The organism is Atribacterota bacterium (assembly GCA_039638595.1).
In the GTDB taxonomy this organism is placed as follows: domain Bacteria; phylum Atribacterota; class Atribacteria; order Atribacterales; family Caldatribacteriaceae; genus Profundicultor; species Profundicultor thermophilus.
In genome coordinates, this window is the sequence record JBDIWM010000008.1 from 1 (window position 1) to 53312 (window position 53312).

General features: G+C 50.1%; 50 protein-coding genes, 2 tRNA genes and 1 riboswitch. Of the genes, 42 read left to right on the top strand and 10 right to left on the bottom strand.

Features of this window, described 5'->3' with window-relative positions:
• Positions 1 to 554 precede the first annotated feature (554 nt).
• Entirely contained in the window at positions 555 to 848 is a 294-nt protein-coding gene (locus tag ABDK92_03325; protein ID MEN3185654.1) for a nucleotidyltransferase family protein, read from the top strand.
• On the top strand, positions 845 to 1201 hold the full coding sequence (locus ABDK92_03330; protein ID MEN3185655.1) for a DUF86 domain-containing protein: 357 nt from the start codon (positions 845 to 847) through the stop codon (positions 1199 to 1201). The genes ABDK92_03325 and ABDK92_03330 overlap by 4 nt, the downstream gene beginning before the upstream one ends.
• 548 nt (positions 1202 to 1749) lie before the next feature.
• Here the strand turns inward: ABDK92_03330 and ABDK92_03335 are convergent.
• Complete coding sequence (locus ABDK92_03335; protein MEN3185656.1) at positions 1750 to 2820, bottom strand: carboxypeptidase regulatory-like domain-containing protein; 1071 nt, start codon at positions 2818 to 2820, stop codon at positions 1750 to 1752.
• Between the two features lie 57 nt (positions 2821 to 2877).
• A riboswitch (cyclic di-GMP riboswitch) is annotated at positions 2878 to 2961 on the bottom strand.
• Positions 2962 to 3122: 161 nt separating this feature from the next.
• Positions 3123 to 3953 (bottom strand): AraC family transcriptional regulator, encoded by an 831-nt coding sequence (locus ABDK92_03340; GenBank protein MEN3185657.1) that lies wholly within the window; start codon positions 3951 to 3953, stop codon positions 3123 to 3125.
• A 229-nt stretch (positions 3954 to 4182) separates the two neighbouring features.
• Between ABDK92_03340 and ABDK92_03345 the strand changes: the two genes are divergently transcribed.
• The 24 genes from ABDK92_03345 to ABDK92_03460 all read left to right on the top strand — a co-directional run bounded on the left by ABDK92_03345 (position 4183) and on the right by ABDK92_03460 (position 28687).
• Positions 4183 to 5190 (top strand): sugar ABC transporter substrate-binding protein, encoded by a 1008-nt coding sequence (locus tag ABDK92_03345; protein MEN3185658.1) that lies wholly within the window; start codon positions 4183 to 4185, stop codon positions 5188 to 5190.
• 55 nt (positions 5191 to 5245) lie between these two features.
• Positions 5246 to 6739 (top strand): sugar ABC transporter ATP-binding protein, encoded by a 1494-nt coding sequence (locus ABDK92_03350; protein MEN3185659.1) that lies wholly within the window; start codon positions 5246 to 5248, stop codon positions 6737 to 6739.
• A 23-nt stretch (positions 6740 to 6762) separates the two neighbouring features.
• The gene (locus ABDK92_03355; protein MEN3185660.1) at positions 6763 to 7725 is read left to right on the top strand and encodes an ABC transporter permease; all 963 of its coding nucleotides are present in this window, start codon (positions 6763 to 6765) and stop codon (positions 7723 to 7725) included.
• A 12-nt stretch (positions 7726 to 7737) separates the two neighbouring features.
• Complete coding sequence (locus ABDK92_03360; GenBank protein MEN3185661.1) at positions 7738 to 8607, top strand: sugar phosphate isomerase/epimerase; 870 nt, start codon at positions 7738 to 7740, stop codon at positions 8605 to 8607.
• Positions 8608 to 8671: 64 nt separating this feature from the next.
• The gene (locus ABDK92_03365) at positions 8672 to 8890 is read left to right on the top strand and encodes a hypothetical protein (GenBank protein MEN3185662.1); all 219 of its coding nucleotides are present in this window, start codon (positions 8672 to 8674) and stop codon (positions 8888 to 8890) included.
• A 20-nt stretch (positions 8891 to 8910) separates the two neighbouring features.
• Entirely contained in the window at positions 8911 to 9234 is a 324-nt protein-coding gene (locus ABDK92_03370; GenBank protein MEN3185663.1) for an L-rhamnose mutarotase, read from the top strand.
• Positions 9235 to 9341: 107 nt separating this feature from the next.
• Positions 9342 to 9416 (top strand) — tRNA-Val (locus tag ABDK92_03375).
• 155 nt (positions 9417 to 9571) lie between these two features.
• Positions 9572 to 10507, top strand: a complete 936-nt coding sequence (locus tag ABDK92_03380) for a class II fructose-bisphosphate aldolase (GenBank protein ID MEN3185664.1) — start codon at positions 9572 to 9574, stop codon at positions 10505 to 10507.
• A gap of 12 nt (positions 10508 to 10519) precedes the next feature.
• On the top strand, positions 10520 to 12457 hold the full coding sequence (locus ABDK92_03385; GenBank protein MEN3185665.1) for an FAD-dependent oxidoreductase: 1938 nt from the start codon (positions 10520 to 10522) through the stop codon (positions 12455 to 12457).
• A 19-nt stretch (positions 12458 to 12476) separates the two neighbouring features.
• Entirely contained in the window at positions 12477 to 13805 is a 1329-nt protein-coding gene (locus ABDK92_03390) for a B12-binding domain-containing radical SAM protein (protein MEN3185666.1), read from the top strand.
• A complete protein-coding gene (locus tag ABDK92_03395) occupies positions 13796 to 14431 on the top strand; it encodes an MBL fold metallo-hydrolase (protein ID MEN3185667.1) in 636 nt (211 codons plus the stop codon). Before ABDK92_03390 ends, ABDK92_03395 begins: the two co-directional genes overlap by 10 nt.
• Before the next feature lie 82 nt (positions 14432 to 14513).
• A complete protein-coding gene (locus ABDK92_03400) occupies positions 14514 to 14786 on the top strand; it encodes an NAD(P)H-dependent oxidoreductase subunit E (GenBank protein MEN3185668.1) in 273 nt (90 codons plus the stop codon).
• Positions 14773 to 16491: a [Fe-Fe] hydrogenase large subunit C-terminal domain-containing protein gene (locus tag ABDK92_03405; GenBank protein ID MEN3185669.1), complete on the top strand. Its 1719-nt coding sequence runs from the start codon at positions 14773 to 14775 to the stop codon at positions 16489 to 16491. Before ABDK92_03400 ends, ABDK92_03405 begins: the two co-directional genes overlap by 14 nt.
• Positions 16484 to 17638, top strand: coding sequence for a SpoIIE family protein phosphatase (locus ABDK92_03410; GenBank protein ID MEN3185670.1), 1155 nt, complete (start codon positions 16484 to 16486; stop codon positions 17636 to 17638). Before ABDK92_03405 ends, ABDK92_03410 begins: the two co-directional genes overlap by 8 nt.
• A 15-nt stretch (positions 17639 to 17653) precedes the next feature.
• On the top strand, positions 17654 to 18169 hold the full coding sequence (gene nuoE / locus ABDK92_03415) for an NADH-quinone oxidoreductase subunit NuoE (GenBank protein MEN3185671.1): 516 nt from the start codon (positions 17654 to 17656) through the stop codon (positions 18167 to 18169).
• A complete protein-coding gene (gene nuoF / locus ABDK92_03420) occupies positions 18159 to 20054 on the top strand; it encodes an NADH-quinone oxidoreductase subunit NuoF (protein ID MEN3185672.1) in 1896 nt (631 codons plus the stop codon). Before nuoE ends, nuoF begins: the two co-directional genes overlap by 11 nt.
• Positions 20047 to 22077 carry a [FeFe] hydrogenase, group A gene (locus ABDK92_03425; GenBank protein MEN3185673.1) on the top strand — a complete coding sequence of 677 codons (2031 nt, stop codon included), beginning with the start codon at positions 20047 to 20049 and terminating at the stop codon, positions 22075 to 22077. The genes nuoF and ABDK92_03425 overlap by 8 nt, the downstream gene beginning before the upstream one ends.
• Positions 22078 to 22126: 49 nt before the next feature.
• The gene (gene tadA, locus ABDK92_03430; protein ID MEN3185674.1) at positions 22127 to 22621 is read left to right on the top strand and encodes a tRNA adenosine(34) deaminase TadA; all 495 of its coding nucleotides are present in this window, start codon (positions 22127 to 22129) and stop codon (positions 22619 to 22621) included.
• A tRNA-Ser gene (locus tag ABDK92_03435) sits at positions 22574 to 22668 on the top strand. Before tadA ends, ABDK92_03435 begins: the two co-directional genes overlap by 48 nt.
• A gap of 516 nt (positions 22669 to 23184) precedes the next feature.
• Complete coding sequence (locus tag ABDK92_03440) at positions 23185 to 24108, top strand: substrate-binding domain-containing protein (protein ID MEN3185675.1); 924 nt, start codon at positions 23185 to 23187, stop codon at positions 24106 to 24108.
• Positions 24109 to 24110: 2 nt separating this feature from the next.
• Complete coding sequence (locus ABDK92_03445) at positions 24111 to 25613, top strand: sugar ABC transporter ATP-binding protein (protein MEN3185676.1); 1503 nt, start codon at positions 24111 to 24113, stop codon at positions 25611 to 25613.
• Between the two features lies 1 nt (position 25614).
• Positions 25615 to 26544 (top strand): ABC transporter permease, encoded by a 930-nt coding sequence (locus ABDK92_03450; protein ID MEN3185677.1) that lies wholly within the window; start codon positions 25615 to 25617, stop codon positions 26542 to 26544.
• A gap of 2 nt (positions 26545 to 26546) precedes the next feature.
• Entirely contained in the window at positions 26547 to 27269 is a 723-nt protein-coding gene (locus tag ABDK92_03455; GenBank protein MEN3185678.1) for a tryptophan synthase subunit alpha, read from the top strand.
• Positions 27269 to 28687, top strand: coding sequence for an FGGY family carbohydrate kinase (locus tag ABDK92_03460; protein ID MEN3185679.1), 1419 nt, complete (start codon positions 27269 to 27271; stop codon positions 28685 to 28687). The genes ABDK92_03455 and ABDK92_03460 overlap by 1 nt, the downstream gene beginning before the upstream one ends.
• 92 nt (positions 28688 to 28779) lie before the next feature.
• Here the strand turns inward: ABDK92_03460 and ABDK92_03465 are convergent, their stop codons facing one another.
• Complete coding sequence (locus tag ABDK92_03465) at positions 28780 to 29388, bottom strand: GNAT family N-acetyltransferase (GenBank protein MEN3185680.1); 609 nt, start codon at positions 29386 to 29388, stop codon at positions 28780 to 28782.
• A gap of 80 nt (positions 29389 to 29468) precedes the next feature.
• A complete protein-coding gene (locus ABDK92_03470; protein MEN3185681.1) occupies positions 29469 to 30809 on the bottom strand; it encodes a GH1 family beta-glucosidase in 1341 nt (446 codons plus the stop codon).
• 183 nt (positions 30810 to 30992) lie between these two features.
• On the opposite strand from ABDK92_03470, the gene ABDK92_03475 reads away from it, so the two are divergent.
• From ABDK92_03475 to ABDK92_03490, 4 genes are read left to right on the top strand one after another with little or no spacing between them, the layout of a single operon-like run.
• Positions 30993 to 32039 (top strand): SIS domain-containing protein, encoded by a 1047-nt coding sequence (locus ABDK92_03475; protein ID MEN3185682.1) that lies wholly within the window; start codon positions 30993 to 30995, stop codon positions 32037 to 32039.
• 2 nt (positions 32040 to 32041) lie between these two features.
• Positions 32042 to 32971: a carbohydrate kinase family protein gene (locus ABDK92_03480; GenBank protein ID MEN3185683.1), complete on the top strand. Its 930-nt coding sequence runs from the start codon at positions 32042 to 32044 to the stop codon at positions 32969 to 32971.
• Complete coding sequence (locus tag ABDK92_03485) at positions 32940 to 33326, top strand: hypothetical protein (protein ID MEN3185684.1); 387 nt, start codon at positions 32940 to 32942, stop codon at positions 33324 to 33326. Before ABDK92_03480 ends, ABDK92_03485 begins: the two co-directional genes overlap by 32 nt.
• Positions 33313 to 34962 (top strand): AarF/ABC1/UbiB kinase family protein, encoded by a 1650-nt coding sequence (locus ABDK92_03490; protein MEN3185685.1) that lies wholly within the window; start codon positions 33313 to 33315, stop codon positions 34960 to 34962. Before ABDK92_03485 ends, ABDK92_03490 begins: the two co-directional genes overlap by 14 nt.
• Here ABDK92_03490 and ABDK92_03495 read toward each other — a convergent pair.
• On the bottom strand, positions 34937 to 35290 hold the full coding sequence (locus ABDK92_03495) for a cupin domain-containing protein (GenBank protein ID MEN3185686.1): 354 nt from the start codon (positions 35288 to 35290) through the stop codon (positions 34937 to 34939). The genes ABDK92_03490 and ABDK92_03495 overlap by 26 nt on opposite strands.
• 224 nt (positions 35291 to 35514) lie before the next feature.
• Here ABDK92_03495 and ABDK92_03500 point away from each other — a divergent pair, with 224 nt between their 5' ends.
• The 10 genes from ABDK92_03500 (at position 35515) to ABDK92_03545 (ending at position 48346) form a co-directional block, all read left to right on the top strand.
• Entirely contained in the window at positions 35515 to 36702 is a 1188-nt protein-coding gene (locus ABDK92_03500; protein ID MEN3185687.1) for an ROK family transcriptional regulator, read from the top strand.
• A 25-nt stretch (positions 36703 to 36727) separates the two neighbouring features.
• Positions 36728 to 37858: a uroporphyrinogen decarboxylase family protein gene (locus ABDK92_03505; GenBank protein MEN3185688.1), complete on the top strand. Its 1131-nt coding sequence runs from the start codon at positions 36728 to 36730 to the stop codon at positions 37856 to 37858.
• Between the two features lie 79 nt (positions 37859 to 37937).
• A complete protein-coding gene (locus ABDK92_03510) occupies positions 37938 to 38957 on the top strand; it encodes a sugar ABC transporter substrate-binding protein (protein MEN3185689.1) in 1020 nt (339 codons plus the stop codon).
• A 60-nt stretch (positions 38958 to 39017) separates the two neighbouring features.
• Positions 39018 to 40541 (top strand): sugar ABC transporter ATP-binding protein, encoded by a 1524-nt coding sequence (locus ABDK92_03515; protein ID MEN3185690.1) that lies wholly within the window; start codon positions 39018 to 39020, stop codon positions 40539 to 40541.
• Positions 40541 to 41542 (top strand): ABC transporter permease, encoded by a 1002-nt coding sequence (locus ABDK92_03520; GenBank protein ID MEN3185691.1) that lies wholly within the window; start codon positions 40541 to 40543, stop codon positions 41540 to 41542. Before ABDK92_03515 ends, ABDK92_03520 begins: the two co-directional genes overlap by 1 nt.
• A gap of 14 nt (positions 41543 to 41556) precedes the next feature.
• Positions 41557 to 42519 (top strand): glucosamine-6-phosphate isomerase, encoded by a 963-nt coding sequence (locus tag ABDK92_03525; protein MEN3185692.1) that lies wholly within the window; start codon positions 41557 to 41559, stop codon positions 42517 to 42519.
• Positions 42520 to 42521: 2 nt separating this feature from the next.
• Positions 42522 to 43724, top strand: coding sequence for an N-acetylglucosamine-6-phosphate deacetylase (nagA, locus tag ABDK92_03530; protein ID MEN3185693.1), 1203 nt, complete (start codon positions 42522 to 42524; stop codon positions 43722 to 43724).
• A gap of 14 nt (positions 43725 to 43738) precedes the next feature.
• The gene (locus ABDK92_03535; protein MEN3185694.1) at positions 43739 to 45883 is read left to right on the top strand and encodes an FAD-dependent oxidoreductase; all 2145 of its coding nucleotides are present in this window, start codon (positions 43739 to 43741) and stop codon (positions 45881 to 45883) included.
• A gap of 2 nt (positions 45884 to 45885) precedes the next feature.
• Positions 45886 to 46953, top strand: a complete 1068-nt coding sequence (locus tag ABDK92_03540) for a Gfo/Idh/MocA family oxidoreductase (GenBank protein MEN3185695.1) — start codon at positions 45886 to 45888, stop codon at positions 46951 to 46953.
• Between the two features lie 10 nt (positions 46954 to 46963).
• On the top strand, positions 46964 to 48346 hold the full coding sequence (locus tag ABDK92_03545; protein MEN3185696.1) for a hypothetical protein: 1383 nt from the start codon (positions 46964 to 46966) through the stop codon (positions 48344 to 48346).
• A 14-nt stretch (positions 48347 to 48360) separates the two neighbouring features.
• On the opposite strand, the gene ABDK92_03550 is transcribed toward ABDK92_03545, so the two are convergent.
• The 5 genes from ABDK92_03550 to ABDK92_03570 form a co-directional block, all read right to left on the bottom strand.
• Positions 48361 to 49686 carry a hypothetical protein gene (locus ABDK92_03550; GenBank protein ID MEN3185697.1) on the bottom strand — a complete coding sequence of 442 codons (1326 nt, stop codon included), beginning with the start codon at positions 49684 to 49686 and terminating at the stop codon, positions 48361 to 48363.
• 102 nt (positions 49687 to 49788) lie between these two features.
• On the bottom strand, positions 49789 to 50013 hold the full coding sequence (locus tag ABDK92_03555; protein MEN3185698.1) for a hypothetical protein: 225 nt from the start codon (positions 50011 to 50013) through the stop codon (positions 49789 to 49791).
• Between the two features lie 132 nt (positions 50014 to 50145).
• Positions 50146 to 50910, bottom strand: a complete 765-nt coding sequence (locus tag ABDK92_03560; GenBank protein MEN3185699.1) for a hypothetical protein — start codon at positions 50908 to 50910, stop codon at positions 50146 to 50148.
• A gap of 29 nt (positions 50911 to 50939) precedes the next feature.
• Positions 50940 to 51497 carry a hypothetical protein gene (locus ABDK92_03565; GenBank protein MEN3185700.1) on the bottom strand — a complete coding sequence of 186 codons (558 nt, stop codon included), beginning with the start codon at positions 51495 to 51497 and terminating at the stop codon, positions 50940 to 50942.
• A 344-nt stretch (positions 51498 to 51841) separates the two neighbouring features.
• Positions 51842 to 52501, bottom strand: coding sequence for a hypothetical protein (locus tag ABDK92_03570; GenBank protein MEN3185701.1), 660 nt, complete (start codon positions 52499 to 52501; stop codon positions 51842 to 51844).
• A gap of 300 nt (positions 52502 to 52801) precedes the next feature.
• On the opposite strand from ABDK92_03570, the gene ABDK92_03575 reads away from it, so the two are divergent.
• Both ABDK92_03575 and ABDK92_03580 read left to right on the top strand, forming a co-directional pair.
• On the top strand, positions 52802 to 53164 hold the full coding sequence (locus ABDK92_03575; protein MEN3185702.1) for a S1 RNA-binding domain-containing protein: 363 nt from the start codon (positions 52802 to 52804) through the stop codon (positions 53162 to 53164).
• Between the two features lie 13 nt (positions 53165 to 53177).
• Positions 53178 to 53312, top strand: a 135-nt coding sequence (locus ABDK92_03580; GenBank protein ID MEN3185703.1) for a Sir2 family NAD-dependent protein deacetylase, incomplete at its 3' end; no start/stop codon positions are given.

Here is a 53312-nt window from a genome sequence, read left to right on the forward strand (position 1 = left end):
TAGCAGGAATCCATTCTTCCGTCATGCCTGAATGCAGTAATCAGGCATCTCAGTAGTGAAAAGAGGATACTGGGATTCCTGATAGAAGCATTCAGGAATGACGCTTATTTATTCGTCATTCCCGCACAGCCTCCTTCTGTCATTCCCGCAAAAACCCTTTCTGTTATGCCTGCACAAACTTCTTTCGTCATTCCTGCAAAAACCCCCTCCGTCATTCCCGCATGACACCCCCTCCGTCATTCCTGCACGTATTTAGCAGGAATCTCAGTAACTAAGGGAAAAGCAACCGAGATTCCGGCTTAAAGATTGCCGGAATGACCACTGATTAATACCTTCGAGGGCAGGCTCCCTGGTAAAAGTATCCAGGGGCAGGTTTTTCCGATAAATATATTCAGGACAGGTTGGAAAAGTTTGATTAAAGGTGTTGTTTCGGGGTTACTTTTTTCGGTGGAAACCTAATTGGAAGTCGTTTAAACTTCCCGGAAGATGCGAAGGCAAGTACTGCGATTTGGTAGAATAAAAAGGGTGCAGATGGACAACTTGGGGGGAAAGGGATGAAAACCCTGGAAGAAATAAAAACCCTGTTGATGAAACACAGGGAGGATTTAAAGACACGGTATGGTGTTCGAGAAATAGGTATTTTCGGTTCCTATGTACGGGGAAAGGCCGGGGAGGAAAGCGACCTTGATATTTTGGTTGACTTTGAAAACCCTTTGAGTTTGCTTCGTATTGTTGCCCTGGAACACGAACTTCAGGACCTTTTGGGGGTAAAGGTTGACCTTGTTCCGAAAAAGAATGTTCGCAAAGAATTGGAAAAGGAAATCCTTAACTACGTGGTTTTTTTATGAAAAGAAAAATAGTCTTCTTTTTGAGCGATATTCTTGAACATATGGAAAGAGCTGAAAAGTACTTGGCAGGATTTACCCTAGATGCTTTCTTAAACGACTCCAAAACCAGTGACGCGGTGTTACGGTGTATTGAGGTAATCGGTGAAGCGAGCAAGAACATTCCCCAGGAAGTACGGCAAAAGTACCCTTCCATTCCCTGGCGCGACATGGCTGGAATGAGGGATAAAATCATTCATGGATATTTTCAGGTAGACCTTGAAAGCGTCTGGTTAGTCGTGAGAGACGATATTCCAGTTTTAAAACCATTATTGCAAAAAGTTTTAGAAACAATAGAAAAAGAAGACACGAAGTAAAGGGAATGGAAATTGGGTTCAGGCTGTTTACAGGGATGGTCCTTGATTAATACCTTCGAGGGTGACGCCTTTTTGTTCGTCATTCCTGCAAAAACCCCCTCCGTCATTCCCGCATGAATCCCCCTCCGTCATTCCCGCAAAAACCCCCTCCGTCATTCCTGCATGACACCCCCTCCGTCATTCCTGCACGTATTTAGCGGGAATCTCAGTAACTAAGGGAAAAGCAACCGAGATTCCGGCTAAAAGATTGCCGGGGTGACGGATTAAAAAAGAACGTCATTCCTGCATGCTTTTAGCGGGAATCTCAGTAACAAAAAGTCACTGGGATTCCTGATAAAAGGGTTCAGGAATGACGTAGGGGAGAGACGTTTAGGAATGACGGTATAAATAGACCCCTGATAGAAGCGTTCGGGGGCAGGCTCCCTGATTAATAAATTCAGAGGCGAGCTGGAAGGGATATACCGCTGTTTATGTGAATCTGGATTAACTCTAAGAAAGAACCTTTTGGTGGGTTGAGGGTGTGGGAGGAGGGAACCTCCTCCCACATTTTATTCTTTCCAGAAATAGACTATGGCCATACCTTCAGGTGAGACTGGAGCACCTTTGGTGAGGGTGTATCCTGGTGAGAAGCTATAGAGTCCACTGATTACTGCCCGGGGGGTTTGGGTGATGATACTGTTTTTGGGTGTGGGGTCCATGACGCCACCTTCGCTGGTGTGTCCAGAGAAACCTACCACGTGACCCATTTCGTGGAGGTAGAGGCGGTATTCGGGTTCAAGGTAGTAGCCGTACCAGTTGCCGGCAGGGAGGATTCCAACTTTAGCTTTGTAAATGGTGTAGTTTGACCAGTAGACTACTGCATAACCCCAGGCACCGGAGTTGGCAATGCTGGAGTCGTAAACGATCTGGACCGGACTTTGAGGATTGCTGCTTACCCGAAAGACAGTTTTGCCTCCAATGATTCCGTTCCATTCGCTGAGGACCGGGGCAAGGTCGATGCCTGAGTCGGTGGTGGCGTTGTACACTTCCACTATTCCATCAGCCCAGCGGACTACTGTGTTTTTACCATAGCCGTAGGTGGTAAGGAGGCTGGTGAGGTCCGTTGGTGCTGGGGTGGGTGTAGGTGTGGGTGTGGGAGTTGGAACAGGAGTAGGTGTTGGGGCGGGGGTTGGTGTAGGTGTTGGCGTCGGGATTGGAGTGGAAGTCGGCATTGGAGCTGGAGTAGGTGTAGGTGTAGTGACCTTTTCCAGGTAAAAATTGAGAGTGGTATTTTTACTTTTGCGGATGGTGGCGATTTTGGTTTGGGCATTGTACCCGGTTAGGGTCACGGTAACGGTGACCTGTCCCACGGGGATTCCGGTGATGGTGTAACGACCCAGAGAATTAGTGATACCGGAACGATTGACTTCGACCACTTTGACCAGGGCGTTCGGTAAGCTTTTCCCAGTGGAGGCATCTTTTACGGTGCCAGATAAGGAACCGACGAGTACTCTGGCGGCTTCCTGGTTGCTTTCCACGGAAGGGACGGTTCCGATTTGGCAGCCGGCCAGAATCAATACCACGAAAATTAGAAAGAGACCAAGGTACGGGCGATGCTTTGCGAAAAAGCGGGTCTTCATGGTCCTTCTCCCCTTTTTGAGATTTGAAAGGGAAGAGAGGGTCAATAAAAAATGGGACTTGGTAACCCGGCCACCGTAGCTTTATGCTGTAGGTCCGTGGTTTTGCGTCCTTCCCTTTCGGGAAGTTTGCCCTTTCATTCCCTTTCTACTTTATATATCGGCGCAATGGAAAAATACTTTAGGGGTGGAAAATTTTTTTTTGAACTCGGGTGAAATTTTGGAAGGTAAGGCTTACCAAAAAGTGTGGTGTAGCTGACTGTAATCATCATTGATTTACCGGGTGAGGGTTTGGGTAAGGGAATTTACGCGCGGGTGGGGAGCGGGGAGATGGGGGTACTTTCGTTTTCGGTTAAAAGGTAGGATTTGCGCCAGGTGGAGGGGCTTAAACCGGTGATTTTACGGAAGACTTTGGAAAACTGCTGGGTACTGCCAAAGCCCAAACCCATGGCGACCTCTGTCACTGAGTGTTCATGGTGAAGGAGGAGACACTTACTGCGCTGGATTTTGAGAGTGGTGAGATACTGTTTGGGGCTGACGCCGACGTAGTGTTTGAAAAGTCGGCGGAAGTACTGGGGTGAAAGACCGTAAATTCTGGCGACTTCTTTAACGTGGGTGAGATTGTGGCTGTGTTCGTGCATGAAGCGGAGGGCGCTTTCGATGATCTGTTTTTGTTCGGGGGAAAGGGGGGATGAAGAGAAGGCAGTCTTACCCCGCAGGAGGAACACGATCATTTCTTCCACGATGGCCCGGCACTGGATTTCGGCGAAGGGAGGGTTGGAGGCGATTTCCCGTTGCAGTTTGTGGCAGAACTCAAGGAACACGCTCACCGAAAGCTGGGAAAGGGAAAAACGGCCAATAGGTGGGGTATTAACCAGGTGACGCAGAAAGTCATGATCGAAGGGGAGAAACTGAGCCACGACAAACTCGACCCCTTCAGGAGGTTCGGCGTAGAAATCGTGCAAGACACCGCTGGGGATGAACATCGCTTCATTTTTGTGGAAACGAAAATTTCTACCCCCGGCTTGGATGGTACAACCTCCAGATTTGACCAGACTCAGTTCGCACTGAGTATGACGATGAGGATGCATTTGCCACCCTGGGGGATAAGGAGGTTCGAGGATGACAGTGTACATGGAAACTCCGCGTTCAGTAGAGAAAGAAGACGACCTTTCTAAAGCACCCATAGCGATTTGACGACCTTCTTTTTGACCATAATTATACCATATGAACTGGTTCTTTTTTGACACCTAAAAGAGCGAAAAGTTATCGCCCGGAAAGGAAGAGCATACTATGATACTTTTTAAGGCGACTCAAGGAGCGCTTTTTGAGTTGGAAATTCTATTTGGAAGGGAGGAAAATGACATGAAAAGGTTCACTCTGGTATTGGTGGTGGTGTTGGCGGTGTTGATGCTGGGGAATGTCACGCTTTGGGCTAAAAAGCTAACCTATGGGTATGTGACACCTGGTCCTGATACCTGGTACCGTAAAGATGTGGAAGGATTCCAGTATGCGGCGAGTTTGGCTGGGGTGGATGTGGTGGTGCTGAATTCTGACTACGATACCGAAAAAGAAATCGCCAACATCCAGACCCTGATCAATATGGGAGTCGATGGGATGTGTATTTTTTCCTTCAATCCCAATGGGGCAACCATCGCAGCCCGGGAGTGCGAACGAGCAGGGATTCCGCTGGTGGTAACCGATAACGTGGGGCAGGTGTTGAAGTCTGGGCATGATGTGGTGGCCTGCATCGATTTTGATTGGAAAGCCATGGGTGAGAACGTGGCCAACTACATTGCTGAGAATTACCCCGGAGAAAAGATTGCCGTCATCATGGGTCTTTTTGAGCATGTACCGGTGCAAATTTTCCGCCAGTCCTTTGAACCTAAAGTAGCTGAATTGGGTAAAAATGAGATCGTGGCCGTCCGCGATGGAAAGTACACGCCCACTGTGGCTGTGGACCAGGCTCAGGACCTGATTGAGTCAGGATATGATTTCTCGATTCTGTTCATTTTTAACGAAGAAATGGCGGCGGCGGTCGTCCGGATGCTCAAAGCAAGGGGGCTTCTGAATAACCCCATCAAGGTCATTAGCACAAATGGGGCTCCGTATGGGATTGAGCTCATTAAGGAAGGAAGCATTAAATACTCGATTTCCACCTCGCCCGGTTGGGAGGGATTCATTTCCTTCCTGGCGCTCCATGCTTATACTCAGGGACGGATTACTGACACTAACCAACAGATTCTTTTACCCAACACTCCGATTACGCCAGAAACCATTGACGACAAGAAAAAGGTTATTCCCTGGGACGTTGACCCGGTATGGATTGAACTCACCAAGGAATATTTCCCGCAGTACGACGGTCTGTATTAGAGGAAACTGGAGAGGGTAGAAGTACTTCTACCCTCTCCGAAGTGAGGTTTTGGCGATGAGCGACGAAGATACCATTGTTTCCCTTAAAGACGTGACCAAAATTTATGGTCATCATAAGGCGTTGGATGGGGTTTCTTTTGACCTGCGCCGGGGAGAGGTGCATTGTTTGGTGGGTGAAAATGGGGCTGGAAAGTCGACCCTGATCAAAATCCTTTCTGGCGCTATCGCCCCAGACCGGGGAGAAATCTGCATTGCTGGGCAGTGTTTTCGTTTCCTTACTCCCCGACAGTCCATCGAGCTTGGGGTGTCCACGGTGTACCAGGATGCAGAACTAGTGGATTCCCTGACGGTAGCGGACAACATTTTTCTGGGTAACGAACAATCGGCGCGTCTTTCCTTTGTGGTGGATAAAAAGGTACAGCTGGAGAAGGCTCGAGAAATCATCGCCACCCTCCATTTACCCTTGGTACCATCGGCACCGGTCGAGGAACTGTCGGCTTCCCAGCGACAGATGCTGCAGATTACCAAAGCCCTTTATCGCGAAGCGCGCATTATCATCATGGATGAACCTACCAGTTCCTTGGGGTTAGAAGAAAAAGAAGCGCTGATACGGATTATCCGGACCCTGCGGGAGCGGGGCATTGGGATCATCTATATCTCCCACTATCTGGAAGAAATTTTCGAAATCGGGGATCGGGTGACCATCCTCAAAGATGGGTCAAGTATGGGAACCTACCGTATAGAGGAAGTAACCCTTGAAGAAGTGGTCCGCAAAATGGTGGGGCGGGACGCTTCGGCTTTCTTTCATCGTCGAAAGGTTCCGCTGGGCGAAGTGCAATTTGAAGTCCGGGACCTTACCAGAAGAGGGCTGGTAGAGAACGTCAGTTTCGGTGTCCGGGAGGGCGAAATCTTTGGCATTGGAGGTCTGGTTGGTTCGGGACGCAGTGAGCTCGTGAACCTCATTTTTGGGTCGATACCCCTTGAGCGTGGCGAGGTGAGGTTACGGGGTAAAAAATGTCTCATCCGTTCGCCGAAAGAGGCAATTCATCACGGCATTGCCCTCATCCCTGAGGAACGTCGGAAGCTGGCCATGCTTTTGGGAAGGAACCTGGTGGAAAATGCATCCCTGGTGCACAATGACCTCTTTCGGGGGATGGTGGTACGGCACCGGGAAGAGGTAGCGCTCACGAGAGGCATCATTCAGAAGCTGGCTGTGGCAACGCAGTCGGAGTCACAGCTTATTGAAGAACTCTCGGGTGGGAATCAACAGAAAATGGTTATCGGCCGTTGGCTTCCAGATCCCTATTCGGTGTACATCTTTGACGAACCCACCAAGGGTGTGGATATCGGTGCCAAGGAACGAATTTACGAATTGATGGTGGAACTGGCTGAACAAGGGAAAAGCATCATCATGATTTCTTCCAGCATGCCGGAACTCCTTTCAATGAGTGACCGTATTGGAGTGATGCGTGGTGGGCGCATGGTGGACATCGTGGAAAGCCGGAATGTGACCGAAGAAGACCTCATTCGGGCTTTCATCGGAGTATAGATGGATACGGAGTGTGAGGATTGATGGTGAACAATCGCGTACGGGAGCGTAGTGCCCTTCTTCGTAATCAGTGGTTTTTCCTTCTGGTGGTCGAAATCGGTCTGGCGGTGGTGACCGGAATTGTCAATCCACGATTTTTCACTACTAGTAACTTCATGAATATCTTAGAACAGGTGGCGGTTTTGGGGATTGTTTCTTCCGGTATGACCATGCTCATCATTTCTGGAGAAATTGATATCTCTGTGGGAGCCAACATCGGCCTTTCTTCCTGTGTGATGGCCATGCTGATGAAGGGAAGTAACACTACAGTTTTGCCCACCCTGGTGGGGGTGCTTTTGGCGATTGGAAATAGCCTTCTGGTGGGAGTCACGTCTCGAAGTTTTCGGGCTCCTTCTTTTATTACCTCATTGGCTTTTATTAGCGTCTTCCAGGGAATAGCCCTGGCTATCACCAAGGGGAGTTTTCAGACCATTTACGGTCAATTTGAAACCATCGGCATGACCAGAATTTTGCAGGTGCTTCCTTTGAGTTTTCTCATTAGTATCGGGGCATATTTGGTGGTTCATTTTCTTTTGACTGATACTAAACTCGGACGACGTATTTACTCAGTGGGGAGTAATCCTGCAGCGGCTTTCCTTTCGGGTATTTCGGTTTCCCAGACCAAACTCACCGCTTTTTTCCTCAACGGTCTTTTTGTGGGGATTGCCACCATGGTCCTTCTATCCCGCATTGGAGCAGCCCAACCATCCACAGGAAGCGGTATTGAACTGCGGGCTATTGGGGCAGTGGTCATTGGTGGAACACCCCTTTCTGGTGGTAAAGGTCGCATTATTGGCACCCTCTTCGGTGTTTTCCTTATGGGGATTATTTCTAACACCCTCAACATGCTTCGAGTGAATCCCTATTTTCAGGAAGTCACCTTTGGTTTGCTCATCATTGCTTCGCTGGCGGTGAGCGTGTTCAGTGCGTATCAGGGTAAAAAATAGGGAGGGATTACCATGAAAATCAGTTTCCATACCGATGCTTTCAATTCGGCAGTTTTTAGCTTTGAAAAGGCGCTCCAGTGGGCACAGAAAAACGGTGTCCATTATATCGAAGCCGGACTCATCGATGGCGTTTCCTGGATTCATGGTTTGGGGTATTTTCCCCATATTTCCCTTACGGAAGACCCGCTGTGGGTGCGGGAAATGATGGCGCGATACGGTGTCCGGTTTTCCCAGCTGGATGCGGCGTATCCTCTTTCCGGAAATGAGGGACTCTATTATGGTGTACCGTACGTCCTCAAATCCCTTTCCTGGGCGAAACTCGTTGACTGCCCTAATATTGCTACCACCGATGGCCTTAAAAAACCGGAAGGAATGAGTGAAACTGAAGCATTAGATCTGATGAAGCGGGCTTATGGAAGTATCATTGAAGCGGCTGAACGTTATCAAATCACCATCAATATCGAAGTCCATGGCTACTTTACTACCAACCCTGAGCTTTTAGAAACAATGCTCGATTTTGCCCAGAGTCCCTATTTTGGTCTCAATTTCGACACTGGTAACAGTTTCATCGCTGGGCAGGACCCAGTTCAATTTTGTCAGCGCTTTTTATCCCGCATCAAGCATGTCCATGTCAAGGATGTTTCCGAAAGTTTGGCGCAGGCTTTGCGCGGGAAAGATACTGGCATTGGCATTAGTCATGCTGCTATAGGAGAGGGAGTCAATGCCGAAAATATCCGCACCATTCTTACCATCCTGCGGGATGCCGGGTATCGTGGTTTCCTCAGTATCGAATGCGAAGGGCAGGGTGGACCACTCATCGAAAGGTCCCTGCGGTGGCTTCGTCAAACCCTTGCTGAACTCCATATTCCAGAAGAGCGATAGAAGCTACGTTCTTTTCAAATCATCTGGTAAAATAAGGGAAATTGAACGAGAAAGGGGATTTTCTATGACATGGCGTGAACGAATTGTCCTGCTCCTTTTTGGCCATGGCTGTATTGTTTTTGGGTGTGCTCTCATCAGCTGGGGAATGTATCTTCTTCCCGTATCGCAACCCCGTTTGGTCCATGTTTTCACTCGCCCACTTTTCTGGGGACTTTTTTCTCTCATGGGTGGAATTTGTGCCAACTACCATGGCTTTTGCCGCTGTGTTCAGGGAAGGTGGTAAAAAGGAGGATTGAGGGAATCATGAAACGTTATGGGATGGTGATCAGGGTCAAGCCGGAAAAGCTCGAGGAGTACAAACAACTTCATGCCAACCCCTGGGAAGGGGTGCTGAAAACCATAAAGGAATGCAACATCCAGAACTATTCGATTTTTTACCACGATGGGTATCTCTTTGGGTATTTCGAGTACACCGGGGATAACTACGAGGAAGATATGAAAAAAATGGCGGCCGACCCCATTACCCAGGAATGGTGGTCACTCTGTAAGCCCTGCCAGGAGCCCCTTTCATCGCGTAAAGAGGGTGAATGGTGGGCTGAAATGGAAGAGGTCTTCCACCTGGATTGAGCCAATCAGGGTATTTTCCTGAACGTGATAACTCTTTTTGCTTTGCTTAGGGATAGTTTTGGGAATCGCTTCACCTTTGAGGTGAAACCTGGTATAATTTTTTTAGTGGGCGAATAGCTCAGAGGGAGAGCACTTGCCTTACAAGCAAGGGGCCAGAGGTTCAAGTCCTCTTTCGCCCACCAGGATTGAAAAACCGCTTGGAAGCCCGCTTTACTTTGTGATTCCGTTGATTCATTGGTCCTGGTTTTGCCCGTCAAGATGACCATTCCCCAAATCATGGTTTTTGAGGCAAACGTGATACAATAAGGGAGAAAAAATCAGGAAAGGAGTCTACGATATGGTGGATCTGGAAAAGTTACGAGATGTTTCGCTGCAAAAAATTATGCAGATTGCTTTTCGGGAACATGTTTTGGTTCCAGCTTTCAACGTGGCGTATTTACCGATGGTGGAAGCCATGGTCGAAACCCTGGAGGAGTGTCAGACCTTTGCCTTGCTTGAAGTATCCCGTCCAGATATCATCCGTTTTGGGGCGGAGAGTTTTGCGGCGGTCAAACGGGAATATGACCGCTTTGGAAATCCGGTTTTGACCAGGTTACATCAGGACCACGTCCCGGTGATTGACGAAGAAGGTCAAAGGGTGGACTGGTCAGCGTTGATTGAGGAAGCCATGAATCTGGGATACCATTCGGTGATGATTGATGGTTCACGGTTGCCACTTGGGGAGAATATTGCCGTGACCAGGGAAGTTGTGGAGAGGTCAAGAGAGAAGGATATTTGTGTGGAAGCGGAGTTAGGAGCAGTTCTGGGGCATGAAGCGGGACCACTTCCACCGTATGAGGAACTGTTCCAAAGTGGAAAGGGGTTTACGGACCCGGAAGAAGCACGACGTTTTGTGACTGAAACCGGGGTGGACTGGTTATCGGTGGCGGTGGGGAATATCCATGGGGCCATCAGTGGGGTGGCTAAAGATGAGAAGAAGGTGGAAGCCCGGCTCAATATTGAGCACCTGGTGAAGATTCGAGATTTGACGAGTATCCCACTGGTTTTGCATGGAGGGTCGGGAATCAAAAAGGAGTACGTCTTGCAGGCAATTCAAAATGGAATTACCAAAATTAACGTGGGGACGGAAATCCGTCAGGCATATGAAAAAGGGTGGCGGAAATCGGGGAAGATTCAGGAAGGACAAAAAGCACTGAAGGAGAAAATGAGGGAGTTAATTGAAGAGTATTATGAAATAAAAGGTTCAGCCCTGCTTCTGGCAGAAAAACTATGAGGAGGTGGAGGAATGAAGTATCCGAATTTGTTCTCGTTGGGAAAGATTGGGAATCTGGAGCTATCCAATCGGGTGGTGATGCCCCCCATGGCGACCAATTTGGGGAGTGCATTTGGGGAAGTAACCCAGGAACTGATTGCCTATTACCGGCGACGCGCGAGGGGTGGGATAGGGCTCATTATCGTTGAAAATGCCCAGGTGGATATGTATCAGGGAAGAAGCCTCACCGCACAACTTGCTGTGGATAAGGATAAATTTTTAAGCGGGTTGCGGGACTTGCAGGAAGCCATTCATGCCGAGGGAGCCAAGGTGTTCTTGCAGATTCAACATGGGGGAAGACAGTGTACCCCTTCCACCACTGATGGATTACCGCCGGTAGCGCCTTCAGAAGTAGCCTGTAAGTTTTTGCAAATCACTCCCCGGATGCTCACCAGGGACGAGATTCAGGAACTGGTGGAAAAATTTGCTCAGGCGGCGCTGCGGGCGAAGATGGCTGGTTTTGATGGAGTGGAACTCCACGCTGCCCATGGGTACCTGATCAATGAATTCCTTTCGCCTTACACCAACAAACGTACCGATGAGTACGGGGGGAGTTTCGAGAACCGGATGCGTTTCCTTCTGGAAATTCTAGAACGCACCCGGACGCTGGTGGGCAGTGATTTTGTCGTGGGAGTGCGTCTTTCGGTGGATGAATTTGTTCCTGGAGGATTGAAGGTGCAGGAGACGCAGGAAATTGCCCGGATTTTGGTAGAAAAGGGAGTTGATTACCTGAGTGCCAGCTGTGGGATTTACGAATCGGTGAGTACCATTATCGAACCAATGAACTTTGAGGAAGGGTGGCGGGCATATCTGGCGGCTCGTTTAAAAGAAGTGGTTTCATGCCCGGTCATTGCGGTAGGGGTGATTCGCCATCCGGAAACGGCAGAGAAAATTCTTGCTGAGGGGAAAGCTGATTTTGTGGCTATCGGCCGGGGTCTCATTGCTGACCCGGACTGGGTGAAAAAGGTGAAAGAGGGTCGAGAGGAGGAAATCAATCACTGCATTAGCTGTAACGTGGGATGTATTGGGGAACTCTTTGCCAACGGAAAAGTCCACTGTGCGGTGAATCCCTGGGCAGGAAGAGAATTTGTGTTCTGCGAGAAGGAGAAAGCGGAAAGGCGAAAAAAAGTGGTGGTGGTTGGTGGGGGACCGGCAGGGATGGAGGCAGCGCTTTTGTGTGCCCAGAGGGGACACGAGGTGTATCTTTTAGAAAAGGAACAAGAACTCGGTGGACAATTGCTTTTAGCTTCAAAAGCACCCCATAAGGAAAAAATCCTCTGGTTCAGAGATTACTTGGTGGGAATGCTCCATCGCCATGGGGTGCAGGTGGAGATGGAGAAAGAAGCGTCGGTAGAAACAGTACTCTCCTATGGCCCCGATGCAGTGGTGGTGGCAACTGGTGGAGAACCGGTAATGCCACCGTTTTCTCTTGACCCCTCGGTGACGGCGACGGCCTGGGAGGTACTCTCGGGGAAAGTGGACATTCGGGAGAAAAAAGTGGTGGTGGTTGGTGGTGGGGTGGTGGGATGTGAGGCGAGTCTCTTCCTGGCAGAGCGCGATAACTGGGTAACGTTAGTGGAAATGTTACCTCAGGTAGCCTACGATGCAGAAATCATTACCCGGATTGAGCTTCTCAAAGAACTCAATCGGGAAAATATCACCATCATGACCCAGACCAGGTGTATGGACGTCCAGGCGGGAAAGGTAATTTATCTCTGTGATGCCGCTTCGTCCACCTCAGAACTTGCTGGAGATTACATCGTTTTTGCTTTAGGGACGCGACCCAAAAACGAACTCTACCATGCCCTGGCAGGAAAAGTGGAGGATTTATTCCTGATTGGAGATGCACGTTCGCCAAGGAAGATTTATCAGGCTGTTCTGGAAGCGATGACAGTAGCGGTGCAGGTATAGCGAGCTGGAGGGATGGTGTTTGAAGGGAAGGGTGCTTCTGGTCAATCCCTGGGTGTACGATTTTACCGCCTTTGACCTGTGGGCAAAACCCCTGGGGTTACTGTATCTTGGAGCCCACCTGAAACGTCGGGGGTGGCAGGTAACCCTGCTTGATTGTATGGACCGCCTTGACCCGGGGATGACCGAATCCAGGTCCGGGTCAAGGCGGCTGCGGGAATCAGGATGCGGAGGGTACGCTAAAGAAGTCGTAGTCAAACCACCCTTTTTTGAGGGTATTCCCCGATTTTTTAGCCGCTTTGGGTTGCCACTTCAATATGTACGGGAAAAACTAGCTTTTATGGAACCACCAGACCTTGTCCTTCTAACTTGCGGGATGACCTACTGGTATCCGGGGGCAGTTCTTATGGGAGAACTGGTCAAAACCGTGTTTCCCTCTACGCCAGTATGGTTGGGAGGGGTATACCCTACCCTCTGTCCGGAACATGCCCGGGGGTGGGGTTTTGACCGGGTGGTGACGACCGTAGATCCTCTTCAGGTTCTTCGGCAAATTGGTGACCTTCTGGGTGAGGACTTTGGGGTAGGAGGGTACGGTGATTTTTTCGCCGTCCATCCGGATTTTTCCCTCTATCCTCAACTTGCGTACCAGGTGGTCCTCACCTCGGTCGGGTGTCCATTTCACTGTTCCTATTGTGCGTCAAAAACCCTCTATCCCTCTTTTTTTCACCGGTCCTGGGAGGAGGTGTGGGGAGAAATCTGCTTTGGATTTGAAACCTTTGGAGTCCAGCATTTTGCCTTCTATGACGATGCGCTGCTTTTTCAAGCGGAAGGGACATTCCTCCCTTTACTGCGGGAGGTTTGTCAGAAGTGCCTGCCAATTTTTTTTCATCTTCCGAATGGAATTCATGCCCGATACGTGACGAAGGAACTGGCCCTGCTTATGTGCGAAGCAGGATTTCGAACCATCCGTCTGAGTTTAGAGACCGTATTTGAATCCTCTCAAAAGGAAACCGGAGGCAAAGTGAATCGGGAAGATTTTGAACGGGCAGTGACATATTTGCGGGAGGCGGGCTTCACCGAGAAAGAACTCGAGGTGTACCTGCTTTTCGGACGCCCGGGAAGCAGCGAGGAGGAAATCCGAGCTTCAGTTGAGTATGTGCGGAAAATGGGGCTTATCCCGCGGCTCGCCTTATACGCCCCAACACCGAGAACGGCCCTCTACCAGACGCTTCCTGAGTTTATCCGGAAAGAGCCACTCTGGCATAATAAAATTGCCTATCTCTATGCTATGGGGAATGCACCTCTGTATGAGGTGTTACAACAAAGGGGAGGTGAAATGGTTTGCAGATAACCTGGTTGGGACACTCCTTTTTTCTTTTGGTGAGTCTTTCGGGCATGCGAATGGCGTTTGACCCTTTTGGGGAAACGGTAGGGTACCCCCTGCAGGAAGTGACCGCCGACGTGGTATTTGTCAGTCATGACCATTTTGACCACAACAACATGAGCCTGGTTCGGGGATACGAGGAAGTGTTCCGGGAACCGGGTAGTTATGAGAGAAAAGGGGTTAAAATCACAGCCTTTCCCACCTACCATGATGAGGAAAAAGGGAAAAAGCGAGGGAGAAATTGTGTGTTCCGTGTGGAGGTGGATGGAATGGTGATCATCCACTGTGGGGATTTGGGAGCACTTCCCGAGCCGAAAGCCCTTGAAGCCTGGAAACCGGTGGATATTCTTCTGGTGCCGGTAGGTGGGGTCTATACCATTGATGCGGTAAAAGCGAAAGAACTGGTGAGAACCTTGAACCCCCGGATTGTGGTACCCATGCATTATAAGACGCGGTACCTTCAGTTTGAGCTTGGGAGTGTGGACTCATTTTTACAGGGTTTTGAGGTGGTGAAACGTATTAAGGGTTCAAGTTTTGAAATAGAAAAAGAAAAACTTCCTGCCACCACTGAAATATGGGTGTTAGAAATCTGAGGGTGTGCTATAATAGTCAGCTTGACCAGAAGGGGGGAGGGATTTCCCCTCTTTCTTTTTAATTTTGGCTGGGAGTGTGAAAATGGTCACGATTTCGGTATGCGTGGGTAGCTCCTGTCATTTGAAAGGAGCGTACGACATCATCAGAATTTGTGAAGAGATGATCGAGCGCCTGGGCCTCAAGGACAAAGTGGAGTTAAAGGGGACCTTTTGCCTGGGGCAGTGTACTGAAAATGGGGTTACCGTGGTAATCGAAGGAGAAACTCTGCACGGGGTTTCAGCGGAGAACTTTGAAAAGGTTTTTACGGAAAAAGTGCTGCGGCGATTTGCGGAGGAAAACCGTGGGAATCATTAGCACAGTTCGCACCAGCTGCCGGGATTGTTATAAATGTGTACGGCACTGCCCGGTGAAAGCCATTCGCATCAGTTTTGGCCACGCCGAGGTGGTGGATGAGCGCTGTATCCAGGACGGACGGTGTGTTTTGGTTTGTCCCCAGGGAGCTAAAAAGGTAGAAAACGATACCCAGAAAGTGAAAGCATTGCTGCAGAGTGGAGAGAGAGTGATTGCCAGCCTCGCTCCTTCTTTTGTGGCTGCTTTTACCGATATTCGACCAGGGCAGGTGGTGAGTGCCCTGAAAAAACTTGGATTTACCGGTGTACGGGAAACCGCCGAAGGGGCAGAGTGGGTGGCTGGGGAACATGCCCGGATTCTTAAAGAGGGACGGGTAAATCTCATTTCCAGTTCCTGTCCGGCCATCAATAATCTCATCTGCCGTTACTTTCCCGAGCAGATTGAGAATCTGGCTCCGGTGGTTTCACCAATGGTGGCCCATGCTCGCCTTCTCCGTAAGGAGAATCCGGAGAATCGGGTGGTTTTTATTGGTCCCTGCATTGCTAAAAAGGGAGAGATTGAAGAGGTGGAAGTTGCCGGGGAAGTGGAGGTGGCGCTCACCTTTGAGGAACTGAAGGAATGGTTTCAGGAGGCTAACCTTGATTTGTCCGTCCTCCCCGAAGAGGAATTTGATTCTTCGTCCGTGGAGTGGGGGAGATCCTTTCCGGTAGAAGGGGGGCTGTTGCGCAGCGCTTCGCTTAGCACTGATCTTCTTTCCAGTGACCTCATCGTCATCACCGGGGTGGAACGAGCTAAGCAGTTTCTGCGGGAATTACAAGAGGGGAAAGTTCATTTTCGGTTAATTGAGATGATGGCTTGTGAAGGTGGATGCATTGATGGGCCGGTTCTGCGTTCTTCCTTATCGTTCTATGAACGACGAAATCGGGTGATTGCCTATACCACTGGACACCATGGAAAGGTATTGGCCACACCGCAAACCGTCCTTGACCCTCCTTCTTTCGTCCGTAATTTTTTGCCTCAACCGGTGATGAATCCTCCGGTACCCGAAGAGGAAATGCGACGCATTCTCTCTCTGACCGGAAAGTTTTCCCCGCAGGATGAATTGAACTGTGGGGCCTGCGGATACGATACCTGCCGTGAGAAAGCGGCTGCGGTCTACTATGGAATGGCGGAAGCGGAAATGTGCATCCCTTTTATGCGCGCCAAGGCAGAGTCGTTCTCGAGTTTCCTCATTGCGGTGACTCCTAATGGCATTGTGCTCCTTGACGAAAATCTGCGTATTGTGGATATCAATCCTGCCTTGCGAAAGATGTTGGAACTAACCGGGAAGCTGGTCATTGGAAAGCGAATCGACGAATTTTTGGACCCCTCCCCGTTTGTGGAAGTGCTACGGACCAAAAAAGCAGTGGCAAAAGAATTTCACTACCCGCAGTACCATGACCTCTTTACCCAGGTTTCGGTGTTCTATCTCGAGAAACCGCAGCTCCTCATGGGGGTTTTTGTGGACCTCACCAAAGAGAAAGAGCGAGAGGAACTAATGGAACGAATGAGAGAAAAGACTCTGGAAAAGGCCCAGCAGGTAATTAATAACCAGATGCGGGTAGCACAGGAAATCGCTAGTCTTCTGGGGGAAACTACGGCTGAAACCAAGGTGCTTCTGGGTAAGCTCATGAAAATCCTGCGAGGAGAAGAGGTCACTGATGAATGAGCTTTTTGTGGAGTTTGCCTATGCTCAGCTTCCCAAGTGGGGTGAAGAACTGTGCGGTGACAGCGTGAGTTATGACCGTACCAGAAACTTCACCATCTTTTCCTGGTCGGATGGACTGGGAAGTGGAGTGAAGGCGAACATCCTTTCCACTTTAACCTCCCGCATCATTGTTTCCATGTTGAGAAAGAATTCGCCCCTGGAAGAGGTTATCGAAACTCTGGTGGAGACTCTTCCGGTGTGTAAGGTGCGCAAAATTGCCTACAGTACCTTTTCAGTGGTTCAGGTGGCTCCAGATGGGGAAGCGTACGTGGCAGAATTCGATAATCCACCTATTTTCTGGGTCCGCAATAACCGGGTGATGCACCTTGAACGGCACAAACACGAGGTGGGGAAAAAAGTGGTTCTGGACTTTACCATGCGTCTCCAAAAAAACGACTGGATTGTCGGTATTACCGATGGTGTGGTGCATGCCGGTATCGGTGGACTCTGGAATTTAGGATGGAGGTGGGAGAAAATCGCTTCCTTTCTGGAAAGCACGGTCAACGAGCACATGGATGCAAAGACCCTGGCCCAGAAAATCATTGACACCACCAGGAAGCTCTATCAGGACCGTATCGGTGATGACGCCACCTGTGTGGTGGCTAAAATCAGGTTACCGCGGCGCCTTTTGCTCTGGGCTGGCCCCCCTGAAGACCCGGCTCAGGACGAAACAATCGTCGAGCGGGTTATGACCTTCGCAGGAAAAAAGGTGGTAAGCGGGGGGACCACCGGGAATATTCTGGCTCGGGTGCTCAAGAAGGAAATCCGGGTGGATTTGAGTTCTTTAGTGCAGGATGTGCCACCGGTGGGAATGCTGGAGGGTGTGGACCTTCTGACTGAAGGGATTTTGACCCTGTCAGCGGTATTGAAGCGTTTGCGCAGCCTTCAGGGTGGGGAAGAAACCGTTCGGGGTCAAGATGGGGCCAGTCGGCTTCTTCGGCTTTTGCTTGAGGCTGATGAAATCGTGATTATCGGAGGAAGGGCGATTAACCCTGCGCATCAGAATCCGAAGCTTTCCGGCGAGTTATCCCTTAAAGCCCGGATTCTGGAGGAAATTAGCGAAGAGCTGCAGAAGAGAGGAAAGATGGTGACTCTGGAATATTATTAAGTCGGGGGTGAAACGATGGAAGAAGTGAGTCAGGAGGTCACATTAGGACGGAGCTTTGAGAAAGTCAATGCCATTCTCGAAAAGCATGCCCATAACCCTTCAAACCTGGTGGGTATCCTGCAGGAAGTTCAAGAAGAGTACCGCTACCTTCCGGAAGAAATTCTCACCTACATTGCCACAGCCCTGGGGGTTTCACCAGCGTATGTGTATGGGGTAGCGACCTTTTACGCCCAGTTTTCTCTGAAGCCCAAAGGGAAAAATATCGTCCGGGTTTGTGATGGAACGGCCTGCCACGTGAAAGGATCGTCGGCAGTCCTGAAATACGTTCGGGAATATCTGGGTCTGAGGGAAGGAGAAGAAACTACTCCGGACCTCCTTTTTACGGTGGAGACGGTGGCCTGCATTGGGGCCTGTGCGTTGGCTCCAGCTATGATGGTGAATGATGACGTCTATGGGCTCCTGGACGAAGAAAAGGTGAAAGAAATTCTGGAGCAATACGAAAAAGGGGGAGAGGGTACTGATGGTGTTTAAGGATCGGTTGGGCTTAGAAACGAGAGTCGCTGAGCTCAAGAAGAGCATGCCCAAAAAGAGGATTCTCGTCTGTGGTGGATTGGGATGTTTAGCTAAAGGAGCCCAGCAGGTTTTTGACCTTTTCGTGGAGCGATTAGAAACCGAGAGGCTTTCCTGGACGGTGGAGAAAATCGAAGAAGACCTCCATCGTCCAGTCAAAACGGGATGCATGGGTCTTTGCGAAGCTGGACCCTTGGTGATGATTGAACCCCAGGGGATTCTGTATCTGCGGGTGCAGCCTGAGGACGTGGAGGAAATCGTTGAAGAAACTCTGAAAAAGGGTATAGTTGTGGAACGGCTGGTCTACCAGGAAGAAAAAAATGGTCACAAAGAAAAGTGGCCTCTCATGAAAGATGTGCCCTTCTACCGCAAACAGGTGAAGATAGTGCTGCGAAATTGTGGAAGGATTAACCCGGAAAGTCTGGATGAGTACTTAAGCCGGGATGGGTATCTGGCTCTGGCTAAAGTGGTTACCGAAATGAGCCCTGATGAGGTGATCGGTGAAATCACCAAATCTGGTTTGCGTGGGCGTGGAGGCGGAGGGTTTCCCACCGGTCGGAAGTGGCAATTTGCCCGGGTGGTGAAGGCGGATAAGAAATACATGGTCTGTAATGGTGACGAGGGTGACCCTGGTGCCTTCATGGATCGGAGCGTCATGGAAGGTGACCCCCATTCGGTGGTGGAGGGCATGACCATTGCTGGATACGCCATTGGCGCCCAGGAAGGGTACATCTACGTGCGGGCGGAGTATCCCTTAGCAGTGCGACGCCTTAAGAAGGCCATCGAAGACGCGCGAGCCGCTGGTCTTTTGGGACAGAATATTCTGGGGACTTCGTTCTCTTTTGACATCGTCATTCGAGAAGGGGCTGGAGCCTTTGTCTGTGGCGAAGAAACGGCGCTCATTGCTTCCATTGAGGGGAAACGTGGGATGCCCAATCCCCGTCCGCCATATCCAGCCAATAAAGGTCTGTGGGGAAAACCCACGGTGATTAATAACGTTGAAACCCTGGCCAATGTGCCGGCCATTATCCTTCACGGTGCTGAGTGGTTCCGGTCTTTTGGAACCCTGACCAGTCCCGGGACCAAAACCTTTGCTCTGGCGGGGAAAATCAAAAATACTGGTCTTGTGGAAGTGCCCATGGGGATTACCATCAGGGAACTGGTCTTTGACATCGGTGGTGGCATTCAGAACGACCGGGCTTTCAAGGCCGTTCAGGTCGGTGGCCCTTCAGGAGGGTGTCTCACCGAAACACACCTGGATCTTCCCATTGATTACGACTCACTGTGTGGAGCGGGAGCCATCATGGGTTCGGGGGGGCTCATTGTCCTTGACGAAGATACCTGTATTGTGGAAGTAGCCCGCTTTTTCATGAATTTCACCCAGAATGAATCCTGCGGGAAATGTGTACCCTGCCGGGAAGGCACCAAACACATGCTCAACCTCCTGCAAAGGGTCGTGGATGGAAAAGCTTCCATGGAAGACGTGGAACTCCTGGAAAAGACTGCGGCAGTGGTGAAAGATGCTTCTCTCTGTGGGTTGGGAAAAACCGCACCGAATCCAGTTTTAACCACCTTACGCTATTTCCGGGATGAGTATGTGGACCATGTGTTACATCGGGTGTGCCCAGCCCATGTGTGCCAGGCCATGAAAGAGTACTTCATCGACCCTGAGAAGTGTCGTTCCTGCGGGAAGTGTGCCCGGGTGTGTCCAGTATCCTGCATTTCGGGACGTCCCAAAGTACCCTATGTCATCGACCAGAGCCAGTGCATCAAATGCGGATCCTGCTTTGAGGCCTGTCCTTTTGATGCCATTGTGATTAGCTGGAGGAGGAAGAACCATGAGTAATGGCGTAGAAAAGAAAGTGGTGGTTATCGACGGGCAGGAAATCGCCCTGAATGGTGAAAAGAATATTCTGGAAGTAGCCAAGAAAGCCAATATTGACATTCCCACCTTCTGTTACCATTCAGACTTAAGTGTTTATGGAGCCTGCCGAATGTGTCTGGTGGAAGTGGAAGGGAGGGGTCTCATGCCCTCCTGTTCCACCCCACCTGAGCCGGGTATGATTATCCATACCGCTACTGCCAGAGTCCTGGAAGCGCGCAAGACGATTCTGGAACTGTATCTGGCCAATCACGACCGGGACTGCACGGTGTGTGAACGCAATCTCAACTGCCGCCTCCAGGAAATGTCGGCCCGGATGGGAATCAAAGAGGTGCGTTTCGGCGAGCGAAAAGAGAAACTTCCCAAAGATGCTTCCACTTTTGCTTTAGTGCGTGATCCCAACCGGTGTATCCTCTGCGGGGACTGTGTGCGAGCCTGCCGGGAAATAGAAGGAATTGGAATCTATGATTTTACCCTCCGTGGTTCAAAAGCCCAGGTCGAACCGGCTTTCGGAAAGAAGCTCAGCGAAGTGGAGTGTGTGTACTGCGGCCAGTGTGCCATCCGTTGCCCAACTGCGGCGCTGGTGGTTAAATCCGAAGTGGATAAAGCCTGGGAAGCGGTTTTAGACGGGGAAAAATTTGTGGTGGCTCAGATTGCACCCGCGGTGCGTGTAGCGATTGGTGAAGCTTTTGGGCTTCCGCCGGGAGAAATCACCACCGGGAAGATTGTGGCTGCACTCAAGAAAATCGGCTTTGACCGGGTATATGACACTTCCTTCAGTGCTGACCTCACCGTCCTTGAAGAAGCTGAGGAGTTTTTTAAACGTTTGCAAAAGGGGGAGCGATTGCCCCAGTTTACCTCTTGCTGTCCATCCTGGGTGGTCTATGCCGAGCGTAATTACCCATTCTATTTAGAACACCTCTCTTCGGCTCGTTCACCACAGCAGATGTTCGGTTCGGTGATTAAAAACTTTATCACCCGTTTGGAAAATGTTCCCAGGGAGCGGATTGTTTCGGTTTCCATCATGCCCTGTGTAGCCAAGAAATTCGAAGCCCGGCGTTCAGAATACGTTCATGGGGAAATTCCCGATGTAGATATCGTTCTCTCTGCCCAGGAAACCATCCGGATGATTAAATCGGCAAATATCGACTTTAAAGAGCTGGACCCGGTCCCCTTTGATGTTCCTTTGAGTGCTGGAAGCGGAGCAGGAGTCCTTTTTGGGGTTACCGGAGGGGTTACCGAAGCGGTTCTGCGATATGCGTATGAACGCCTTACCGGGAAAGAACTCAAAGAGGTGGAATTCAAGGGGGTTCGCGGTTTAGAAAGCGTCCGCGAAGCTGAAGTCGACTTTGACGGCCGCATGGTGCGGGTGGCCATTGTTCATGGTCTGGCCCGGGCGCAGCAACTCATCCGGGAAGTCCAGGAAGGGAAACGGTACTATGATTTCATCGAAGTCATGAACTGTCCCGGTGGCTGTATCGGTGGCGGGGGAATGCCCTTAGGGTACCCCGATTACCTTGCGGTGCTTCGAAAAAGGGCTGAGGGTCTCTATAACGCCGACCGCCTGAGTCCGGTGCGTAAAGCCCAGGATAACCCGGCCATCAAGTTTCTGTACGAACAGTGGTTGAAACATCCCGGGAGTGAAACCGCTGAGGAATATCTTCACACGCGTTACCGTTCTCGGCGACGCATCAGTGACGAAGTCATCCGCATTCAGGAAGCTAAAAGTGCAAAAAAGGTGGATGTGGCGGTTTGTGTGGGGACCAGTTGCTACCTCAAAGGTTCCTATAATCTCCTTCAGGGTCTCCTCAGACTCATTAAGGAGTACAAGCTGGAAGATAAAGTCAGTGTTGGCGCCACCTTCTGCCTGGAGCGGTGTTCACAGGGACCAAATATCCGGGTCAACGATGAAATCATTTCCGGGGTGAACGAGGAAAACCTGGAGCGGATTTTTGAGCAAGAGGTTCTCAATAAGGTCAAAGAATAAATCGCTGAGGGAAGAGGAAAGATTTCCTCTTCCCCCTGGTAGATAAACCATGGGTCAGTGTGACGAATACTTTATGGAAGTTGCCCTGGATGAGGCGCAAAAAGCCTTTTTCGAAGACGAAGTTCCGGTAGGTGCTTGTGTGGTCTTCGAGGGAGAGGTGATTGCGCGGGCTCATAATCACCGGGAAAGGACCCAGAATCCTTTACTGCACGCTGAAATTAAGGTGATTGAGCAAGCTTCACAGCGACTCAAAAGCTGGCGGTTGAGTGCGTGTACCCTCTATGTGACTCTGGAACCCTGTCTCATGTGTGCTGGGGCCATTATCCAGGCCAGGATACGGAGACTCGTCTTTGGAGCCTGTGACCCTAAAAGTGGTGTGATTGAGAGCGTGTTACGGGTTTTTGACCTGCCCTGGAATCACAGAGTTGAAGTACGGGGTGGAATTTTGCAGGAAAGGTGTAGCCAAATTCTGAGAGAATATTTTAAAATAAAACGTGGAGAGGTGGCCGAGCTGGACGAAGGCGCTCGACTCGAAATCGAGTAGGCAAGTGAGAGCTTGCCTCGTGGGTTCGAATCCCACCCTCTCCGCCAGCTATTTCAGTTGTGCCCTCCATGTATACGTTTACCCGGAAGTCTGAGTTGAGCAAATAGCTGAATGGGTATTTGAAGATATCCCCGAGGCGGGAAAGACCTGTTTTCAGACCTGGGGGTGTTTGCCACCAGCCGAGTAAATAGACTTCCCGGTGTTGATGGGTACTCTGGGTGCTGATTCACCGGTTTCCGGGTCCGTTCCTTCCCGAGGAAAATCCCTCCACGGTGCGTTTGGCCGTTTGGAAGGAGAACGTAGTGTTTCTTTTTTGAGACTGTTCCCCGGATAGAGCGTGTATCAGCCGAATCGAAAGGATTTCCCAAAAGTCTTCCGAGCAGGAAGGGAGTAAAGCATTTTTGTTTCTGGGTACTTTGGCTAGTAATTTTAGCTCGGCTGATTCCGGTGTTACTGGGAAGCGAGACGCTTTTAAGATGGTGGACGTGATTCTCTACAGGATTGAGAAATCTCCATGTGTTGTATAATACTCTATAATCTTAAGTTGTAAAGGAGGCGGTAGCGTGAGGAAATTTTTGCTTCTGGGATTGATTGTGCTTGTTGGGATGGCTCTGGTGACCTCGCTTGAGGCAGCCCCGAAGAAAGTCGCGGTGCTCACACCGTATCTGGCTTCGGTGACCACCAACGAGATGATTCAGGCTTTTGTGGGCTTTGCCAAAGAAAAGGGATGGGACGTGACCGTAATCGACACCAAGGGAGATTTTGGAGCTCTAGCTAACCGGTGGGAAGATGTGATTGCTCAGAAGGTAGACGCCATCGTGATGGGAATGGGAGACCCCAACCAGTTCAAAAAGCAAATTGAGATGGCCAACGAAGCTGGGATTCCGGTTTTTGGTGGCGATGCTGGATACATCGAGGGAATGGTCTGTAATGTAACATCCAATAACTATGTGCTTTCGGCTCAGATTACTTCATATCTTTTGGATAAGCTAAAGGGCCAGGGAAAGATCGCCAAGCTTTACCACTCAGCTCATCCTGGGGTACAGAAGCGGGAAGTGATTTTTGATGCCATTGTCGAAAACACTCCAGAAATTGAAGTGGTGGCCGAGCACTGGGTACAGGTTCCTGGACCGATTGAAGATGCCCGAAAAGCGGTGCAAAGCATTCTTCTGGCACACCCTGATATTAACGCCATCTGGGCTGCCTGGGATGAACCAGCCATTGGGGCATCGCTGGCGATCAAGGAAGCTGGGAAAGAAGGTCAGGTTATTGTGACCGGAATTGACGGAAATAAGCAAGCTCTAGCAATGATCCGGGATGGTTCACCCATTATCGCTACGGTTAAACAGGATTTTGTGGCCATTGCGCGGATTCTGGTGGAACAGGTGGAAAAGGTTTTTGCCGGGCAAGAAGTGACGGAACGAATCTTTTATGCCGCGAGTCCTCTGGTGACGAAAGAAAATGTAGAACAGTTTTTGAATCAGTAGATATGGTGGAACGGGAAACGGTTCTGGAGATCCGCCATCTGAGTAAGAGCTTCCCGGGGGTTCAGGCCCTCCGGGATGTTTCTTTCGCTCTCGAGGCAGGGGAAATTGTTGGTTTAGTGGGTGAAAATGGAGCAGGAAAGTCCACTCTGGTGAAAATCCTGGCGGGGATATACCGTCCTGATAGTGGAACAATTTGGCTTCGCGGAGTCCCGGTCCATTTTATGCACCCTCAGGATGCCACAGCTCGAGGTCTTTCCTTTGTCCATCAGCAGTTAAATTTGGTTTTTTCTTTTGACGTGGTGGATAATGTCTTTCTGGGGAGGTGGATGTCCCGCCCCGGTGGGTCGCTTGATAAGAAAGCTATGCGGGATGTCGTGGGAAGACTCTGTCAGGAATTTGGATTCTCGCTTGACCTCAATACCCCGGTTCGGAAGCTTTCCACCTCGGAACGGTGGATGGTTCAGATTGTTCGAGCGTTTTTGGAAAAGCCCGTGGTTCTGGTGATGGATGAGCCGACTGCAGCGTTGCCAGAGGAGGAAGTGCAAACCCTTTTCCGAGTGGTGCGGCAAATTGCCGCACAGGGAGTGGCGGTGCTGTACGTTTCTCACCGCTTGGGAGAGATTTTTTCGCTCTGTCAGCGGGTGGTAGTGCTGCGTAATGGCGAAAAGGTCTGGGATGGTGGACTCTCTGGTCTTACTCCTCAAGATCTCATTGTTCAAATGGTGGGACCAAAAGAATTTGCTGCACCGTTTTCTCTTCTATCACCGGCAGAAGAAAAAATCCTGGATGTGCAGTCTCTTTCTGATGGACAGAAGTTGAGGGACATTTCCTTTTCACTTTTTCGAGGGGAAATTTTGGGCGTGTATGGTTTACAAGGGTCGGGGAGGACCGAACTTCTGGAAACACTTTTTGGTATCCGCAGGAGAACTGGTGGTGTGGTACTCTTGCGAGGTCAACCTTTTACTCCATCTTCGCCTGAAGAGGCCATCCGGAAGGGAGTGGCTTTAGTGCCTGAGGACCGAGGGAAAAAGGGACTTATTCTTCAACACTCGCTTTTCGAAAACGTGGCGTTACCTCATCTTGCTTCATACCGGGGGTTTCTGGGATACTTTCAGGAGCGAAGATTACGACCAATACTGATAAAGGTAGTAGAACGTCTGCATACCCGATATCGATCTCTTGGGGAAAGGGTGCAGTTTTTAAGCGGAGGGAATCAGCAAAAAGTAGTCTTAGCCAGGTGGTTATTGCGGGATTTTGACCTTTTCCTGCTTGACGAACCCACCGTCGGTGTCGATGTGGGAGCTCGGCGAGAACTTTACCGGTTCATCCGAGAACTGACCCGGGAAGGGCGAGGGGTTGTGGTGACTTCTTCGGATTTGGAAGAAATTTTTGAAATCAATCCCCACCGGGTTATGGTTTTGCGAGAGGGAAGGGTGGCTGGAATCCTCTCAGGAAGAGACATCGAACGGCAAACGATTTTGCAACGCTGTTACGAGGGAGGATAAGATGAAAGACGTTCTCAGGCAGTACGGAACACTCATGTCTTTTTTTGCTTTGCTGGCTTTATTTAGTATTCTGCGGGGAAGTGTCTTTTTTACTCTGCGGAATTTGATCAACATCACCCAGCAGATTTCCATTCTTATGATGGTAGCCATTGGAGCAACATACATTCTGGCCATCGCGGAGTTTGATCTTTCCCTTTCATCTCTGGTTTCGTTCGTGGGGGTGGTGGCCGCTGGTATGATGGCTTCAGGTGTTCATCCCCTCTTGGCTACGGTAACAGCCTTAGGTTTCTCTATGCTTTTTGGTTTCCTCAATGGAACGCTTGTTGCCACCTTGCGCCTTCCCTCTTTTGTGACCACATTGGCCACCGGAACGCTTCTTGGAGGAATCACGTTCTGGTACAGTGGAGGAACCATTATTTTTTCCGGGATTCCCAGAAGTTTTACGGTTCTCGGACAAGAAAGCCTGAAAGGAATACCACTTTCCAGTATCTTTATGTTCGTTTTGCTTTTTCTTTCATCATATCTTCTGCTTCGCACCACTTTAGGACAGGCCATCTATGCGGTGGGAGGAAACGAGATTGCCGCCTGGTACTCGGGTATTCGGGTGTCTCGGGTGAAAATCATCGCTTTTTTTCTGGCAGCTTTTCACAGTGGTTTGGCAGGAATCGTGTTGACGTCTAAGCTCGGTTCGGCTCATCCTACCGGTGGAGGAGGGTATCTCATGCCTTCCTATGCTGCAGCGTTTCTGGGAACCACACTCTTTCGGGAAGGTGAAGCCAATATCTGGGGTACCTTTGTCGGAGCGCTCATCATGGGTGTTCTGGCCAATGGCCTCACCATTCTCAACGTTCCCTACTTTCTTCAGGATATATTTACCGGGATGATCCTCGTAGGGGCACTGATTTTGCGTGCTTCTCGGGAAAGGAGTTAGTTGTGCAGGTTATTCCCTATCTTCTGGTTGGATTTCCGGACCAGATTGCTTTTCTCCACCATTTGTACTCTTTTCTTGAAAATCCGCATTTTCCTTTTGTAGAAGTAGGACTTCCGGCCCAACGTCCCTACCTCGATGGGAAGGTCATTCGCTCGGCGCAAAAGTGGGTTCGTAAAGCTGGTATGACCTTTAGAAAGGCACTTCAGTTTCTGGAGGATATATCTTGGGGAGGAAGGGTTCGGAAAATGGTCCTCATGGGATATCTTCGGGACCTTGAGGAATTTGGATTGGAGGAATTTGAGGTAAAGACTCACGATGCTCGTCTTGGGGGGATGGTTCTCGTGGGCCAGCGTCGAAAAGTCCTTACTTGCCAATCCCGGCTGACGATTCCCCTGGTACCGGTGGTGACGGTGAAGGACACCGAGAGCACCCTTCGGCCATTTTTCCAGGGGCGTCCTCCCTTCATCTATTTTCGGGTCAGTAGTGGAAAAACTGGAGAGGGTGGTCTTCTCCCCCTTCCACTTCTTGAGGAATCGCTCAGAAAGTTAAGAAAAGCATATCCGGAGATCCCCATCTTTGCCGGATTTGGAGTGCGTGACCGGGAAACAGCACGCTTTCTTCGGGATATTGGTTTTTCTGGGGTAGTGGTAGGAAGTGTTCTTCTAAGAATAATGATGGAGGACCGCCCTATGGAGGATTTTCTGCGCGAACTGGAGGAATTATAGTGGCACTTTTAACCTTCGATGTGGGAACAAGTGCGGTGAAGGTCGCTCTTTTTTCTGAAGGGGGAGAATTATTGGACTCTTCTTCTTGTCCCCTTGTCACCCGGGTAGAGGGACGCAGGGTCACTCAGGACCCGGAGGTTTGGTGGGAGGGATTCCTTACAGGGGCTCGGAAATGTCTGAGTACTTTTCATGGCGGTGAACTTTTCATCATGGGAACCGGTCAGATGGAAGACCTGCTCCTCCTCGATGAAGAAGGAAAACCCTTGCAGGAAGCTTCCCTCTACAGCGATTCGGATATCGGGGATTACGTGTTTCCAGAAGAATTGAGGCGATCTCTGGAAGAAAAGATACCCAATCGGCTGGACAACTTTACTCCTCTAGTCAAAGTGATGGCCCTTTCTTCGTCCCCCGTTTTTCAGAGAGTTCGTTTTCTCATTCTGGGGGCCAAAGATTATGTCAATTTTCGACTTACTGGGAATTCGGTGACTGACCCCACCAATGCTTCCACCACGGGTTTTTTTAACGGTTATGCATTCCAATGGGTGGAAGAAACTCAAGCTTTCTTTCCCCTGTTACCTACTCTTTCCTCACCCACACAGATTATCGGAAGGGTGCGCAAAGAAGTTTTGCCGCTTTTGGGTTTGGAAGAAGACCTGGAAGTTTCGGTATTCAATGGAATTGGGGATCTTGGTGCGGTCACCCTGGGAGCAGGGGTGCTTCTTCCTGGGGAGGGCTATGGGTATCTGGGTACCACTGGCTGGATGGCTTTGCTCAGGGAAGCACCTTCTTCCAGTAAGGACCTTTTTTCGCTGGCTTTCCTGAAGAAAGGAGAGTGGATGGTCGTGGCACCGCTTCTCAATCTGGGGAATGTATACCAGTGGTCGATGAAAACCTTTTTGCAAAGCGGGGATTACGCGCAAAGCGAAGCGATGCTTTCCCAGCACCTTACCACTCCTGTCCAGGTCTGGCCGTATCTCAACGGGGAACGAACTCCTTTTCGTAACGAACGGGTCCGAGCGGTGATGGCACGCCTGGTAGAGGGTACTACACCAGGGGAACTCCATGCTGCTTGTTTACGGAGCCTTCTGTTTGCCCTGCGTCATGCCTATGAGGCTCTGGGGACGGAAATTCCAGTGCTACGTCTTACCGGTGGTCTTACCCGGGGAGAAACCTTTGTGCAGGGTTTAAGTGACCTTCTGCGAAAGCCCTGCCAGGTGGTACAGGAGGATGCCTTTGCACCCCAGCGGGGTCTTTATCGCCTTTTTTGTCTTCATCGAGGAATCAATCCACCCCCCTTTTTGGTCGAACGGGTCTATACGCCCCGGGATCATCCTCTCTTAGAGCAGTATTACCGGGAGTACCGAAACTTTGCTGAAAAGCTCCTTCGGGGGGAAGCCGGCGTTCCAACTTATCTTTAATCCCCAGCAGGGATTTTTCAGAACATCCGGCTTGGGAAAGTTACTTTTTAATCGGGTGTAAAACGGCGCTGAGAAAGCTTTAAAAAGGATTTCTACTGGATGATTTTCCTCATGCGCAGAAAGAGGAGGGTTCTGCCCCGGTAAGAGAATCGTGATTCTCGGATAACCCCATAGCCCAGATGGTGGTAAATGGTAATGGCTTTGTGGTTTTCGGCGCTCACGTCGAGTTCCACGCACCAGAGTTTTCTTTGGTAGGCTATGGCTTCAATAAAAGAAAGGAGCTGTTTTCCGAAGCTTTTTCCCTGGTAGGTAGGATAAACTGCGAGGTTGCTGAGGTAATATCCCTGAGGATGAAATGTTCCCGTAACGGTGTTCAAATTTAAGAAAAAGCGAAGGTGTTGGAAAACATGAATTCCCGATGATGCGAGGAGGAAAAGTCCGGTTCGAAGCCCCTCTTTTTTCCTTTGCGGCCATTCATATCCTAAAGCCATTCCGGTGATGGTTCCGTCTTTTTCGGCCAGATAGGTGTGTTCAAAGCTGAAAAGGGTCCCTCGTTTTGGGAATAGACAGGCAAAAATTTTCTGTACCTGCTTTTCTCCACCTAAATCTTCGAAAAAGGGAGCCGAAAGCAAGAAAAGAGAAGCAGCCTCTTCATATTCAAAGGGATGGGCCTGGCGAATCAGGATATCGGCATTGGGCATGTAAATAATCGAAAGAGCCTGGACTTTTTCGCTTACTGGTACTCTTCTTGGGTGAAGGCAAGAAGGGTACCAGATTCTCTTTACGATAGTGCTCTCTGGCGAATTACCTCCTGGTAAAAATAAAAACTCTTTTTGGGAATACGACGGAGCGTTGGGTAATCGACGTAGACCAGACCGAAACGCTTCGCCAACCCTGAGGACCATTCAAAGTTGTCCATGAGGCTCCATACAAAGTACCCCTTGACTGGAGCGCCTTCGTCTATGGCCCGGTGAAGAGAAAGGAGGTGACTTCGAAGGTACTCGATTCGTTTTGGGTCCTCAACAGGACCATCCTGGGAAATCGTATCGGGTGAAGCGTACCCATTTTCGGTGATGTAGATCGCCCTGGGGGTATACTCCTGTGTCACTCTCCTGACGATTTCGTGCATTCCGGCAGGGTATATTTCCCACCCCATGGAACTTTTTTCGGCATCGGGAGGTTCAACCGGCATGGTTTCAAGGACCGGTTCGGTTCCCCGGGCAATCACGTGGCGGAAATAGTAATTGATACCCAGAAAATCGAGGGGCTGGGAAACCAGCGCTCCTTCTTTAGAATTCAGCTGGGGAAAGGTAAATCCTTTTTTCTGGTAGAAGGAAAGCATGTCTTCCGGAAATTGTCCCCGAAAAAAGGGGTCGAGGAAGAAGCGATTGAGAAACCCATCATAGCGTTGCGCTGCTTCCTGGTCCTCTTCTCGTTCCGTGGCTGGCTGAACCGGTGAAAGGTTCAGGGTGATGCCAATGGGTTTTTTGATTCCCTCTTCGCGAAAGGTTTTCAGTGTATATCCGTGGGAGAGAATGAGGTTTCGGGCCACTTGCAGGGCAACCCCAAAATCCTTTTTCCCGGGGGCTAATCTCCCTTCATAATTGCCTGGGAATGCTACCACCCAGGGTTCGTTGTGGGTAATCCAGAGGTCCACGTCATCTTTGAAGGTTTGAAAAAGAAGCTTTGCATAGTGGGTAAAGGCATGAATAGTCGCCTCGTTTTCCCATCCACCTTCCTCCTGAAGTCTCTGGGGAAGGTCCCAGTGATAAAGGGTAACGACGGCCCGGATTCCAGTCTCTTTGAGCGTGTCAATGAGTCGGCGATAGAAGTCAAGCCCTTTCTGGTTAACCTGACCTTTTCCTTCGGGGAATATCCGAGCCCAGGCAATTGAGAAACGATAGGCATTAACTCCTAATTCTCTCATGAGGGCTACATCTTCCTCATAGCGGTGATAGTGGTCGCAGGCCACATCACCGGTAGTACCATCAGCGATGTTTCCTGGGGTATGGGCAAAACGGTCCCAGATATTTTCGCCTTTACCATCTTCGTTCCAGGCACCTTCGATCTGATGCGCGGAAGTGGCGACACCGAAAAGAAAATCTGATGGAAAATGAGGCACCCATACTCCTCCCTTCGTTCATTTTTAATATGCCTAAAGTGTTATGGCGTGCGTTGATTGCGTATTTTCCTTGATATAGTACAATTATAACTGTGCCTGACAGGACCTGTGTAGTGGTTCCTCTTTTGTGCTACCTCGTTTCTATGGTATAAATAGTGTAGAACGGAAAAAGGAGTGAGGCGCTTGAATCAGCTTTATCGAGAGATTGCTGAACAACCCGAAGTGTTTCGCCGCATCGCTGCTTCGTGCATTACCGAGGAGCAATTTTTGGCCTGGCAGAGGCAATTGCCAGGACGTATCTACTTTGTGGGGATGGGAAGTTCACTCTTTGCAGCGTATCCAGCGTATCTGTACCTCCTCGAGGGTGGTTTTCCGGTGGAATGGATCGATGCTTCGGAATTCCTCCATTACGGTCTTGGGGGGATTCGTAACCAAGACACGCTTTTTCTCCTCTCGCAGTCGGGCGAATCATACGAAATTTTGAAAATTCTAGAAAAGCTCTCGGTAAAGCCATACCGTATCGGTGTCACGGCTTCTTTGGAAAGCACCATGGCCAAAAAGTGCGATACCATCATTGATATCTTGAGCGGTCCGGAAAAGGCGATTACTTCAACCAAAACCCATACCGCGATGCTTTCGGTTTTGAACCTTTGGGCGATGGCTTATCGTGGGGATCGGGAAGGGTTTTTCCGAGCGAAAGGAGAGCTTGAAAATGTTGCCGATGAAGCAGAACGCCTCATTACCAGTTCTCCAGAGTGGGCCAGGCGCGCTATTTATAACCTGGAACTTTTGCAGGAATCGGACGCTCGGGTGATTATAGCGCGGGGGTACTCTCTGAGTGCAGCCTGGCATGGATGCCTCTCGTTTTATGAGTGTGCCAAAGAAACGTTTTTGAGTTTCTCTGGTGGTCAGTTCCGACACGGACCTCTGGAATTAGCGGTGAAAAAAATGCTGGCAGTGCTCCTCATGCCTCCAGGGAGGACAGCCATTCCCATGCAGGGTCTGGCTGAGTTTTTAGTCCAGAAGGGAGTCAAAGTGTTGAGTATCGGTCAGTGTGCTCTTGCTCCCAGGTATAACCTGGAGGTACTTCCTTTTTATGCGAACAATGAGTTTTTTGCCCCCCTTCTTTCCATTATCACGATCATGCTCCTTTCATATTACATTGCTGAGGAAAAAGGAATTGAGCCGGGGACAGCCTACCTCATCAAGAAAATTACCCTGGAGGAATAGTCATGTCCAGAGCCTTTGTCATCGGAAACATCAGCCTGGATTTAATCCTAGGAGGAATTGATGATTTCCCCGACTGGGGGGTGGAGGTCCTGGTTCCGGGATACGTCATGCGACCTGGTGGGGAAGGGAGCAATGCCGCTTTGGCTCTTGCCGATTTAGGTATGGAAACCTTTATTGTGGGAACCATCGGACAGGATGAAACCGGCGAAGAGATCGCGCGGAGTTTCAAGCGGCGAAAAATCCGGACCGAATTTCTTTTTTTCGAGTCCGATTTTCAAACCGGCCTTTCGGTGGCTTTGACACACCGGGATACTCAGGAACGGAGCTTCTTTACCGAACTCGGTGCCCAGAGTGCCCTTTCTTTAACCCACCTGGCGCAGGTTTTCTCTGCGATAGCAGACGGTGATTGTGTGCTCCTCGGTGGGTATTTTCTCTCTTCAGGAATCCGCCAGCCCGGGCTCCCGGATATGCTCTGGAAGCTCAAGAAGGAAAAACGGGTAACCCTTTTTCTTGATACTGGTTGGCCCACTGAGGGATGGGCGGAAGAGGTGAAAAAGGAGACGCAACGGCTCCTTGCCCCCTTCGACTATTTTCTTCCCAACGAAAAAGAAATTTCGGGTCTGGTCGACTTTCCAGAGGACATTTTTCGCTTTTTTTCGGGAACTCTTCTGGTTAAGAGCGGAAAAGAAGGGTGTTTTTGCTATACTCCTTCGGATGCTTTCTCTGTTCCCACCATTCCCGTTAAGGTCCAGGATACAATTGGTGCTGGGGATTATTTTGACGCGGGGTTCATTTTTGCCCTTGCGGAGGGGTATGGTCTCAAGGAGGCACTTGTGGTGGCCAATCTCGTTGCTTCCCTAAACATTGCGTCATCACCAAGAAGGGAAAAGTTGGTGAATCATGATGAAGTCAGAAAGTACCTCCGGCAGTAACTCCCAGGTGCAGTTTATCGGGTATGAGGTGTTGAAATTTCATTTTGAACAGGACGCATCAGGAGAGAAGGAGGGGTGGAATTTTTATCCGGACGTCCGGATTGCTGTTCTGAAAGATGGTACTCTGAGAGGCGAAGTGCTCCTTTCGGCAAACGCTTTCCTTGAATTCAAAGGAGGGAAACGATGTGCTATTGCGGTGCTTTGGCGAGGGTTTTTCCAGAGCCTCAATATGACTCAGGAGGAGTTGAAACAGTATTGCCTGGTGAAAGGTTCGGCCTATCTTATTTCTCCACTTCGGACTTTTGTGAACGATTTTCTGGAGAACGTTCGGAAGATTTCACATGACGCTCTTTAACCGGTCTTTAGTTCGTAACTTGAAACGCCTGCGTCAAATTCTCCGCACCTTCACCCATTACGGTTTTGCTTTTCTCTTTTACCGCCTTCCCTTCTGGGAACGATGGGGAGTGCGTATCCTGAAAGAAGCTCGCCAGAGACCCCCCCAGGAAAATCTCCGTCTCGCCCTGGAAGAGCTGGGAACAACGTTTATTAAGATTGGGCAGATTTTGAGCACCCGTCCAGACCTTCTGCCGGAAGAGTACTGTAGTGAACTCCGTAAGCTTCAGGACCAAGCTCCACCAGTGAGTTTTGGGAGTGTACGAGCAGTCGTCGAAAAAGAGCTCAAAAAACCTCTGGAGGAGGTCTTCGAACGCTTTGATGAAAAGCCCCTGGCCTCGGCTTCCATTGCCCAGGTTCACCGGGCAAAACTCCATGGTGGGCCACAGGTGGCGGTGAAAGTGCAAAAAGAAGGGGTAGAAGAAATGGTCCATTCTGATCTTGAGATTCTGACCTATCTTGCCCAGTTTATGGACCGTTTTAACCCCTCTGGAGAACCGGTGAGAGCTTCAGAGATGGTGGCTGAGTTCAAGAAATATCTCCTGCGTGAGATTGATTTCCTTTATGAGGCTTCCAACGCTTGCAAATTCGGTCACAACTTCGCTCAATTCCAGGGAGTGCAGATTCCTCGAGTTTTTGCCGAGTATTCAACGAAGCGCGTGCTTACCATGGAACTCATGGAAGGCATTCGTCTTTCACAGAGGGAAAATATCCCCAACGAAGTTGATTGTACCCGACTCGCTGAAACTGGTGTTAGGGCCATCTTCAAAATGATCTTTGAGGACGGATTTTATCATGCTGATCCTCATCCAGGAAATCTCCTGGTTTTGCCAGAGACCCAGGAACTGGTCTTTCTTGATTTTGGGATGGTCGGGGTGGTTGATGAAAGGACCAGAGAAAATATGCTGGCAATTCTCTCGGCTATCCTCAAAAAAGACGTAGAACGAGTGATGGAGCTCCTGGAAGAAGAATTTTTACTAACCCCTTTTCCCTCACCCCTCCATTTTCGTCTGGACCTGGCTGAACTCTTAGAACGGTATGTCTTTGTGGATCTGCGAGAAATCAACCTGCAAAGTCTTTTTGCCGACTTTTTCTATCTTTTGCGTCGGTACCGCCTGCGCTTTCCTTCTCACTTCTCTTTGCTTCTTCGGGCGTTAGCAGTGGCCGAAGGAACGGGTCTTTACCTTGACCCCCACTTTACGGTGGTGCCACACCTCAAAGCGTTTTTGGAAAAGACCTTTGCCCAGTACTTTACCTGGGATGAACTGTCTCATAAAATCACCGATTACGCCTTAGAGTGGCGTCGGCTTCTGGAGGAATTTCCTCGCCGCAGTCGTGAACTCCTGGTTCAGGTCTCTAAGGGTAAAATTCGCCTCCACTGGGAGAGTGAAGAACTCAAGGAACTGAACCGCCACCTGGAACAGACCACCAACCGCCTCTCTTTAAGCATTATTCTGGGGTCTTTGCTTATCGGTTCTTCTTTGATCTTCATCAATTATTCGCATTTACGCTCTCTCAGTATCCTGGGTATTCTGGGTTACGGTATTGCTGCGTTCCTTGGGGTGGTGCTGGTCATTGAAATCTTGAGTCATCATTAGGATTTGCGCTGTAGTGTTCTGGATGGGGCGCTTTCACCACGAAGAATTCAAGCATTTCTTTGTCTTTATTTTCGATGAGCATTCTTTGGTGGTATGGGATGGCAAGAATATACCCATGGGGGTACTCATGGGATTCTCTTTCGATGGTGATGGTCATGGCACCTTTTGCGATGATGAGGAAAACGTTGGAATTACTATAGTGTTCAGGAACACGCTCCCCGGGAGGGAGAACGATGTGATTAATCTGGACTATGTCCATATTGACAATCTGCTCAAGGCATTTTTCCATTCCCGTTTTAAATTGGTAGGCTTTGACCCCCACAAGCATTCCTCCTTTGCGGAATATTGGTAGATTAAGGGTATCAGAAGTTGGAGTTGTTGACTATACCCTTTTTATTGGAGGCTCGTTTTATCGCTCATAAACTCTTTTCCCGGTTTTGATGAAAATGGGATTGCAGTTAAGCCGGCCTTAAGTTGACAGGTTGAGTAACCTGTGCTATATAAAAATAGATTCTTTTTTCACTGAAAGAAGTAAGCCATTGGAGGGGACTGATGGCTGGTGTTTACCAGGCGAAAGTTCATGAGGAAAACCTGAGACGGGTTATCCGTTTCGTCCACCGACAAGGGACCACCAATCGTGTAGCAATTGCCCGGGCTTTGAATCTCAGTTTGTCTACGGTCACCAACCTGGTTGCAGAACTGAAACAACAAGGTCTCATCCAAGAAGGAGGTTCGGGTCAATCGACGGGGGGAAGGAAGCCCCTCCTTCTTCACTTTAACCGGGAATGGGGTCTGGTGGTGGCGGTCAAGATTGGGGCTCGTCGGGTGCACGTGGGGTTAGCCAATCTCGATGGGGAGCTTAAGTTCAAGGAAGTGGTACCTCTTATTTCTCATGAACCGCAGGCCATCGTAGGACAGATTGTGCATCTCGTCTCGCAGATGCTTTCCAGAAATGGTTACTCTCGCATTATCGGGATGGGGGTTTGCTGTCCAGGTATTATTGACCCCCGCAAGGGTGAAGTGATTAAGGCAGTAAACCTTCACTGGGAGAACGTACCGCTCCAGGAAATGCTTGCTCCTCATTTTTCCTGGCCAGTTTTTGTGGAAAACAGCCTCGATACTGGGGCACTGGGGGAAAAATGGTTTGGTGTGGGTAGAGATGTTCAGGACCTTCTCTATATCAATGTGGGGAATGGCGTGGGAGCGGGGATCATTTCCCACGGCGAACTTCTCGAGGGGTACCAGCATGGGGCAGGAGAATTTGGACATATGAGTATCGACCTTTCTGGACCCCCGTGTCCGTGTGGAAACCGGGGATGTGTGGAGCTCTATGTTTCGGCCCCGGCGTTGGTGAGAAAAACTCAGGAGTACATTAAAAAAGGGGGCAAAACCCGTATTGCCCATTTGGTTGATGACATCTCCGGTGACTTTTCCTGTGAGGTGATTGACCAGGCGGCATATCTAGGGGATTTCTTTGCCCTCACGCTTTGGAAAGAGACGGGAAAAATTCTTGGCCGAGCCGTCGCGAACCTTGTGAACCTCTTGGACCCCCAGGTTGTGGTTATCGGTGGAGGCCTATCTCTGGCCCATCCAGCTTTTCTGGAAAGCGTTGCTGAAACAGTTTGGGAGATTACGGCTTCGCTTCATCGAAGGAAAGTGGAAATCCGACGAGCATTTTTTGGTCGTGATTCGGGCCTGGTGGGCGCAGCGGCGTTAACGGTGGAGCGTATTTTTGCCTGAGGTAGGACAAGAGAAGGAGGGGAAAATGGAGCCGCGAGAACGTATCCGCAGAGTCTTGAAGAGAGAGGGAAAGGTTGATTCCACCCCCTGGAGCCTGTTTTTCGGGGCGACGCCTTCGTTGACACCAGCCTTTTTCGAAAAGTTTGTGGTCCAGAGTGGGATTCGTGATGTCGCTGAATATTTTGGCTTTGAAGTTCGCATTGCCCATTCAGATGATGTCGACCCCTTCTACCATACAACGACCGCGCATTATGGGTTGCGGATGACGTCCAATGGAATTGGCAGAGAATTTTTCCAGGAGAAGTTGCCTGAAGATGCAGCATTTTCGCCCTGGGGGGTGGGGATTCTGCCCTGGCCAGATAACCCTGGCTGTGAACGAATGTTCCATCCGTTATCGGGAGAGCGCACCGTAAAGGAGATTGAACAGTATCCTTCACCGGGTATTGATGCAGAAAGCATGGAGAAAGTTCACCAGAAGGCACAGGAAATCCGCGAGAGAGGGTATCTACCGGCAGCGTACTGTGGGAGTCTTTATGAGTGGTGTCACTGGATACGGGGGATGGAGGACTTCATGGTGGATTTGATGATCTATCGAGAGAGGGCTCAGGCACTCATTGAAAAAGTAGCTACGTTCACTCTTTCGTTTGCCCGTGCACATGCTCTTTGTGGTGTGGAGCTTCTCTGTTTCTATGACGATTACGGTATGCAGGACCGTTTGCAAATTCCGCCCCGTGTTTTTCGGGAGTTGTTCAAGCCCTGGTGGAAGAGAATCATCGCCACGTTGCAGAGGGAATTTCCAGAATCACTCTTTTTCCTCCATTCCTGCGGCAGGGTGGAGGAGATTATTCCGGATCTCATCGAAGCAGGCTTCGATGTCCTTCATCCATTGCAGCCAGAATGCCATGATGTTACTGAGGTGGTAGCTCGGTACCGAAAACAAATGACTTTCTGGGGGACCATGAGTAACCAAAGGACCCTTCCTCTGGGCAAAAGAGAAGAGGTAGAGGAAGAAACCAGACACAGAATGCAGCTCGCTTTATCGATGGGGAATGTGATTCCTTCTCCTGCGAATACCATTGGTCCCGAAGTACCGGTGGAAAACGTTCTGGCCTTTACCGAGGTGTGTCGACAAATGCGAGTTTGGGAAAGGAGGTGAGATTAGGGATCAAGGCGTTTGGGTATTTGGGTGTTGAAGAGAAGTGAAAAGAAGTTTCATGAAAGGGGAGGTGTTTCTGGTGAAGAAATTCGGAATGACGATTCTGGTGATGTTTCTTGTGGTGCTCTTCGTTATAACGGCTATAGGTGTTGCGGCAGAAAAAACCTACACCGTGGGTGTGGTGATTCCGTATGAAATTGGATGGTTTACGGCCTTTCATAAGGGTTTTGAACAGATTGCCAATAAGGAAGGCGTAAAGATTGTCTGGCAGTACCACAATTACAAAGCGGATGAGGAAACCAAAGCCATCCAGAACCTGATCACCATGGGTGTGGATGCCATCAATCTCACCGCGGTGACCCCTTCGAGCGCTGAGTACTCCTGCCGCCTGGCAAACGAGGCGAATATCCCCATTCAGATTACCGAAAGTGGTATCGCTGAAGGGAAGGGAAAACCCGTTGCTGACATCGATTTTAACTGGTTTGATGTGTACCGCACGGTAGCCACGAGCCTCCGTCGCGATATACCTGGAGAACTGAAGGTAGTCTGGATCCAGGGGTTTGCCGGGACGCCGCCAGTCATGCAGGGAATCCAGGGATTTATGGATACCATTAAAACTCTAGAAGGGATTAGTTTGGCCACCGATGTGCAGTACGGTGATTACGCCACTGCACCATCTCTCAATATTATCAAAACCTTAGTGCAGTCGGGTCTTGAATTTAACGTGGCCATCGGTGCTTGTCAGGAAATTACCGAAGGCATCATTCAGGGATTGCGAGAGGAGAACGTGGACCTCGACAAGGTCACCATTGTTACCGTCAACGGTGGACCCATGGATGTGGAGAACGTGAAGAAGGGATACATTGACTATATCCTGAGTCTCTCTCCAGGACTCCATGGCATGATTTGTGCTCAGAACCTCATCAACTACCTCAAAGGGAGAGAGTACCAGAAGAAGAGTTATTCGCCAATTGTCTGGTGCAGCAAAGCCGACTGGGAAGAGAAGCTCATTCCCTGGTTTCTGGATGAAAGCTGGTTCCCGGTGGTGGAAGAGTTCGCCAGAACCGGTCAGTATAAGCCTGAATTGAGGGCAAAATAGAAAAAAATGCGAGGGGGTACCCCCTCGCATTTTTTTCTCGATTGGGGGAGGTTTATTTCTTTGTCAAGCACAGCGTATATTTTGAACTTGAAGGAGATCAGTAAGAGCTATCCCGGTGTGCAAGCTCTGGATAGGGTATCCATGGATGTGGCCTATGGTGAAGTCCATGCTCTGGTGGGACAGAATGGTGCTGGGAAATCAACGCTTATTGAGATCATTGCCGGAGCCCTCCATCCTGATGGGGGAGAGATTGTCTACGAAGGGCACACCTATACGCACTTTGAGCCGTGGCAGGCGATTCGCCTTGGCATTCAAACGGTGCATCAGGAAAACCAGCTGGTGGAAGAGCTGACTGTGGCTGAGAATCTCTACCTCTTTGAGCTTCCGGTTCGCCGAGGAGGGGTGGTGGATTATGTCGGTTGTTGGCGTATCGCCCAGGAACTTTTGCAGAAGCTCGACATCCACATTGCTCCAGATAAAAAGGTGCGCGGGCTTTCTTTTGTCGATAAGAAGCTGGTGAGCATCGCCAAGGCCTTCGCTCGTCCCGTGAAACTCCTCATTCTTGATGAGCCGACGGCGTCTCTGGATGAATGCGGGAAAAACATTCTTTTCGATATTATTCGGTCCCATAAGGTTCAGGGCTTGAGCACGATTTACATTTCGCATAACTTAAGCGAAATTTTTGAAATCTGTGACCGTGTCACCATTCTGAAAGATGGACAGAAAGTAGCTACCTATTCCTTGCAGGATATCACCATGGATGAAGTCATTCGCAAGATGATTGGCAGTTCCCAGGTGACACTCTACAAGAGAGAGAAGATGTCCCGTGCCTCGCGAGAGGATGAAACTTTGGAAGTGCGAAATTACAGTCGGCAAGGTGTCATTCATGGTGTTTCTTTCAAGGTACGAAGGGGAGAAATTTTTGGGCTGGCAGGACTGGTGGGTTCGGGCCGAACGGAACTGGTGCGTATGATATTTGGATTAGACCCCAAAGATTCGGGTACTCTCCTGTACCAGGGTAGAGACATCACTCCCAGGAATCCTTATGATGCCATTCAAAAAGGCATTGGATACCTTACCGAAGACCGCAAGAGTGACGGGCTTTTGCTGTCGCGGCCAGTGATGGAGAACATGAGCCTTGCTTCGGTGGCCAAAGATAATGGTTTGCTGTTGAATCTGGGGAGGGAGTATCATGAGTCGATCGCGCTTACCGGACGCTTGAACGTGAAAACGCCGTCGATTTTCCAGCGGGTGGTGAACTTGAGCGGTGGGAATCAACAGAAAGTGGTTCTGGCCAAGTGGTTGCAGACTCAGGCGGAAGTGCTGATTTTCGATGAACCGACGGTGGGTGTCGATGTAGGAGCCAAAGTGGAGATTTACCGAATGATTGAAGAACTGGTGCACCATGGCAAAATCGTCATTGTGATTTCTTCGGATAACCCAGAACTGGTAGCGCTCTGCGACCGCGTTGGAGTCATGCGGAATGGACGTCTGGTGGCTATTCTTGAGGGCGATGAAGTGACCGAGGAGAACATTGTGCGTTATGCCATGGGTGTCTGCGAAGGGATGGAGGTGTCAGGGTGATGGCGAGAGGCTTGAGGGCTTTTTTTCGGAAGCGAGCTTCCATTGAGCAGGCTTATATTCTTTTACTCCTGATTGTGGCGATTTCGGTGGTCACCACCATTGTGAACCGACGCTTTGTCAATCCGACCAACATTATCAATATCTTTCAACAGATTGCAGTCTTAGGTATTGTGGCAAGTGGCGTAGGTATGCTTCTTGTTTCAGGGCATGTGGATATTTCGGTTGGTTCCCAGGTATCGCTTCTGGGGGTTATTTTTGCCATGCTCATTCAAAGAATCCTCGGTCTTCCGGAAGGGAATGTGGCACCCTGGCGCCAAACTTTTGTGTATCCGATTGCTTTTGTGGTAACTTTTGGCATTGGAGCTCTGGTCGGTTTCGCGAATGGGGTAACGGTAGTTAAGTCCAGAGCCAATTCGTTCATTATCTCTTTGGGTTTTATGTCGGCCTACCATGGCTTGGCGCTCCTGGTTACTGGAGGTGCATCCTACATGCTTTTCGGGCGATTTGAAACCCTGGGAAGAGGCCGTCTTTTCCATTATCTTCCCATTTCGATTCTCTTTTTCCTGGGGGTGGTCTTTCTTTCTTACCTGATTTTGAAATATTTCCGGTATGGACGGTTTCTCTACGCCATTGGAAGCAATCGCCGGGCGGCGCACGTTTCGGGAATCAATACCGACCGGGTGGTGATTCGAGCGTATACCGTGGTGGGAATACTGAACGCTCTGGCGGCCATCATTCTCATTTCTCGGGTGGGCTCAGCGCTGGCTACAACCGGTGATGCCTATGCTCTGGATGCACTGGCTTCAGTCATTGTGGGAGGGGTAGCACTCTCGGGTGGTAAAGGTGGAGCGCTCAACATTTTTCTGGGGGTGGTGCTGATCGGGTTAATCGGAAATGCCCTCATTATCATGAACGTCAACCCCTATGCCCGGGATTTGGTGATTGGACTGATTATTATTGCTGCAGTAACACTCAGTCAACTTTCTGAGAGCCGATCATAGAGGGAGGGATTGAGATGGGAAAGATTAATCTTTTGAATACCATTCGGGGGTCTTTATTTGAAGGATTTTTTCCGGAAGCGTGGGATTTAGAACGGATGGACTGGTGTTGTAGCCAGCCACCGGAGGCGGTGTACCAGAGAGAACCCTGGTGGCATGAGCGGTTTCAGCCGGTTGGTTGCCCAACCCTCGAAGACTTCAATACCCTTATGGGACACGAAATTGCCTACCAGATCAAACTTACCAAAGACGAGGGGCGGGATTGTATTCTCATTCTCTCGGTCGGTCCCATGGGGATGTATCGCTGGGCGGTGGAATTTCTAAAAAGATGGGGGGTTGATTGTCAGCACGTCCATGGGTTCAACATGGATGAGTGGTGTGATACCGAGGGAAACACTTTACCGGCAAGCGACCCGGGAGCGTTTCGCAATGCTATGGAGTCGTCGCTCTATGGCCCCTTGGGAGAATTGACCGTTCCTGAAAAACAGAGACATTTTGCCACCCGGGAAGAACTCCCCACCTATGCGGAGCGCATTGGAGCATTACGTGCCAAGGGAGCAAAGTTTATACTCATCTATGGCATTGGCTGGGTTTTTCATATCGCTTTTTGGGAGCCCCATTTTGCGGCGGATTACGCCAGCATGGAGGAGTGGTTGAAACCCACCCACCGGGTGGCTGCGAAACTCCATCCTCTGACGATTATTCAGAATTCCATTACCAGCTTCCGGAGTCGTATTACCCTGGTGCCGGCAAGGGCTAATACCATTGGACCGGGAATCTTTATGCAGGCTGACTATACCATTGGGGGAGTTGATGGGTATTTACCCTGTCGCCGAATGATGTATCAGGCCCATGCCCTGTGGGTGACGTTAAAATACGGGCCAGATATGTGGGTTCCCTCTTCAGTGATGCCGCAATTGCCGGGAAAACTCTTTTTCGTGGCACCGCTGGCTGGGCCACTGGAACCCGAGGTTAACTGACCATGTGGGATTATTTACTCTATGGAGGAAAAGTGATCACCGAAAATGAAGTCCTCCCCAGAGGATATGTGGCCATTTGTGAGGGTCGGATTGTTTCTCTGGGGGAGAACTGGAATGAGGTCAAGGCAAAGAACTGTTTGGATGTTTCGGGTTTCATTGTGAGCCCCGGCTTCATTGACATGCACACCCACGGTATTTTTGATGTCGACTTTGTGGAGGGAGATGTAGAGCGTATTGCTTCAGGTCTTTCTCACTATCTCTCCTTCGGTGTTACCAAGGTGGTGGCCTCGACCATCTCCCGGCCCCTTCCAGAAACAGTGGAACAGATTCAACGCTTGCGGCAGGTGAAGGAGAGTAATTATGGTCGAATTCTCCATGGTGTGCATCTTGAGGGACCGTGGCTTTCACCCCGATGTCGAGGTGGTCATCCTCTCCAGTACCTCCGTGTGCCCAGTAAAGAGGATGTAGCCTTTGTACTGGGGGAAGTGGGCGATGTGCTGGTAACGGTGACCTTTGCGCCAGAGCTTCCCAATGCGGTGTGGCTTGCAGAGACGCTTACTTACCGGGGGATTATTCCGGTCATCGGGCACACCGAAGCAAGTTATGAGGAGGCTGAACGGGTTATTCGGGCTGGAGCGCGCCATGTGACCCACATGTACGATGGAACCTTGGGATATCGGGAAAATCCCCAGGAAGCGCTGGTGATGCTTCCCGGTGTCGAAACAGCAGTGCTCTTTTATGACACGGTGAGTGTTGAACTCATTGGATGTCCTGTGCATGTTCCACCTCCCTTTTTTAAGTTCATTCACAAGGTAAAACCCAAGGGGAAGAAAGTGCTTGTTACCGATTCGCTGGTAGGGACGGGTATGCCTGAGGGAACGGTCCTCACTTACCGGGATGGTCGAAAGGTGCGGGTGGCGGAGAACGTAATCCGGATGATTGATGAGGATCCGGCTATTGACGGTAATTTAACTGGGAGCGGGGTTACCATGAATGTGGCACTGCGGAGATTGAAAGAGTATACAGGGATTCCGCTCGAAGAAGCCATTGCCTGGGGCGCCATCAACCCGGCTTCGGTTCTTGGTATTGATAAAGAGGTCGGAAGCATTGCGGTGGGGAAGCAGGCGGACCTGGTGGTCATCGATGAAAATTTTGAAGCGCAGTACACCTTTTTGGCCGGAGACCTGGTTTTTCGGAAATCGTAAAAGGAGGGAATACTATGTCTTCGTTCACACATCTTTTTGAACCGATTTGGATTGGCAATGTGGAAATTCCCAATCGTATTTGCCACGTGCCAACCGATATCAGCTCCGCTCATGCCGATGGCTCAGTGAGCGCTCGGGATATTCATCACCATGCTACCATCGCCAAAGGGGGAACCGGTTTTATCATCGTGGGGGCAACTTCCCCTCAGGGGAATACCGGTCGCTCTACGGTGACATGCCTTGTGGCTGATGGGGATGAATACATTCCGGGATTAGCACGTTTGGCGGAAGCTATGCACCGCTACGGAGCAAAATGTGCGGTGCAACTGCAGCATCCCGGTCGACAGGCAGCGTTGCCCCGTTCGGGGAAATTTGCTTCCACCGATATGGTGGTGAATTTGCCCTGGTCACAGAGCCGTCCTATCCTCTATGCCAGTGAGGAGGAGAGTGTAACCCGTAAATCGGTTCACGTTCTGACCACCGATGAAATCATTGTTTTGATTGACCTTTTTGCGGAGGCGTCCTGGCGGGTAAAACAGGCTGGTTTTGATGCCGTGGAACTCCATGCCGCACACGGGTATCTCATTTCGGAGTTTATGAGCCCTTATTTGAATCGTCGCACTGACCGATTTGGGGGAAGCTTTGATAATCGGATGCGTTTCCCCCTGGCTATCATCGAGGCCATTCAAAAAAAGTGTGGGCGGGATTTTCCGGTGCTTGTACGCTATTCGGTGGATGAATGGGTGCCGGGAGGGAGGGAGTTGCCGGAGTCCATTCAGGTAGCGAAGGTTTTTGAAGAAGCTGGGGTGGCGGCACTGGATCTCAGTCAGTGCATTCAGGAAAGTCCCGGGGCAGGGTTTGACCCCATGTACTATGAAGAAGGATGGACGATATACGCTTCAGAAGCCATTAAGAAGGAAGTGAAAATTCCGGTCATTAACAGCCATTCTCTACGTAATCCGGAGTACTGTGAGAAGATCCTTGCTGAAGGGAAGACCGACATGGTGGGCCTTTCGCGGCAACTCCTGGCTGATCCTTACTGGCCGATTAAGGCTAAATACGGCCAGGTGAGATCAATTCGCCGTTGCATTTCCTGCCTCACGGGATGCTGGCAGGAATCACTCATGGCGAAAAAGGAAATTGCTTGTGCCATCAACCCTGCTTGTGGTAATGCTGCTTTTGAAATCCGCGATCGAGTGACGCAACCTCTGCGTGTTGCGGTCGTGGGAGGGGGACCGGCAGGAATGGAAGCAGCCAGACACGCTGCAGAGAGAGGACACCAGGTTACCCTTTACGAAAAGACCGGGGAACTCGGGGGTGCAATTTTGGGATGTTGTCTGACGCCGGGGAAGGAGAAAATGAAGTGGTACGCCGACTGGATTCGAAACGAAATCAATCGGCTTGATATTGACCTGCGACTTCGATGTGCGCCTTCCTGGGAGGAACTCGCCCAGTACGATGCGGTCATCAATGCCACCGGAGCACATTCCTACGTTCCTCGGGTAGCGGGAATGGTAGAACGAGTGATTCCCTTTGAGGCAATTCTTGCTTGTCCAAAAGTTTCCTGCGAATTTCATCCCAAAGACGGAAGAAAACCCCAAAAAATCGAAGGAGAACGGGTCATTGTCTGGGGAGACCACTATCCGGCAGCAGACACTGCAGCATTTCTGGCTTCTATTGGGAAAGCGGTCACCATTGTTACACCGTATAAAGAATTTGGGTCTACGATTGAGGTCATCCACATGTACGTTTTACGAAAGCGATTCCAGCAGAAGGACGCTGAAGCCCTTCATTCCAAACCCTTCCGGTACCCGGTGACGGTATTTCCAAACAGTATACTTTTGGAAATCGGGGATGGTACAGTAACGCTCCTGCGTAATGGTGAATTTTGGTCCCTTCCGTATGATGCCATCGTGACCTGCTTTACTCGGCCTGACGCAGAGATCTTTACCCAACTGAGAAATCATGGGGTTCCGGTGGTCAGTGTGGGTGATGCCGTAAAACCCCGTAACCTCCACGCTGCAGTGAAAGAGGGTGCCTGGGCGGGGTTAACTGTGGAAAAGGGACGGTTATATAATCCTAATGGTGCTTTCGTCAACGATTTGCCGTTAGATGTCGAAAGTCAAATTCTGGGCCTGGGAGAGAAAGAGGAGGGATAAGCATGGTATTACGAACGCTGGTAGTTGGTGTTGGGGGGATGGGAGCATCACATGCTAAGGCGTATGCCCTTTTGCCTTATTTTGAGATCGTAGGGTTCGTAGTGGCCAAAAACGTGGAACGGGCAAAGAAGCTTGCGCAGGAACTTGACCTTTCGGTACCGGTTTTCACCGATTACTATGAAGCAATGCGTGTTACCAACCCTCAAGTGGTCTCCATCAATACCTATGTGGATACCCATGCTGAGTACGCCATTTATGCCATGCAGAAAGGGGCTCATGTTTTCCTGGAGAAACCCATTGCGCAAACCGTTGCGGAGGGAAAACGAGTGGTACAAGTTGCCCAAGAGACAAAGCGAAAGCTCGTGGTTGGCTATATTCTGCGACATCACCCGGCCTGGCAGAGGTTTGTCGATTATGCCTGGAAGATGGGGAAGCCTCTGGTTATGCGGATGAACCTGAATCAACAGAGTTTCGGTCGCGAATGGATGGTACACAAGGAATTCATCCGGCGTATGCCTCCCCTTGTGGACTGTGGTATCCACTATGTGGATGTTATGTGTCGGATGGTTCAAGCCAAACCCACTCGGGTACATGGGATTGCGGCACGGTTGACGAATGAAATTCCTCCAGATACCCACAACTACGGGGCACTCCAGATCGTCTTTGAAGATGGCTCGGTGGGGTGGTACGAAGTGGGTTGGGGTCCAATGATAAGTAGAACCGCCTTTTTTGTAAAGGACGTCATTGGACCGAAAGGGTCAGTCAGTATCGGTAAAGATGTGAGCGCTGTTGACCCTTCCGATGTATCCCAGCACACCGCGGTGAATACATTGGTTGTTCACTGGAGTGATACCGATAGCGAAGGAAAAAGAATGCGTGAAGATGAGTATATCGAGATTTCCGATGAACCGAGTCATGAGGAATTGTGTCAACGTGAACAGGAGTACCTCTATCAGGCGATTGTTGAAGACCTCGACCTCTCGCAGGAGCTTAAGGATGCGGTGGAAAGTCTTCGGATTTGTTTTGGGGCAGTGGAGTCCTATTTAACAGGGCATGCCGTTTCGCTATGAGGAGGATACAATGATGACGCCGAGGTTTGGATTTATTGTTTTTGGGGTTCACAAGGATGGGTTACGGGATCCTCTGGGAAAACCATTTATCGATGAAGCCATCATTGCTTTTGCTAAGGAAGCGCTATGGAGAAGTGGCATAGAACTTGTAGAACATAAGGTGGTGGTGGCCACCAAAGAGGAAGCTCGGGTGGCGCTGCGGAGCATGAAACATGAAGAAGACATCGATGGAGTCATACTCTTTTCCGGTACCTGGGTGTGGGCAGCGCATTTGGTGGGAGCAGTGCGAGACTATGCCCTCACTGGGAAGGGAATTCTTCTCTGGACCCATCCTGGTTCTCAAGGGTGGCGTACGGTAGGGGGTTTGGTGATGCATGGGGCGATGCTTGAAGTGGGTATTCCTCATAAATTCGTGTACGGGGCTGCTGACGACCGGAATACCATGGCCCAAATCCTAAGTTATTGTCAGGCGGCGCACCTCAAAAACGTCCTCAATCTTTCTACCATCGGTACCTTTGGAGGAAGGGGGATGGGGCAGACGGTGGGGGTAGCAGACCCTTCCCAGTGGATGCGGGTATTTGGAGTGGACATCGATAGTCGAGATACAGTGGAGCTCATCCGGGAAGCTGAAGCCGTGAAGCAGGAAGAACTTGAAGCCCTCAAACTGCGCGTTCAGAGTTTATTCGGGACATTCCCGGAAATGAATCGTCCTAATGAGCGTTCGCTACGGCTTTATCTTGCGATCAAAAAAATCGTAGAGCGAGAGAAATGGCATTTTTACACTATCCAGTCTTTTCCCGGTTTGGGAGATGTTTATGCTACCACTTGCTTTGCTCAATCTATGATGCTTGAAGATGGAGTGCCCACCTCCACTCTTGGTGATTTCAACACCGCCCTCACCACTTTTCTTTTGACCAAATTGAGCCGAGAACGGGTGTACTATGGGGACCTTCAGCATATTGATATAATCAAGAAGGAGTTGAAAATCATCGGTGACGGAGCGATACCTCCTTCTTTGGCGGGAAAGGTTGGTCCGGCGGGGTTCAGTCAGCATGGGATTCCCACTGAAGGAAGTGCTGGGGGTTTAGCGGTACAGGCGATTTGCAAAGTGGGCGAGGGGGTTTTGGCACGTCTGGGGCGAATCTCGGGGGCATTCGTCATGGTACTGGCTCGGGTCTCGATTTTTGAACCGTCGCCAGAAGAGGTGTCAGAGAGGCTTCGAGAGTGTGGGATTCCTTTTTGGCCTCATGGATTTGTCCGTGTACATGGTGATATGGGACAGCTTCTTGAGTTCTGGACCAATGAGTATGCCTGTTTGGGGTATGGGGAGGAGCTCTATCCAGCTCTTATGGATTTTTGTAAGATGACCGACATCAGAATCGTGACGGTGTAAAGCTTTTGGGGATTCTATGAACTTCCTAAAAGGCATACGTTGGTGAGAATGCCCCCGGCCTGGATGATGGTACGAAGGAGCGGTTCGTAGACGTCTAAGGCGGCGTTTGTGTCGGTAACCGGGTCATGAAGGAGAATACTCAGGAGTTCGTCTCCCCGGTAGAGGGGATGGCCGTTTTTTCGCCAGTCTTTGACATTGATTGTAGCCAGAGAAAAGAGGATAGCCAGGGGGTGATCAGGCATTCCCGGTTCATAATCAGCGATACCAAATTCTCCGTAATTGATGCTGTGCACTTGAGGGTCATTGCTTAACGGGTTATTGCCAAAGGTTAGGGTTTTGAGCGCGCTAAGCTTTTGCGCACAGCTATACGGGTCATTGGCTTCAAAAGAAGCATTGATTTCTTCTGCAAGTTCTTTTCCTTTCTCAAGGAGGGCAGCAATTTGGGCAAGTACTTTGTCATTTGCGCCCAGTTCCTTAAGAAGTACCACCTTGTACGCTTGGGCTACTGAAGCCTGCACCACTCCCGGAAGTTGCAGTGCCCAGTTGAGGGCGTCATAAAGGTATTCGAAAAGGTCAACGGCACTTGAGACGAGTTCCAGGCTAAATCCAAACCTCTGGATAAAGAGGGTTTTCTGGTTTTCGAGGTACGTTCTGGTAAATTCACAGAAGGAGTCCTCGAGATAGCTGTCGGGGCTGGCACCAAAGATAGAAAAGGCATCCACTCCGTAGTTGATGACTGGTAAAGCAGCGTTGGCCACATTAGGGCTGAGCCCAGCCAAATAGTTTTTGACCGTGGTCCCGCACGAGAAGACTTCGGTTTTTCCCTTAAGGGAGTACAGTATCGAGGTCTTCAATGCGACGTTTTGGTAATTGGCCCAGTTTGGAGGGAAAATCCACACCGTTTTTTCTCTGGTCTCCTGACCCTTCCTGGTTCTTATGAGGAATCGTTCCGCGTGGTTGAGAGCGGTGGTGTCAAAGGGTACGCCCCATTCATTTTTGGGAAGACACGGAGGTACTCGCTTTGCCCAGCGGGAGGCACTGGCATACTGCTTCCCCAGGGAACGGCCGTTCTCCCGAAATACTTCCATCTCCCTCGTCCCGTCAAAACAGGTAAAGTACAATTGAGTGCATCCCTGTGGGAGGATAAAGACCGTATCACTGACCTCAATGAGGTTAAGAGAATTACGGTTTCCTTCGACGAGAATCCCCGCCGGGTATACTTCCTCAAGTGGGGTGAACTCACCATAGGTTTTGCGGTCTCCTTCGCCGAGGGCTAACCACCGGTTGGGCTGGAATACCCACTCTTTGCCCGAGCAGGTGTCTTTGACTTTAAGGCCCACCACAAACCAGCCCGGCTTATTCCCCGAGTTATCGTGAAGGAGAACGATGTGGTCGAGATTCTCAATGGCTCTCCCGGTGACAGAAAAGGCATCCCGTTTTCCTCACTCAAAAGGATTTCCCATCTGAGAGAGCAGTAGCACCCCTGAACCGTAAACCACTCCTTCTTGCTCTTTTGGTTCGTAGAGGCTCAGAAACACCCGGGCATCGGTTCCAGCAGCATTAGTATCTCCAGTGAGCACTTCCACCTCATAGGTTGTGGAGTTCTGCCGCACAAAGGCGGGCGGAATGGTCACTCGTTTGCCGCCGATGGTTCGTTCCTGGTCCATTGCCACTTCTTTGGTGACTTTTGTTTCCCGCAGGCGGTTATCGGTCACGGTCAGGGTGATAGGGAGAACTTGGAGTTGAGAGAATCTGTAGGTGATTGCTCTCGCCTCGAGGATTACTGAACCAGGCCATGACTATTGGTATTTGACAATGACCCCATCAGGATCAGAGGAAGGGATGCCACAAAAGCCAGTTTTCTGGAAGGAGTGCATCTCGTCGTCGCAAACGATGAAGTCTGCTTTGGGATGCGCATTCGGTGAAAGCGTCAGGGTAAAGCGAGGTGGGGTGAATCTTGCAGGGTCGTTGACTTGCTCAGCGCTATTTGCACTGAACGTGAGGAAAATCTCCCATTCCCCTCCAAGAGACGGAACAATAACCATTTCTTTATAGAGGCTTCCCAGTCGGGGCTGGAATTCAAAAATCCGCTCACCTCGTTTCCAAACAAGGCGAAGCGGAAGCGCCGCGCTGGGAAAACCTGGGGCCACACCACTGATGCGCACCACATGGTCATCACGCTTTTCGAGGGTTAGGTTTTTGGTAATCTCCTTTCCTGAAGGGTCAAAGATGTAAAGACCCCGGATAACTTCATCGGTAGGAAGGTACCACCACGGACGTTCGGGATCCTGCTGCATCCAGACTTCAAAAGCGTACGCCGGGCGCACCGCAAGAAACGATTCAAAAGAAGCCTGAGCCCTGCCGCGGCGGGAGATGGCTTCAAGGAGGAGAGAGACGGGAAGGGTATAGCCACTCCACTGAACCTGGAAATCCTTGGGGAGATACTCGAAAAAGAGTTTCCCATGGAGCACGTCCTTTTTGGTGATTCGTTCCGGAAACGGGTCACCATGGGTACATTGGAGGTTCTCGGTTTCTAAATTAAAACGCAAATCATCGATATCCACCGAGGTTTTGTTCCTGAGGGTCCAGGAGGCTACGAGTACTTTCCCTCGTGGTGGGTCTGGATTGCAAGAGAGAGGGGATTGGGGAAGGGGACGACGGTCATGGGGAACGCCTTTCGGGCAGGACCAAGAGAAGCGGTGACGGTGACCGTTCTTGGGGTATCGTTTTGAAGCTCAGGGATGAGCCAGGTGAAAATGAGTCTTTCTTCCTTTCGGGTAATGGAAACCGCTTCCACACTGAGTGTAAGAAGCTTCTCAAGGGATGGAAGGGTCGTAAAACGGAGGTCGGTGGGAAAGTCTTCAAAAACTTCGTATAGGCTTTCCCCGTGCGGGGAAACGGAGACGAGTTCCAACGGAAGGGGCCAGCTTTCGCCTAAGACGTCGAAAGCTACCAGTGCCGGTTTTTCGATTCCTTCTTCCTTTCCGGAGAGATTCCGAAGGAAAGTGAGCCCCTTATTCTGGTACACAAAAACACCTGTACTTAGGTCATGCCCTTCAGAGAAAATGTAGACCCCGGTGAGTTCCCCCTGAGGGAGCTTGTAGCGTAGAATAAGATTTCCTTGGGTGCTAAGGAGTTCTTTTCCGTCCACAATCTGGGAGTGCTTCGTGCTCAGTCCCGGGGGCCAGAGGGTTTGTTCTGCAATCCGTGCTCCATCGGGGGAAAATAGGTGAAGTATGGTTTCCTCATGACCCTTTTCTTCGAGGAGAACAATGGTGCCGTCATTGGAGAATCACCCATAGAGGGTTGTTCTCCCCCGGGGTGCAAATTGGCCCAGAAGAATTGGCGCACCTTTTATCTTAACGGAAAAGAAATGAAATGTTCCGATTGCATCCTCGATAGCACAAAGCAATGTATCGGAAAAAACATCAAAGAGGTGCAATGGTGATGGAGAACGACGCGAAGGAAGGATAACATCCTGGAGGGGGAATCGTTCTACAGTTTCTCCAGTCTAGTCGAGGAGTTCAAGGAAAATTGTTTTCCCTTCTTCCCGGAGGATGGGAAGGAACCCACCCGGAAAAGTATTCCGGCTCTCCCAGGGTGGCCGTGGTATTCAGGAAGATGAAAATGAGTATCTGGGCTTAAGGAGGGAACAGGGAAAGTCTTACGGGATGCAATGTCAAAACCGAGGTAGCCGCTGCAGTTCCTCTGGGTATCCCGGGTGGGCACAAAGACCACTTCTCCCAAGCTCAAAACCGCTTCTGCGCTGGCTACAGGTTCGCTGAACAGGCATTCCTCAGTTGTGGGGGCGAAAATACGGAGAATACCTCTGTCGTTTGTTACCAGAAACCCTCCCTCGGTGACAAGAACTAAGTTGCCAGGATAGGCTTTCTCTTTCTTTGTGGCTATGGAAAAAACCATGGTTTGTGGATGCGACCCAAGGTAGTAGAAAACGTACCCATTTTTCAGACCGTGGAGGATACACATTTCAGGGAATGTTTTTTCCAGGACCACTTCTTCTTTGGTCACGTCCACAATCACAAGGGCATTCTTCCGAACGGTAAAGGCAAAGAGATTCCCATCCTGGAAGGGACCACTGCTGGGAGCGTGAGAGGCATGGGCAATAATCCGTGATACTCCATCAGATTCGCGCAAAGGTTCCCACTGGTAGAGGGTGTGGAACAAGCCCGTTTACTCTCCGAAAACGGGAGACCCAAGAAGGACCAAAAAGGCGAAGAATCCAGCCAATAGCGGTAAGGTCCTTTTCGGAACGGAAACACACATACTCTTCCCTCCTTAGAACTATTTTACCACCACAGACTGAGGCGGGAAAGCGGTTTGCGTAAGTGGATTGCGGCACGCTCACGAGTGCCCAGAAACTCAATATTGACACTGTTTGGCCTTCTTCTATATAATAAACTCAATTTTTTTGAAAGGGAGGATTGTGTGGTATTCATGGTTGAAGTGGATAGCATCGTTGAGGGCAAGGTCATCGGTATCACCAAATTTGGAGCTTTTATCGAGCTTGACGACGGAAGCAAAGGTTTGGTGCATATTTCCGAAATTGCCAACCATTTTGTCAAGGACATCAATGATTACCTGAAAGTGAATGACCGGGTTAAAGTGAAAGTAATCCGGATTGCACCTGACGGGAAAATCGATTTTTCCATTCGACGAATTGACGAAGACAAAGAGTACGAAGCAAAACTGGAGAAGAGCCGGGCTAATTTTGAACAGAAGATGAATCGTTTCCTGAAACAGAGCCAAGAGAAACTTTCTGATTTAAAGCGCTGTCAGGAAGCAAAGAGAAAGCGATAAGTTTCCTCTCTTCATGGATGAGTGTACCGTTCGTGATGCGGCGCGATTTTTCCGGGAACATATTCCCTGGCTGGTTCTGACCGGGGCAGGGATTTCCACGGAAAGCGGTATTCCCGATTTTCGGACACCTTCTTCAGGTCTTTGGGCG

Bases quoted from the DNA above. Each gene is read 5' to 3' on its own strand.
- ABDK92_03450 (MEN3185677.1), top strand. From the start codon at position 25,615: ATGAAAGACGTTCTCAGGCAGTACGGAACACTCATGTCTTTTTTTGCT.
- ABDK92_03540 (MEN3185695.1), top strand. From the start codon at position 45,886: ATGGTATTACGAACGCTGGTAGTTGGTGTTGGGGGGATGGGAGCATCA.
- ABDK92_03575 (MEN3185702.1), top strand. From the start codon at position 52,802: ATGGTTGAAGTGGATAGCATCGTTGAGGGCAAGGTCATCGGTATCACC.
- ABDK92_03465 (MEN3185680.1), bottom strand. From the start codon at position 29,388: ATGCCCAATGCCGATATCCTGATTCGCCAGGCCCATCCCTTTGAATAT.
- ABDK92_03535 (MEN3185694.1), top strand. From the start codon at position 43,739: ATGTCTTCGTTCACACATCTTTTTGAACCGATTTGGATTGGCAATGTG.
- ABDK92_03325 (MEN3185654.1), top strand. From the start codon at position 555: ATGAAAACCCTGGAAGAAATAAAAACCCTGTTGATGAAACACAGGGAG.
- ABDK92_03555 (MEN3185698.1), bottom strand. From the start codon at position 50,013: ATGGACCAGGAACGAACCATCGGCGGCAAACGAGTGACCATTCCGCCC.
- ABDK92_03370 (MEN3185663.1), top strand. From the start codon at position 8,911: ATGAAACGTTATGGGATGGTGATCAGGGTCAAGCCGGAAAAGCTCGAG.
- tadA (MEN3185674.1), top strand. From the start codon at position 22,127: ATGGGTCAGTGTGACGAATACTTTATGGAAGTTGCCCTGGATGAGGCG.
- nuoE (MEN3185671.1), top strand. From the start codon at position 17,654: ATGGAAGAAGTGAGTCAGGAGGTCACATTAGGACGGAGCTTTGAGAAA.
- ABDK92_03350 (MEN3185659.1), top strand. From the start codon at position 5,246: ATGAGCGACGAAGATACCATTGTTTCCCTTAAAGACGTGACCAAAATT.
- ABDK92_03330 (MEN3185655.1), top strand. From the start codon at position 845: ATGAAAAGAAAAATAGTCTTCTTTTTGAGCGATATTCTTGAACATATG.
- ABDK92_03410 (MEN3185670.1), top strand. From the start codon at position 16,484: ATGAATGAGCTTTTTGTGGAGTTTGCCTATGCTCAGCTTCCCAAGTGG.
- ABDK92_03495 (MEN3185686.1), bottom strand. From the start codon at position 35,290: ATGCTTGTGGGGGTCAAAGCCTACCAATTTAAAACGGGAATGGAAAAA.
- ABDK92_03520 (MEN3185691.1), top strand. From the start codon at position 40,541: ATGGCGAGAGGCTTGAGGGCTTTTTTTCGGAAGCGAGCTTCCATTGAG.
- ABDK92_03345 (MEN3185658.1), top strand. From the start codon at position 4,183: ATGAAAAGGTTCACTCTGGTATTGGTGGTGGTGTTGGCGGTGTTGATG.
- ABDK92_03505 (MEN3185688.1), top strand. From the start codon at position 36,728: ATGGAGCCGCGAGAACGTATCCGCAGAGTCTTGAAGAGAGAGGGAAAG.
- ABDK92_03385 (MEN3185665.1), top strand. From the start codon at position 10,520: ATGAAGTATCCGAATTTGTTCTCGTTGGGAAAGATTGGGAATCTGGAG.
- ABDK92_03425 (MEN3185673.1), top strand. From the start codon at position 20,047: ATGAGTAATGGCGTAGAAAAGAAAGTGGTGGTTATCGACGGGCAGGAA.
- ABDK92_03500 (MEN3185687.1), top strand. From the start codon at position 35,515: ATGGCTGGTGTTTACCAGGCGAAAGTTCATGAGGAAAACCTGAGACGG.
- ABDK92_03335 (MEN3185656.1), bottom strand. From the start codon at position 2,820: ATGAAGACCCGCTTTTTCGCAAAGCATCGCCCGTACCTTGGTCTCTTT.
- ABDK92_03365 (MEN3185662.1), top strand. From the start codon at position 8,672: ATGACATGGCGTGAACGAATTGTCCTGCTCCTTTTTGGCCATGGCTGT.
- ABDK92_03445 (MEN3185676.1), top strand. From the start codon at position 24,111: ATGGTGGAACGGGAAACGGTTCTGGAGATCCGCCATCTGAGTAAGAGC.
- ABDK92_03340 (MEN3185657.1), bottom strand. From the start codon at position 3,953: ATGTACACTGTCATCCTCGAACCTCCTTATCCCCCAGGGTGGCAAATG.
- ABDK92_03525 (MEN3185692.1), top strand. From the start codon at position 41,557: ATGGGAAAGATTAATCTTTTGAATACCATTCGGGGGTCTTTATTTGAA.
- ABDK92_03400 (MEN3185668.1), top strand. From the start codon at position 14,514: ATGGTCACGATTTCGGTATGCGTGGGTAGCTCCTGTCATTTGAAAGGA.
- nagA (MEN3185693.1), top strand. From the start codon at position 42,522: ATGTGGGATTATTTACTCTATGGAGGAAAAGTGATCACCGAAAATGAA.
- ABDK92_03545 (MEN3185696.1), top strand. From the start codon at position 46,964: ATGATGACGCCGAGGTTTGGATTTATTGTTTTTGGGGTTCACAAGGAT.
- ABDK92_03485 (MEN3185684.1), top strand. From the start codon at position 32,940: ATGATGAAGTCAGAAAGTACCTCCGGCAGTAACTCCCAGGTGCAGTTT.
- ABDK92_03380 (MEN3185664.1), top strand. From the start codon at position 9,572: ATGGTGGATCTGGAAAAGTTACGAGATGTTTCGCTGCAAAAAATTATG.
- ABDK92_03360 (MEN3185661.1), top strand. From the start codon at position 7,738: ATGAAAATCAGTTTCCATACCGATGCTTTCAATTCGGCAGTTTTTAGC.
- nuoF (MEN3185672.1), top strand. From the start codon at position 18,159: ATGGTGTTTAAGGATCGGTTGGGCTTAGAAACGAGAGTCGCTGAGCTC.
- ABDK92_03490 (MEN3185685.1), top strand. From the start codon at position 33,313: ATGACGCTCTTTAACCGGTCTTTAGTTCGTAACTTGAAACGCCTGCGT.
- ABDK92_03480 (MEN3185683.1), top strand. From the start codon at position 32,042: ATGTCCAGAGCCTTTGTCATCGGAAACATCAGCCTGGATTTAATCCTA.
- ABDK92_03355 (MEN3185660.1), top strand. From the start codon at position 6,763: ATGGTGAACAATCGCGTACGGGAGCGTAGTGCCCTTCTTCGTAATCAG.